This is a genomic window from Paenibacillus lactis (assembly GCF_017873605.1).
Classification (GTDB): Bacteria; Bacillota; Bacilli; order Paenibacillales; family Paenibacillaceae; genus Paenibacillus_AQ; species Paenibacillus_AQ lactis.
In genome coordinates, this window is the sequence record NZ_JAGGKI010000001.1 from 346030 (window position 1) to 403700 (window position 57671).

At 55.2% G+C, this 57671-nt stretch carries 51 protein-coding genes (1 of these 51 running past the window's edge); 17 read left to right on the forward strand and 34 right to left on the reverse strand.

Annotated features, from left to right (window positions below):
• On the forward strand, positions 1-73 hold the end of the coding sequence (locus tag J2Z18_RS01335; protein ID WP_210094050.1) for an alpha-amylase. The gene continues 1394 nt to the left of window position 1, outside the view; 73 of the gene's 1467 nt are visible here — the last part of the coding sequence; the start codon falls outside the window, past its left edge; its stop codon occupies positions 71-73.
• Between the two features lie 171 nt (positions 74-244).
• Here J2Z18_RS01335 and J2Z18_RS01340 read toward each other — a convergent pair whose 3' ends face one another.
• Both J2Z18_RS01340 and J2Z18_RS01345 read right to left on the reverse strand, forming a co-directional pair.
• Positions 245-1144: an ABC transporter permease subunit gene (locus J2Z18_RS01340; protein ID WP_007128920.1), complete on the reverse strand. Its 900-nt coding sequence runs from the start codon at positions 1142-1144 to the stop codon at positions 245-247.
• A gap of 24 nt (positions 1145-1168) precedes the next feature.
• Positions 1169-2077, reverse strand: a complete 909-nt coding sequence (locus J2Z18_RS01345) for an ABC transporter permease subunit (protein ID WP_007128921.1) — start codon at positions 2075-2077, stop codon at positions 1169-1171.
• 296 nt (positions 2078-2373) lie between these two features.
• Here J2Z18_RS01345 and J2Z18_RS01350 point away from each other — a divergent pair, with 296 nt between their 5' ends.
• Positions 2374-2856, forward strand: a complete 483-nt coding sequence (locus J2Z18_RS01350; protein ID WP_210094051.1) for a glutathione peroxidase — start codon at positions 2374-2376, stop codon at positions 2854-2856.
• 278 nt (positions 2857-3134) lie between these two features.
• On the opposite strand, the gene J2Z18_RS01355 is transcribed toward J2Z18_RS01350, so the two are convergent.
• The gene (locus tag J2Z18_RS01355) at positions 3135-5108 is read right to left on the reverse strand and encodes a glycoside hydrolase family 127 protein (protein ID WP_210094052.1); all 1974 of its coding nucleotides are present in this window, start codon (positions 5106-5108) and stop codon (positions 3135-3137) included.
• Between the two features lie 83 nt (positions 5109-5191).
• On the opposite strand from J2Z18_RS01355, the gene J2Z18_RS01360 reads away from it, so the two are divergent.
• Complete coding sequence (locus J2Z18_RS01360; RefSeq protein ID WP_232239221.1) at positions 5192-6064, forward strand: helix-turn-helix transcriptional regulator; 873 nt, start codon at positions 5192-5194, stop codon at positions 6062-6064.
• Positions 6065-6362: 298 nt separating this feature from the next.
• On the opposite strand, the gene J2Z18_RS01365 is transcribed toward J2Z18_RS01360, so the two are convergent.
• The 4 genes from J2Z18_RS01365 to J2Z18_RS01380 all read right to left on the reverse strand — a co-directional run bounded on the left by J2Z18_RS01365 (position 6363) and on the right by J2Z18_RS01380 (position 8786).
• Positions 6363-6764, reverse strand: a complete 402-nt coding sequence (locus tag J2Z18_RS01365) for a VOC family protein (protein ID WP_028404052.1) — start codon at positions 6762-6764, stop codon at positions 6363-6365.
• Positions 6765-6889: 125 nt separating this feature from the next.
• Positions 6890-7387, reverse strand: coding sequence for an SRPBCC family protein (locus J2Z18_RS01370; RefSeq protein WP_007128926.1), 498 nt, complete (start codon positions 7385-7387; stop codon positions 6890-6892).
• Between the two features lie 82 nt (positions 7388-7469).
• Positions 7470-7787 carry an ArsR/SmtB family transcription factor gene (locus tag J2Z18_RS01375; protein ID WP_244152668.1) on the reverse strand — a complete coding sequence of 106 codons (318 nt, stop codon included), beginning with the start codon at positions 7785-7787 and terminating at the stop codon, positions 7470-7472.
• A gap of 261 nt (positions 7788-8048) precedes the next feature.
• On the reverse strand, positions 8049-8786 hold the full coding sequence (locus tag J2Z18_RS01380) for an HAD family hydrolase (RefSeq protein WP_210094053.1): 738 nt from the start codon (positions 8784-8786) through the stop codon (positions 8049-8051).
• Positions 8787-9127: 341 nt separating this feature from the next.
• Here J2Z18_RS01380 and J2Z18_RS01385 point away from each other — a divergent pair, with 341 nt between their 5' ends.
• On the forward strand, positions 9128-10009 hold the full coding sequence (locus tag J2Z18_RS01385; protein ID WP_210094054.1) for a class I SAM-dependent methyltransferase: 882 nt from the start codon (positions 9128-9130) through the stop codon (positions 10007-10009).
• A gap of 200 nt (positions 10010-10209) precedes the next feature.
• Here the strand turns inward: J2Z18_RS01385 and J2Z18_RS01390 are convergent, their stop codons facing one another.
• The 6 genes from J2Z18_RS01390 to J2Z18_RS01415 form a co-directional block, all read right to left on the reverse strand.
• Positions 10210-11358, reverse strand: a complete 1149-nt coding sequence (locus J2Z18_RS01390; protein ID WP_210094055.1) for a glycerate kinase — start codon at positions 11356-11358, stop codon at positions 10210-10212.
• Between the two features lie 90 nt (positions 11359-11448).
• Positions 11449-13008 carry a solute symporter family protein gene (locus tag J2Z18_RS01395; RefSeq protein WP_007128932.1) on the reverse strand — a complete coding sequence of 520 codons (1560 nt, stop codon included), beginning with the start codon at positions 13006-13008 and terminating at the stop codon, positions 11449-11451.
• A gap of 128 nt (positions 13009-13136) precedes the next feature.
• Complete coding sequence (locus J2Z18_RS01400) at positions 13137-14648, reverse strand: solute symporter family protein (protein ID WP_007128933.1); 1512 nt, start codon at positions 14646-14648, stop codon at positions 13137-13139.
• Between the two features lie 4 nt (positions 14649-14652).
• The gene (locus tag J2Z18_RS01405) at positions 14653-14958 is read right to left on the reverse strand and encodes a DUF485 domain-containing protein (protein ID WP_007128934.1); all 306 of its coding nucleotides are present in this window, start codon (positions 14956-14958) and stop codon (positions 14653-14655) included.
• A 469-nt stretch (positions 14959-15427) separates the two neighbouring features.
• Positions 15428-16228: a LytTR family transcriptional regulator DNA-binding domain-containing protein gene (locus J2Z18_RS01410; RefSeq protein ID WP_210094056.1), complete on the reverse strand. Its 801-nt coding sequence runs from the start codon at positions 16226-16228 to the stop codon at positions 15428-15430.
• Positions 16215-17984: a LytS/YhcK type 5TM receptor domain-containing protein gene (locus J2Z18_RS01415; protein WP_210094057.1), complete on the reverse strand. Its 1770-nt coding sequence runs from the start codon at positions 17982-17984 to the stop codon at positions 16215-16217. Before J2Z18_RS01415 ends, J2Z18_RS01410 begins: the two co-directional genes overlap by 14 nt.
• A gap of 731 nt (positions 17985-18715) precedes the next feature.
• Here J2Z18_RS01415 and J2Z18_RS01420 point away from each other — a divergent pair.
• From J2Z18_RS01420 to J2Z18_RS01430, 3 genes are all read left to right on the forward strand, one after another.
• Positions 18716-19528, forward strand: coding sequence for a CPBP family intramembrane glutamic endopeptidase (locus tag J2Z18_RS01420; RefSeq protein WP_007128938.1), 813 nt, complete (start codon positions 18716-18718; stop codon positions 19526-19528).
• Positions 19529-19598: 70 nt separating this feature from the next.
• Positions 19599-21869, forward strand: coding sequence for a sensor histidine kinase (locus J2Z18_RS01425; RefSeq protein WP_210094058.1), 2271 nt, complete (start codon positions 19599-19601; stop codon positions 21867-21869).
• Positions 21835-22467 (forward strand): response regulator transcription factor, encoded by a 633-nt coding sequence (locus J2Z18_RS01430; RefSeq protein ID WP_007128940.1) that lies wholly within the window; start codon positions 21835-21837, stop codon positions 22465-22467. Before J2Z18_RS01425 ends, J2Z18_RS01430 begins: the two co-directional genes overlap by 35 nt.
• Before the next feature lie 56 nt (positions 22468-22523).
• On the opposite strand, the gene J2Z18_RS01435 is transcribed toward J2Z18_RS01430, so the two are convergent.
• Together J2Z18_RS01435 and J2Z18_RS01440 are read right to left on the reverse strand one after the other, a co-directional pair.
• Entirely contained in the window at positions 22524-22973 is a 450-nt protein-coding gene (locus J2Z18_RS01435) for a threonine/serine exporter family protein (protein WP_034272385.1), read from the reverse strand.
• A gap of 61 nt (positions 22974-23034) precedes the next feature.
• Positions 23035-23790 (reverse strand): threonine/serine exporter family protein, encoded by a 756-nt coding sequence (locus tag J2Z18_RS01440; protein WP_210094059.1) that lies wholly within the window; start codon positions 23788-23790, stop codon positions 23035-23037.
• 358 nt (positions 23791-24148) lie between these two features.
• Between J2Z18_RS01440 and J2Z18_RS01445 the strand changes: the two genes are divergently transcribed.
• The 4 genes from J2Z18_RS01445 to serS all read left to right on the forward strand — a co-directional run bounded on the left by J2Z18_RS01445 (position 24149) and on the right by serS (position 28000).
• On the forward strand, positions 24149-24673 hold the full coding sequence (locus J2Z18_RS01445; RefSeq protein ID WP_007128943.1) for a PadR family transcriptional regulator: 525 nt from the start codon (positions 24149-24151) through the stop codon (positions 24671-24673).
• A gap of 96 nt (positions 24674-24769) precedes the next feature.
• Positions 24770-25492 (forward strand): ABC transporter ATP-binding protein, encoded by a 723-nt coding sequence (locus J2Z18_RS01450; protein WP_232239219.1) that lies wholly within the window; start codon positions 24770-24772, stop codon positions 25490-25492.
• An 89-nt stretch (positions 25493-25581) separates the two neighbouring features.
• Positions 25582-26355: an ABC transporter permease gene (locus tag J2Z18_RS01455; RefSeq protein WP_144873090.1), complete on the forward strand. Its 774-nt coding sequence runs from the start codon at positions 25582-25584 to the stop codon at positions 26353-26355.
• Positions 26356-26689: 334 nt separating this feature from the next.
• Complete coding sequence (gene serS, locus J2Z18_RS01460; protein ID WP_144873087.1) at positions 26690-28000, forward strand: serine--tRNA ligase; 1311 nt, start codon at positions 26690-26692, stop codon at positions 27998-28000.
• A 248-nt stretch (positions 28001-28248) separates the two neighbouring features.
• On the opposite strand, the gene J2Z18_RS01465 is transcribed toward serS, so the two are convergent.
• A complete protein-coding gene (locus J2Z18_RS01465) occupies positions 28249-28989 on the reverse strand; it encodes an HAD family hydrolase (RefSeq protein ID WP_144873084.1) in 741 nt (246 codons plus the stop codon).
• Between the two features lie 399 nt (positions 28990-29388).
• Here J2Z18_RS01465 and J2Z18_RS01470 point away from each other — a divergent pair, with 399 nt between their 5' ends.
• Positions 29389-30432 (forward strand): LLM class flavin-dependent oxidoreductase, encoded by a 1044-nt coding sequence (locus J2Z18_RS01470; RefSeq protein ID WP_210094060.1) that lies wholly within the window; start codon positions 29389-29391, stop codon positions 30430-30432.
• A 262-nt stretch (positions 30433-30694) separates the two neighbouring features.
• Here J2Z18_RS01470 and J2Z18_RS01475 read toward each other — a convergent pair whose 3' ends face one another.
• From J2Z18_RS01475 to uxaC, 9 genes are all read right to left on the reverse strand, one after another.
• On the reverse strand, positions 30695-31453 hold the full coding sequence (locus J2Z18_RS01475) for an SDR family NAD(P)-dependent oxidoreductase (RefSeq protein WP_210094061.1): 759 nt from the start codon (positions 31451-31453) through the stop codon (positions 30695-30697).
• Between the two features lie 164 nt (positions 31454-31617).
• Positions 31618-32370: an SDR family NAD(P)-dependent oxidoreductase gene (locus tag J2Z18_RS01480; RefSeq protein ID WP_007128950.1), complete on the reverse strand. Its 753-nt coding sequence runs from the start codon at positions 32368-32370 to the stop codon at positions 31618-31620.
• 20 nt (positions 32371-32390) lie between these two features.
• Positions 32391-32816: a MarR family winged helix-turn-helix transcriptional regulator gene (locus J2Z18_RS01485; RefSeq protein ID WP_007128951.1), complete on the reverse strand. Its 426-nt coding sequence runs from the start codon at positions 32814-32816 to the stop codon at positions 32391-32393.
• A gap of 306 nt (positions 32817-33122) precedes the next feature.
• The gene (locus J2Z18_RS01490) at positions 33123-33764 is read right to left on the reverse strand and encodes an NAD(P)/FAD-dependent oxidoreductase (RefSeq protein WP_210094062.1); all 642 of its coding nucleotides are present in this window, start codon (positions 33762-33764) and stop codon (positions 33123-33125) included.
• Positions 33765-33841: 77 nt separating this feature from the next.
• The gene (locus tag J2Z18_RS01495; protein ID WP_210094063.1) at positions 33842-36274 is read right to left on the reverse strand and encodes a heavy metal translocating P-type ATPase; all 2433 of its coding nucleotides are present in this window, start codon (positions 36272-36274) and stop codon (positions 33842-33844) included.
• A 33-nt stretch (positions 36275-36307) separates the two neighbouring features.
• A complete protein-coding gene (locus J2Z18_RS01500) occupies positions 36308-36508 on the reverse strand; it encodes a cation transporter (protein ID WP_007128954.1) in 201 nt (66 codons plus the stop codon).
• A 485-nt stretch (positions 36509-36993) separates the two neighbouring features.
• Positions 36994-37317 (reverse strand): metal-sensitive transcriptional regulator, encoded by a 324-nt coding sequence (locus J2Z18_RS01505; protein ID WP_007128955.1) that lies wholly within the window; start codon positions 37315-37317, stop codon positions 36994-36996.
• 558 nt (positions 37318-37875) lie between these two features.
• Complete coding sequence (locus J2Z18_RS01510; RefSeq protein ID WP_210094064.1) at positions 37876-39972, reverse strand: alpha-glucuronidase family glycosyl hydrolase; 2097 nt, start codon at positions 39970-39972, stop codon at positions 37876-37878.
• A gap of 123 nt (positions 39973-40095) precedes the next feature.
• Entirely contained in the window at positions 40096-41502 is a 1407-nt protein-coding gene (uxaC, locus tag J2Z18_RS01515; RefSeq protein WP_007128957.1) for a glucuronate isomerase, read from the reverse strand.
• Between the two features lie 239 nt (positions 41503-41741).
• On the opposite strand from uxaC, the gene uxuA reads away from it, so the two are divergent.
• A complete protein-coding gene (gene uxuA, locus J2Z18_RS01520) occupies positions 41742-42839 on the forward strand; it encodes a mannonate dehydratase (protein WP_210094065.1) in 1098 nt (365 codons plus the stop codon).
• 17 nt (positions 42840-42856) lie between these two features.
• Complete coding sequence (locus J2Z18_RS01525; protein ID WP_245255823.1) at positions 42857-43765, forward strand: SDR family oxidoreductase; 909 nt, start codon at positions 42857-42859, stop codon at positions 43763-43765.
• A 308-nt stretch (positions 43766-44073) separates the two neighbouring features.
• Here the strand turns inward: J2Z18_RS01525 and J2Z18_RS01530 are convergent, their stop codons facing one another.
• From J2Z18_RS01530 to nirB, 6 genes are all read right to left on the reverse strand, one after another.
• A complete protein-coding gene (locus J2Z18_RS01530; RefSeq protein WP_007128960.1) occupies positions 44074-45390 on the reverse strand; it encodes a 6-phospho-beta-glucosidase in 1317 nt (438 codons plus the stop codon).
• 76 nt (positions 45391-45466) lie between these two features.
• On the reverse strand, positions 45467-46450 hold the full coding sequence (locus J2Z18_RS01535) for an N-acetylglucosamine kinase (protein WP_007128961.1): 984 nt from the start codon (positions 46448-46450) through the stop codon (positions 45467-45469).
• Between the two features lie 113 nt (positions 46451-46563).
• Positions 46564-47463 carry an AraC family transcriptional regulator gene (locus J2Z18_RS01540; RefSeq protein ID WP_028404024.1) on the reverse strand — a complete coding sequence of 300 codons (900 nt, stop codon included), beginning with the start codon at positions 47461-47463 and terminating at the stop codon, positions 46564-46566.
• A gap of 374 nt (positions 47464-47837) precedes the next feature.
• Complete coding sequence (gene cobA, locus J2Z18_RS01545) at positions 47838-48593, reverse strand: uroporphyrinogen-III C-methyltransferase (RefSeq protein WP_034272406.1); 756 nt, start codon at positions 48591-48593, stop codon at positions 47838-47840.
• A 64-nt stretch (positions 48594-48657) separates the two neighbouring features.
• On the reverse strand, positions 48658-48969 hold the full coding sequence (nirD, locus tag J2Z18_RS01550; protein WP_007128964.1) for a nitrite reductase small subunit NirD: 312 nt from the start codon (positions 48967-48969) through the stop codon (positions 48658-48660).
• A complete protein-coding gene (gene nirB, locus J2Z18_RS01555; RefSeq protein WP_210094172.1) occupies positions 48966-51416 on the reverse strand; it encodes a nitrite reductase large subunit NirB in 2451 nt (816 codons plus the stop codon). The genes nirD and nirB overlap by 4 nt, the downstream gene beginning before the upstream one ends.
• A 541-nt stretch (positions 51417-51957) precedes the next feature.
• On the opposite strand from nirB, the gene J2Z18_RS01560 reads away from it, so the two are divergent.
• Together J2Z18_RS01560 and J2Z18_RS01565 are read left to right on the forward strand one after the other, a co-directional pair.
• Positions 51958-52560 carry an ANTAR domain-containing response regulator gene (locus tag J2Z18_RS01560; RefSeq protein ID WP_007128966.1) on the forward strand — a complete coding sequence of 201 codons (603 nt, stop codon included), beginning with the start codon at positions 51958-51960 and terminating at the stop codon, positions 52558-52560.
• Positions 52561-52584: 24 nt separating this feature from the next.
• A complete protein-coding gene (locus J2Z18_RS01565) occupies positions 52585-53643 on the forward strand; it encodes an anthranilate phosphoribosyltransferase (RefSeq protein ID WP_028404022.1) in 1059 nt (352 codons plus the stop codon).
• A 167-nt stretch (positions 53644-53810) separates the two neighbouring features.
• Here the strand turns inward: J2Z18_RS01565 and J2Z18_RS01570 are convergent, their stop codons facing one another.
• Positions 53811-54905: a branched-chain amino acid aminotransferase gene (locus J2Z18_RS01570; protein WP_028404021.1), complete on the reverse strand. Its 1095-nt coding sequence runs from the start codon at positions 54903-54905 to the stop codon at positions 53811-53813.
• Between the two features lie 126 nt (positions 54906-55031).
• Between J2Z18_RS01570 and J2Z18_RS01575 the strand changes: the two genes are divergently transcribed.
• The gene (locus J2Z18_RS01575; RefSeq protein ID WP_007128969.1) at positions 55032-55922 is read left to right on the forward strand and encodes a LysR family transcriptional regulator; all 891 of its coding nucleotides are present in this window, start codon (positions 55032-55034) and stop codon (positions 55920-55922) included.
• Positions 55923-56088: 166 nt separating this feature from the next.
• Here J2Z18_RS01575 and J2Z18_RS01580 read toward each other — a convergent pair whose 3' ends face one another.
• The gene (locus J2Z18_RS01580) at positions 56089-56298 is read right to left on the reverse strand and encodes a GNAT family N-acetyltransferase (RefSeq protein WP_210094173.1); all 210 of its coding nucleotides are present in this window, start codon (positions 56296-56298) and stop codon (positions 56089-56091) included.
• Positions 56299-56759: 461 nt separating this feature from the next.
• Entirely contained in the window at positions 56760-57296 is a 537-nt protein-coding gene (locus J2Z18_RS01585; protein ID WP_007128971.1) for a GNAT family N-acetyltransferase, read from the reverse strand.
• Between the last annotated feature and the right edge of the window lie 375 nt (positions 57297-57671).

The window sequence follows — 57671 nt, forward strand, 5'->3', positions numbered from 1 at the left end:
CGGCTTTGGCGTCTTTCCTGTACACGGCGGCAGCGTATCGGTATGGGCACGGAATACGGACCATCAAAATTGAAGGGCTCCTAACGCGACTCTCCTTGATTGGTTCGGATGATGCACAACAAAAAAACCGGAAGCATCGAATTCGCATATCGCCATGCATCGATTGCAGGCATTTAGGCGAATCATGATCGACTTCCGGTTTTTTTCTCGTAATTGAAGCTCGGCCAGCACGCTCTTAAAGCCTCTAGCCTCTCACCTGGAAACGGCGGCGCAGGCCTTCTGCGAGCAGATTAAATGTCACAATGGCAATCATCATCGCACACGCAGGATAGAATACATACTCAAACTTGCCGAGGAATATATCCGTGCGGTGTCTGGCCAGAATGGTCGCCCAGTTCAGCCCTGTCTCAACGAATTCCATCGTATAATAATCGACTTCCTTCCACTCATGCCCCAGAAAAATGTTTACAATCGCAAGCTGGCCGAGAAGGAGCAAAACCTTGCCCATGTCGAGACAGAAATTGACGATCATCTCCGGAAACATGATGGGAACGTAATAGTTCTTTGTCAGCGTTCTGGTACGGAGCCCCAGTGCGGTGCTCGCTTCCATGTACGGCTCCCTGGACATTTTATAAGCCTGCTCCTGAACGGTGACGGCCACACGTCCGACCTCCACGCTAGCCAGGATCAGAATAGCCCAGGCCAGCCGGTGCTGGGCAAACAGGAGGAACGGAAGCGCCAGCAGCAGCGCCGATGCGAATACCGGCGGCATATAGGAGAACAGCTGATTCCAAAACGTGATCAGCCGGTGGCAAAACCCTGTTTTCCTTCGGGCCATGATCCCCAGCGGAATCGCGATAATGTACCTGACGGCCGCTATGGCCAGGACAAACAGGATCGTTTCCTTCGCGCCGACAACCAATCGGCTTAGATTATCGACCCCTTCCTTGTCCGTGCCGAGCAGGTTTTTGGACGATGGTTTAAAGGCAGGCAGCACGAGCTTCTCTTCACCGTTCTTCATGACCCACCGGGATCGCTCTTTGCTCAAATCCGCGTCGATAAACGGAAGATGGGGGCCGACGAACGCTACAAACACCAAGAAAGCAAGCAATGTGCCTCCGAGCCATAGAGGGATATTTTTCAAGTCCGGCTACCTCCATTCATTTCTTTATCTAGGATCGAAATATTTGCGGGCTGAATGACTAATCCACTGCACGACCAGGAAGAGCAGCATGAAGAAAAAAGCGATGCCGATAATGACGCCCGGTTCATATTCGGGACCCGTACCCGTGTAGGGGTTGAAATCCAGCGCCTGGAACAGCCTCCAGGCTGCGCCCGGATAGTTCCGGTAATACTCGACCACCAGCAAATTCGATAGAATGAATACGAGCAGACCCGGAAGATGCGTCAAGATCGCCGCGATGCCGTTGCGGAGCATGTGCTTGTACACCACGGCCCTGTCGCTGAGCCCCTTGGCCTTTGCCAACAGGATGTACATCTTTCCTTCCTGGGCAAGAAGCGAAGCGGAGGTCACTCTGGCGATAAAAAAGATGGGATAGATCGAGACCAGAAGGGCGGGCAGCGCGAACGCCTCCCAGCCTTCCACGGCAAAATAGCGGACGGCCGGCACATGCTTGACCAGAAACCACTGCACAAACAGCATGAGGAAAAAATCAGGTATGGACTGGAACAGCCATGTTGTCCAATGGCCGAGCACATTGAATTTCGTCTTGGACAGCTTGTAGTCTGCAACCCCTTTCAAAATCCCGACGACAAACCCGATTAAAAGCGCCGAGACGATGACCAGCAGGCTCATACCGACGGCGACCAATGCCGCTGCCTCTGCCGTCTGCCCCTTATATCGCGACGGTCCGAGGCTTCCGTGCTCGATGATCTGGCGGAAGAAATCGCCTATATATGTAAGGTACCGGTTCATGTCGAATGAGGGATCCGCTACAACCTTATGACCATCCAATGAAATATTGATGTCTCGGGGAATCAGGACGATCAGGACAATGAAGCTAAAGGCCAGCAGGCTGATGATCGTCGATTTGAGCATTTGCGTTTTCAAATTCATATCGGCCTCCTAAGTGTCCTCGTAATACGGAAATTCATTCATATGCTTAATTGGTTATTCTACTACTACCATAATTCTCCTAGTTTAGTCCAGTAAAAAATTACATATTTTTACTCTCTTATATGTTGCTAGACTCGCGATGGAGGTGTATTGCCTGCAGCAATGTTGAACGGTAATCAGCGTCGACGCTCGGACGACAAGCCATAACGCGATCGGTACTGCGAAGAAGTTGCAATGCTTCCCGATAGCATATAATCTGGTTGCATAACCCAAGTGCGATGAAGGAGGTTTACCGGATGACCATTTATGATTACGAGGTAACGACAATCACCGGCGAACGCGAGAAGCTCGAGAAATATCGGGGTCATGTGCTGTTAATCGTAAATACGGCGACCAAATGCGGATTCGCTCCTCAATTCAGCGGGCTGGAGAAGCTGCATCAAACGTACCGCGACCAGGGACTGGCCGTGCTCGGCTTCCCCAGCAGCCAGTTTATGAACCAGGAGCTCGAGGACAATGCATCGATCGAGGAAGCGTGCAAATTGAATCACGGGGTGACCTTCCCCCTTTTCTCCAAAATCGATGTAAACGGCACCGATGCCCATCCGCTGTATAAGCATCTGACCCAACAAGCACCAGGCGTGCTCGGCAGTAAATCCATCAAATGGAACTTCACCAAATTCCTTGTGGACCGGGAGGGGAAGGTCGTCAAGCGGTTCGCCCCGGCCGATACGCCCGAGAAAATCGAAGAGCATATCAAGAAGCTTTTACAGGCGTAGACTAGGGAAATATCGCAGAAAAATGCAGCAGACCTCCTGAATCTCTCCCCTCTCCCTGAACTGATAAAAGTTATACTTTTCTATGACTGAAAAAAAAGACGCCTCCCGAAGGGCAGAATAAATGCCTCTTCGGGTGACGCCCTATCTATGGGATCTACTGTTCCATTAACCGTTTCCGCACGCTCCATGGTTGTCGTCCAAGCGTTGACGCTGATCATCGTGCAGCAGTCATCATTACACCGCGCGCCGGGCTCGGGCCTGCCAGTCGAATCCGGCATTTACACCAGGCTCGCTTCTTCCCGGATCCACACGGCCATCTCGTTCTCCCCGCGATTCCCCCACAGATAATACGGAATTGCCTTTAATGTGGCCGATTTCGCCTGCCGCGGCGCTGCCCGGTACAATTCTCCGTTCCAGGACTCCGCCTCTTCCCGCCAGCCGGCTCCCTCGATGACAACGGCGCCTCCCGGCAAATCCGCCTCGAATCGCGACGTTAATTTCGGATCAGCCGCCAGGGTAACGGCCGAGATTGGCGCGCCATTATCGACGCTCTCCCAGCAGTATACAAGCGGTCCCCGCTGAATGGCCGCTTTGCCGGCATTCGCACGAACCAGCGGATGGGCTCTTACCTGAAGAATGTCGAGCGAGAGCGCAAGCTCCAGCATATCGCCCGAAGCCCAGGCTCGGGTAATGTACGCATAGCCTTCCCGGATCAAGCCTGTCGCCTTCAGCTCCTCTCCATTCACACGGATGACGGCTTGGCCTCGGCACCACCCCGGGATGCGCAGTGCCAGCGTCCATTCCGCCGTCTGCGGCGATTCAATGGTAAACGTGACGTTCCCGCTCCACGGAAGCTCGCTGGTCTGCTTGACCTTTACGGCGTTTCCGCGAAGGGACACCGCTGCCTCACCGCCGATGTAAAGATGGGCAAACAACGTATCCTCATTCGAGGTATATACGTATTCGCCGAGTGAGGTCAGCAGTCTCGCCACATTCGGCGGACAGCAGGCGCATGCGAACCAGCCCGGCCGGACCGGCTTCACATGATGCTTGCCCGGATTATGACGGCAGGCATCCGGCCACACCTCGAGCGGATTCACGTAGAAGAAATGGGTGCCGTCCTGCGCCATGCTGCCGATTACCGTATTGTACAGCGCCCGTTCCATCACGTCTGCATACTCGGATTTCGGCGACAGCTCCAGCATCCGCCGGGCGAAGAAGATCAGTCCAATCGAAGCGCAGGTCTCCGCATAGACGGTATCGTTCGGAAGATCGTAATCGATCGTAAACGCCTCGCCGTGGTGGGTCGAGCCGATCCCCCCGGTAATGTACATTTGTTTATGGACGATGTTGTCCCACAGATTCTCGCATGCCTCCATTAGCGATGCATCTCCGGTGCGGGCTGCCAAATCGGCCATGGCAGTATACATATAGACGGCACGCACCGAGTGGCCCACCGCCACCTTCTGCTCCCTGACCGGCAGATGGCTCTGATGATATGAAAGATGGGGAGCTCCGGATACCGAAGCATAGAAGGAGCTTTTTCCGCGCTGTTCCCACTCTTGATGGAAAAAATGCGGCTCCCGCCCCCGCTCGTCGATAAAGTATTCGGCTAGCCGCACATACTTCTCCTCATGGGTAGCCTCATACAATTTCACAAGGGCAAGCTCAATCTCCTGGTGACCGTCAAAGCCATGGATTTTGCCCTCTTCCGGTCCGAATACCGTATCGATATAATCGGCGAACCGGCAGGCCACATCCAGCAGCTTCCGTTTGCCGGTTGCACAGTAGTGGGCAACCGCAGCTTCGATCAGATGCCCGGCGCAGTACAGCTCATGGCAGTCCGTTAGGTTGGTCCAGCGTTTAGTTGGCTCTTTTACCGTAAAATACGTATTCAAATAGCCGTCCGGCTGCTGGGCATCGGCAATCAGGTCAATCAGCTCGTCCACCTGCTGCTCCAGCTTCGGGTCAGGGTGAATGGCCAGGGAATAGGCCGCAGCCTCCAGCCATTTGGCCACATCGCTGTCCTGAAATACCATGCCTTTATATTCACCCTGCTCCCTGCCGGCGGCGATGCGGAAGTTGGCGACCGCGTGACTCGGCTCCACCCCCGGAATCCGGTCATGAAGCGCCTCGTATTGATAAGGGATGACCACTTCCCTTACCAGCCGGATATAGCGGGACCAGAAGGGATCGTTCAGCTTGACCTGTTGAAGCGGCACCGCAGCGGATCGTTCCGTTACAACTTTCATCGGATAATCACTCCTTGGGATCGTATTGTTGCCTCGACACCTCCCATTCTACGTTTTATGATAGGATGAAAGCGATAAAGGATATGACCCAGTTTTTTATACGATTTCACACATGCATTGAGGTGATTGAGCTGGCCGATTCGAATATTCTATCCATTCCATCCCTGCCCCCGCCCTACTACCTTGAATCCGGTTCAACCTTGTATGCCGCAGGGGATCAGCACCCGAATCGGAGAAATCTTGGCGTATATGATCTCATCCTCGTGCGAAGCGGCTGTCTGTACCTCGGCGAGGAGGAGGAGCAGTGGGAGCTGCACGCGGGAGATCTGGTCATCCTGCTGCCGGATGCCTATCACTATGCGGTGCAGGCATGCAGGGAGGAGACTTATTTTTACTGGCTGCATTTTCAAGCGGCAGCGGATAGTCCCACACATTCAGGCAGCATTTCACACAGCATATTCCTGCCGAAGCTGGCTCATGTCCCATACCCGGATCAAGCCTATCAGCTGTTCGAATCGCTCCACCTCCTCGCGACGGAGCCGCGCTCCATTGCCTTATGGAGGGAGCAGTCGCTGTTTATCGAGCTCATGCAGCTGCTGGACCAGTCAAGGGCCGGGCAGGAGCAATCCCGTGCACGCAAGGTGGCCGAACAAATCGAATCGTTCATCAAAATGCATTACCGGGAACCGATCAGCAATGGCCGTCTATCCGAGAGTCTTCATTTTCACTACAATTACCTGACGCGCTGCATGAAGGAATCCCACGGGGTGACGCCGTCCGAATACCTGCTGCAGTATCGCCTGGATCAAGCGAAAAGGCTGCTGCTGACCACCCGTTGGCCCGTGTCCCGCATCGCCGAGCATGTCGGCTTCCAGTACCCTCCCTATTTCACGCGCCGATTCTCGGCACGCTTTGGCATATCCCCGTTGCAATACAGGAAGCAGTATACCGAATAGGGGGGATAGCTGCTCGATGTGAGATTGGATTTACATATTGGATGAGCCATTGAATTGCAAGTGGGGCACGTACGTAAAATGGTCCTTCGGTCGCCATCATCCTCTATAAATCACACTAAAAAACCGCCCGGGCTAAGCGCCCGGGCGGTTCTGTGGCATTCAAATCACATGAAGGTTCCTATGGAAAGGCCAAGCCTGGGGCTAAAATGCCTACGTCGCATGTCAACACATCTGGCGGCTTTGAGGCTGCAAAGAATTGCGGAAAGAAGCTCCTTCTCGCACAAGCTTAGAGGCAATATTAAGCTTCAGCCGGAAGATCCAGCTGCCACGATACGCCGAACTTGTCCACGATCCAGCCGAATTTGCGGCTAAAGCCGTAATTGCCCAGCGGCATCAACGGTCCTCCGCCGTCCAGCAATAGGCTATACAGCCGATCGATCTCCTCGTCCGAATCGCAGGTCAGATAGATGGAGAACGAAGGCGTGAACGTAAAGTCATGCTTCACGTTGCTGTCGATGCACATGAAGGGCTGTCCCTTCAAGGTAAAGACGGCGTGCATGACGCTTCCTTCTTCTCCCGGCTGTCCGGGACCGTACCGCGTGATGCTCGTGATCTCCGAATCCTCAATCAAGGACGTATAGAACGTCATCGCTTCCTCCGCATTCCCTTGAAACATCAAAAACGGCGTCGCTTTGTTCATCATTCAAACCCCTCTTCTTATCGAATGGATAACATCGGTTAAAGCAGCTGGCGGTCTTTTCAAACGCCCATCCTTGCCCTATTTCTCAATTTGCGCGTGGTGGGAAAACTCCAACCATCAGGTCTTTATGAAGGAAATTCGATCGTACCCGTCTCCAAGAGCTGCTTCAGCCCTCCAAACATCAGGCTCCAGCCGTGTTCCGAAGAGCTGTTGTATTCATTTAGCGCCCGCTCCACGTCCTCGGCGGTCCAACCTTCCTCATGCGGCACAACGATCACCTGCGTAAACGTCATCTCGCAGCCTTCCTCAACCGGCTTCAGCTCGACGGTGACGATATCCTCGGTATCGCTGAATTGCGGCATTCTGAAGGTGAAGACCAGCCTGCGGGGCGGATCGATCTCCCGATATTCTCCGATCGCCCGGTAATCCTTCCCTCCGCGATGGTCGACTATCTCCCAAGTGCCGCCGACATGAGGCTCGTTTCTGGCAATCTTATTGGTCGCCTCCATCGTAAATAGCCACTTCCGCATCATCTCCGGATTCAGCCAGGCGTCAAACACCCGCTCGGGGCTCACTTGAAATATGCGCTTCATGACCAGAGTCGTTGTCGAAGCATTCTCCATAGCTGGAACTCATCCTTTCTGCATTCAAAATCATCAGGTCTTCCTGTTACCATCGTTACCCCCTCGAGCGAGGTGCAACCCTTTAATGCTCCTCCTTCTTCGCTTTATAGAGCTCGCGCTCCAGCGCGTCGAACTGTTGCGTCCAGAAGCGCTCATAGAATCGAAGCCATTCAAGCGCCCTGGCCATGACATCCCCATTGAGCCGGCAGGTATGGATCCGGCCCTGAACCGTTCGTTCCAGCAGGCCGGAGCGCTCCAGCACCTTAATATGCTTGGAAGCGGCGGCCAGCGACATGTCGAAGGGCTCGGCCAGCTCGGACACCGTCCGTTCCCGCGAAGCGATCATCCGAACCATCTGTCTCCGGGTCGGATCGGCCAGCGCGTGAAAGATATGATCCAATTGTTTCTCATCATTATGTTCAACCATATGGTTAACTATAGGGGATCGCAAATTAAAAGTCAACCATTTGGTTGAATATATATCGTAAAAATATGAGCTGTCTCTTCAACCCGATTCGTCCAGCGATGCCGGAAGAACGAAGCCTTTTACTTTCATATGAGCCAAGCACCGCGCGCTGACACCCACGCACGGTGCGGTTTATCTGGCAGCCCTCTGGACCGCCGCTTGAGGAATGTTTCGAGATATAAAGAGGAGAGTATCTTAAGAACCTAAAAGCCCGTTAAGCATACGTCCGAGCTCCTCATAGCTGGTCGCCACATGATGGGGCTTATGCTCCGATTCAGGCTCAACCCCGCGGTGATTAAACCAAATGACATGCCAGCCGGCCGCCAGGGCGCCGACCACGTCATTGCGCCAGGAATCTCCGATATAATAACAGTGTTCCGGCATGGTCCCCGTCCTCTCGTTCACGTGACGGAAGATCCGGGCATCCGGCTTGTCCCATCCGACCGCCCCGGATACGAATATGCGCTCCTGCGGAATCAGATCCCCCAGCATCATGGCCGTAATTTTGTTCATCTGATGGTCTGCCGGCCCGTTCGTTATTAACCCTACAAGATGCCCGGCATCCTTCAATGTCTGAAGCAGCTCGCGAGCGCCATCGAACATGGTAATCTCATATTGCCGTCCTAGATACGCCCGCTGAACCGCTTCGGCTTCCTCACGGGTCAGCTGTATCCCGAACTCCGCCAAGGCCAGCTGAAAGCGGCGGGTTCTCATATCCTCAACCGCGTCCCCGTAAGCCGCCGTACCGGCCCCTCCAAGCTCTTCGGACAACCGGTCGCTGTAATACCGCATCCGGTGGTAGGCCTTTTCATAAGGGAAGGACTCCCCGGGCTGCACAATCGCTCGCAGCGCATCCCGAAACGGTGCCAAATGGTCGTATAACGTATCATCTACATCAAAGAAAATCCCTTTCCGTTCTGATTGCCCAGTCATGCTCATCCCTCTTCCTATCATCGGGTCGCTTGTCTCTATCGGGATCATGCATCCACATCAATATGGTATGCTTGCCGGTAAAATCATCTGTGACCGGTTCCCTGCCACCCTGATCTTCTAATTCCTCTATTGTACATGCTGGACCTCCTGTCACACCACCCCACCCGGGCCGCCAGCTGCTTAAGGCCATGTCCCCCTCCTTTAGGGATGAACCCCTGTTTACCAACGGCGCGCCCCACTCCCCGCTCCATCTGTAAATATGTTCCTCCGCTATGATAAGATAGTTACAAACGCATGAGCAGCCAGTTCCATCGAGAAACGAAAAAGGAGATGAATCGCTTATGACCAAGGACTTGACCGAAATATGGCAAGGGGACTCCGTTCCCGAAGGCAACCGTGTCAGCAACGTGGAGCGCTTTAGCGGCTTCGAAGACACCTATGACCGGCACCGCCTGGAGGCGCCGGAGGAGGTCGTTACCCTGCTCACCGGATATCTGAGCCGCAGACCTTCGCTTGTCGTCGATCTGGGCTGCGGGACCGGATTGTCGTCTTTTGTATGGAAGGACGCTGTGGACCGGATTATCGGCGTTGAGCCTAACGATGATATGCGGGGAAAGGCTCTCGCCAAATTGCAGTCCCTCACGAAGCAGGGGGCTGACGGCCATGCTCAATCGGGCGCCATTACCTTCGTCTCCGGCTATTCGAATCAGCTGGCGCTGCCGGATGGGGCTGCGGACATCATTACCTGCTCCCAGTCCTTTCACTGGATGGAGCCTGCCAGTACGCTGAAGGAGGCCGCACGCGTGCTGCGCGAGGAGGGCGTATTCGCCGCCTACGACTGTGACTGGCCGCCCAGCCTCACCTGGAGAATCGAGCATGCTTATCATGAGCTGATCCGGCTGGCCGATGACATCATCGACCGCCGCGTCAATCCGGAGGACCAGGCATACAAAGGGGATAAAAACGAGCATTTGAAGCATATCCGGGAGAGCGGACTGTTCCGGTTCTCCAAGGAAATCGTTTTCCATCACGTCGAGCCGTTTACCGCAGACCGTTACACCGGGCTTGCCGTCAGCCAAGGCGCCATCCAAACCGTCTTCAAGTTAAATCAACCCGAGCTTCACGAGAAGATCGCGTCATTCCAAGCGATGGTGAAGGAGTATTTCCAGGAACGAACCCTTCCGCTCATGCTCAGCTACCGCATGCGAATCGGCATTAAATAACCTGGGCAGCATGACAGCAGCAGGGGCAGCCTCTCCCGTAAGAAGAAGCTGCCCCTGCTGTTGTTAACATATCAGGTCGTCCGGGCGAGGACGAACATCGTGCAGGAAGTCATCACTAAAGTGCGCACCGGGAGTTGCGCACGGTTGCTAGGCTAAATTCAAACGGAATGCCAATCCAGCCGGTCAACCGGCCAGGATCATCACCGGTTCATCGCCTGCATCAGGCGGATGATATTCTCCGAGGTTCTCTCCACATTCCGCCGCCCGCCTGCCAGCGCCTCCTCCAATGTGGAAGCGCCGGGCATAATTCCGAATATCGCATCAATTCCCAGGTCGTACAGGATCTCCGCTCCGTCGCCGACCCGACCAGCCAGCGCCACGACCGGCTTGCCGTGCCGTTTCGCAACCTTGGCAACGCCAAGCGGCGTTTTGCCGTACTGCGTCTGGGAGTCCATCGCACCTTCTCCGGTCCATACCATGTCGGCCTGCCGGATCCTATTCTCCAGTCCGGTGAAATCGATAACCATATCGATCCCCTTCCTTAGCGTCCCGTTCAGGAAGGCCATCAAACCTCCGCCCAGTCCGCCCGCGGCCCCGGCACCCGGTACGTCCGCAATATCCTTGCCGAGCTCCTGCTTAATCACCTCGGCATAATGACGGAGATTGCGATCTAAAATTCGGATCATATCCGGAGTCGCCCCTTTCTGAGGCCCAAACACGCTGGAGGCCCCCGTCTCCCCGCAAAGCGGGTTCGTGACGTCACAAGCAACCTCCACCTGCACATCCTGAAGACGGGAATCGAAGCCCGACAAGTCAACCCTAGCAAGGCGCCCCAGCTCCCCTCCGCCATAGTCAAGCTCCTTGCCTTCCGCATCCAGCAGTCTGCCGCCCAGCGCCTGCACCACTCCGGCTCCGCCATCATTCGTAGCACTGCCGCCGATGCCGACCAGCAGCTTGCGGATTCCGTGGCCCAGGCAGGCTCTGATCAGCTCCCCCGTCCCGTAGGTCGTCGCCGCCAGCGGATTCCGCTCCGCCGGCGGCACGAGATGAATCCCGCTGGCACTGGCCATTTCGAGGATGCCGGTGCTGCCGTCGCCGGAAATGCCGTACGAGGCCATTACCGGATGCCCCATCGGACCCGTCACCCTTCGGGTATAAACCGTACCACCTGTCGCATCCACAAGGGATTGCATCGTTCCTTCTCCGCCGTCCGCCATAGGCACATGAATGCAGGTGACATCCGGACTTCCCTTCTTGATGCCGTGTTCCATCGCTTCACATACTTCCTTGGCTGTCAAACTCTCTTTGAAAGAGTCAGGCGCCAGCACAATGACATAGTCCCGTTTCACGTTATCCCCTGCCAATCCTCATAATTTCAAGTCTCTTTGTCGCTTCAGGCGTCTTTTGATTGTTCCGGTCATGAATCCCCTTAGTCCTTTTCAACCTGCTTCCCGCGTTCGGATCTCGTCCGGGGCGACATGAGCGATCGTCTGCATGATCTCGAACTGTCCCCTCGAGCTGGTTCTGCGTGCCAGCAGCGTGCCGAGGATGCCGCCGGCGAACCCGATCGGAATCGAGACGATCCCCGGATGCTTCAGCGGAAATATCGCCTCGGCCCGGATCCAGCCCGTAACCGGGTCCATGACGTTCGGGCCGATCGCGATGAGCGCAAGGGACGATACCAGCCCGCAGGTAATGCTCGCCATCGCGCCGAAGGCGTTAAAGCCGCGCCAGAATAGGGTGAACAGCAGCACGGGCAAGTTCGCCGAGGCCGCAACCGCGAAGGCAAACGAAACAAGGAAGGCGACATTCAGCTTCTGCGCTCCGAGCGCGAGCACAATGGAAGCCGCGCCGACCACGATCGCAGACAGCTTGGCCACCTTCATTTGCTGTGCCTCGCTCGCCTGCCCGCTGCGGAAAATGCTGCTGTACACATCATGGGCAAAGGCCGATGAGGCGGTGAGCACGAGACCGGAGATCACGGCCAAAATCGTGGCGAACGCGACCGCCGATACGAATGCCATGAGAAACTCGCCCCCGAGTGCGCTGGCCAGCAGCGGAATCGCCAGCTCCACCCGCTCCGACAGCGCGGACCAATCCACGAAGGCAGCCGCCCCGAAGCCGAGGAAGATCGTCATCACGTAGAAGATGCTGATCGTCACGGTCGCCGTCTTCACCGACAGCCGAACCGCGCGCGGATCCCTAACCGTATAAAAGCGGGCGATGATGTGCGGTAGTCCGGCCGTGCCCAGTACCAGCGCCATGTTGAATGAGATCATATCCAGCGGGTGATCAAACATATTCCCCGGCTTCAGGAACTGTTCCTTGAGCGGTGTTCCATGCTCCATGGAGGCAAACAGCCCCAACAGATCCCAATCAAACCGTGACAGCACGATAAGGCTGATCATTAGCGTGCTGCTCACCAGCAGAATAGACTTCACGATCTGCACCCAGGAGGTTGCAAGCATGCCGCCGAAGGTAACATATACGGTCATCAGACCGCCGACAAGCACGATGGCCCATGAGGTCTCCAGGCCGAACAGCAAATGGACAAGCCAGCCTGCTCCGACCAACTGAGCAATCATATAAAAGACCGTGATCATCAGGTTATTGAGCGCGATTAATCCGCGCAGCCGTCTCTCTCTGAACCGGACCGCAACCGCATCCGCCATCGTATACCGGCCCAAATTATGAAGCGGCTCGGCGATGAGGTATTGCACAATCACATAGGAGGCCAGAAATCCGATCGAATAGAAAAATCCGTCAAAGCCGTACACCGCAATCGAGCCCGCAATGCCTAGAAAGGACGCGGCGCTTATATAGTCTCCCGAGATGGCCAGCCCGTTCTGGAGGCCGTTCAGCCGGTTGCCTGCCGCGTAGAAATCGTTCGTGCTGGTTGTCCTTCCCGCAGCGTAATACGTCATCATAAGCGTCCCGATGACGATCGCCAGAAAAAAAACGATGCCGGATATGTTCACGTACCAGGCCTCCTTATTCATATACGCTTAAGCTCCTTCTATCATTTTACGATAAGATGACAAAAAAAGGGTGACCCTCCTGCTAAAATGCAGATAGAAGACCACCCATTTTTGAAATCTGAGCCCATATGAAGTACAATCGGCGCTGCTTATGCGCCCGTATTCGCCTTCACCAGCACTTCGGCATACTTCGCATCGTCCTTGGAGGAGGATAGGAATGTGCCGACGTAGGCGGCCAGGAATCCGAGCGGAATGGAGACAATGCCCGGATTGCTCATCGGGAACAGCGGCTCCCCGATCAGAATGGCCTTGCCCGCCGGATCCCATATATTCGGGCTGAGCGCGACGAGGATAACCGTGCTGATCAGTCCGGTCAGCATGCCGGTGATCGCGCCGGCCGTATTGAACCTTTTCCAGAATACCGTGAACAGGATAACCGGCAGGTTCGCGCTGGCCGCGACCGCAAAAGCAAGCGAGACGAGGAACGCGACGTTCATCTTCTGCGCAAACAGGGCCAGCAGGATCGAGACGACGGATACGCCGATCGAGGCATAACGCGCCATCTTGAGCTGCTCCTTCTCCGATGCGCTTCCGCGGCGCAGGATTTGCCCGTAGAAGTCGTGGGCGAACGCCGATGCCGCCGACAGCACGAGGCCGGTTACGACCGCGAGGATCGTAGCGAAGGCAACGGCCGAGATGAGGGCGAACAAGAAGTCGCCGCCGATGACCTTGGCCAGCAGCGGGGCGGCCATGTTGCCCGCATTGTCGACTGCGGTAATATCGGACGCCCCGACGAAGGCAGCAGCACCGAAGCCGAGGAAAATCGTCATCACGTAGAAGATGCCGATGATCCATGTGGCGTAGACGACGGAGCTGCGAGCCGTCTTCGCGTCTCTGACGGTGAAGAAACGGATCAAAATATGCGGCAATCCGGCCGTGCCGAGCACGAGCGCCAGGTTCAGCGAGAGCGTCTCAAGCGGGATTTTGTACTTGTTGCCGGGATTCAGGAAGGCCTCCTTCAGCGGTGTGGCCGTCTTCATATGCTCGAACATATTCGTCAGGCTGAAGTCGAATTTCGCAAATACGATGATCGAGATGATGAAGGTTCCGGCCATCAGCAGCACCGCTTTGGAGATCTGCACCCAGCTGGTGGCATGCATGCCTCCGAACACGACATAGATGGTCATCAGCACGCCGACGATCAGTACGGACGTCACGTAGTCCAGACCGAGCAGCAGCTTAATCAGCGCCCCCGCGCCGACCAGCTGCGCAATCATATAGAAGATGGAGATCGAGATCGTGTTGAGCGCAGCGACGCCGCGTACCTTCTTGTCTGCAAAGCGGGCGGCGATCATATCCGCTACGGTATACTTGCCCAGATTCCGAAGCGGTTCGGCCACAAGGTACAACACGACCAGATAAGCGACCAGGAAGCCGATACTATAGAAGAAGCCGTCGAAGCCGACCAGCGCGATCGAGCCGGCGATGCCGAGGAAGGATGCCGCCGACATGTAGTCCCCGGCGATGGCCGTGCCGTTCTGCCAGCCCTTGAGTCCTCCTCCCGCCGTGTAGAAATCGCTCGTATTGGTCGTCTTTTTGGCAGCGAAATACGTAATGACAAGCGTCAGCAGCACAATACCGCAAAACAAAGCAATCGCCATATGCCTATGCCCCCATATCCTTTTTGATCTCATCGGCAATTCGGTCGAACTGCGAAGCCTTGCGGGAGTATAGGATGCACAAGACCCAAGTCATGATGAACTGCGCGAACGCAAACACCCAGGCCCACGTGATCGGTCCTACGGCCGGACGATTCAGCACGTCGGTGTATGACGTAAGAATCGGCAATGCGAAATAAAACAGCAGGAAAAATACCGTCATCGGGACAATGAATCGTTTCTTGCGGGAGAGCAGCGTTTTGAATTTGTCCGAGTGCCATACTTCCGTATAGCCTTTTTCCTTCGCTTCCATTACTTTCCCCTCCATCCATGGCGGAAATTCGGATTAACCTGCGCCTTTTCGATTGTAAGCGCTTTAAATCGATTATATACGGCAGCCGCGGCTCCTACTACCGCTCCTGCGCAAAGCGTCGGATGAGCTGCGCGAAACGCCGAATTTGCCGTCTGGAAAGTGTCGTTTACCACCGCTTTCCAGACGGCAAATTCACATTCGTGAAGCGTTAGCCGATACAGGGGGGGGGAAATGGCTCAGCGTGATCGAACACGTATTCAGCTGACGCCAAGGGGAAGCATTCCCGTATCAGATGCATTCTACCGACGCAGGTGAAAACGACTGCATTGAGTGTGTGCTGCCGACGCAGGGGGAAGTGACTGCATGGAGCGCGTGCTGCCGTCGCCCAGAGAAGCAACTCTGCATCGAAATGCATTCTGCCCTAACACTGGGGACGGAACGCTCCATGAGTCCGGGTGGCGTTAAAGGTCTACGCTTTTCGCAGCAGCCGGAATAAATCCTTAGCCGCCTCTCTGGATAGCGGGATCACCGTCCGCAACTCGTCTTTCATGACAATGTTATAAGCCCCGTTCGTCCAGGGCGACAGCTCGGCAATGCGGTTCACGTTCACCAGATAGCTCCGGTGCGGCCGAAAGAACGAATAGCCGGTCAGTCGCTCTTCCAGCTCCTGCAAGGTCTGCTTGCTCATGATCCGCTGTCCTTCCGCCGTGTGAATGGCGACGATCCGCTCTTCCCTAACGGCGTAAAGAATCGCCTCGGGATCGACCAGCACATGCTTGTCGCCGTCGTCCAGAAGCAGCAATCCGCTCATTTTGCCGGCCTTGGCTTCCGGCGGCTGCAGACCCCCCGGTCGTGCATGGACGGCTGCAGGCACAGTCGCGCCTGACAGTCCCTGACTTCCGGCATACCTGGCGCGGATCCGCTCGAGCGATTCCTTAAAGCGGATATGACTGTATGGCTTCAGCAAATAATCGATCGCATTCAGGCCGAATGCCTCAACGGCATATTCGTCATAAGCGGTCGTGAACACGATAAGCGGCGAGTGCGGCGAGGCTTTGAGCATCCGCGCAGCCTGCAGGCCTTCCAGCTCCGGCATATGGACATCGAGGAATACGACATCGGGCTGCCACTGCGCAGCGAGCTCCAGCAGTTCCCTTCCGCTAGACGCATAAGGCAGCATCTCGATATCCGGCTCCTGCTCGAGCAAATAGGCCAGCTCTTCCCTTGCCAGCCGTTCATCTTCAGCGATCATCACTTTAATTCGCTTCACGGCAACGACTCCCTTCCAATACGCTGCAGGGGATGCGGAACGATATGCGCAATCCGCCCTCCGCAACATTTTCGATGATAAGCCTGGCTTCCCGGCCGTACATTCCCATAAGCCGCTGATTGATATTGTAAATGCCGATTCCCGTCCCGCCGCTCTCGTGAAGCGGCCGTTCTCCGAGACGCTCGAGCAAGACCGGCGATATGCCTGAGCCGTTGTCCTCCAGCAGGACGACAGCCATATCCCCGTCCCGCCTGAGCGTGAGCTTAATGAGACCGCCGCTGGCCGTATTGCGCAGGCCGTGCTTGATGCTGTTCTCGACCAGCATTTGCAGCGTGGCGGGCGGTATTTGCAGCTCCTCGAGTCCCGGCTCAAGCTCGCAATGAAAATTGAACTGGTCCTCGAACCGGATCTGAATAATGTCCAGGTAGGCACGCAAGAGCTCCATTTCCTCGCGGACCGTCGTGGCACGCGAGGCCATTAGCTTGGCATTCAGACGCATGAACGCGCCCAGCTGCATCGTTGCATGCCTCGCCAGCTGCGGGTCCGAGCGAATCAGGGAGTGAATCGCATTCAGCGTATTATACAGAAAATGCGGGTGGATCTGGGCTTGGAGCAGCTTCAGCTCCGCCTCTTTCATGAGCTTGGCCATATTCTCGTGGGAGGTGGCGCCAAGCTGATAAGAGATCAGCTGGCCCAGCCCCCGGGCCATCGCCAGCTCGACCCGCCCGATATCCTGAGGCCGCTTGAAGTACAGCTGGATGACGCCGACGATCTGGCTTCCTTCCAGCATCGGGACGAGGATCGCGGCGCCGAGCGACGGATGCTGCGGCTGGATATCCTCGGCATGATCCACTACGTGGAGCTCGCCGGTTGCGATCACTTTTTTCGCCATAGAGGAGCTGATCTCTTCTCCTGGCTCAATGGTCCGGCTGGCTGCCCCCGCATGGGCAAGGAGCCGCTCGGTGTCGGTGACCGCGACGGCGGTCGTTGTCTTGAGCTCCCTTAGCAGCAGATCGGCCACCGCCTGTGCCGTCCGGTACGTCAATCCTTGCTTCAGATGAGGAAGGGCTGCTTCGGCGATGTGAAGTGCCTTCTCCGTCTCGTACGCCGCGGCCCGTTCCTCTTCGGCAAGCGCCACCCGCAGCATCGTCGTGAACACGGCGATCGAGATGCTGTTCGTCAGTACCATCGGCAGACCGATCAGATTTACGAGCTCGATCGCCTTTAGGGAATCTTCAGCACAGATCAGGATGACACCCATGAACAGCACCTCGGCAAACATGCCGACAAACAGCGCCTTCGCCGGGGAGACCACCCGCTCCTGCGCGAAGAAGCGGGCGACGCCGCCGGCAAGCACGCCGATCAGCGGTGCCGTAATGGCACCTGCCAGTCCTGTATAGCCGCCCATATAGAGAAGATGCGCTCCCGCCAGAAGACCTCCGCCGAAGCCGACTCGGGGACCGCCCATCAATCCTCCGATCACAACGCCGACCAGGGCGGCATGGGCCAGCGCCTGATCCTTCGTCAGGGGCATCAGCCAAAAGGAGGTGCTGATGCCCCCCTCCTCCACAACCACCCCGGCATACGTGCCTAGAATTCCGAAGAGCCCGAAGAGGCAGGAGTAAAACACGCTTTGAACGCCCGATATCCCCTTCCGATCGAGTAATTGGCGGAACAGCGGAATTCGGGTCAATATAAAGGCAAGGATGAGCAGCATGCCCATCCGTTCGAACAGATGGAGCGCAAGCTCCTGCATAGGAACCTCCCTCTTCCCGCGTAAAATACGGCTTATGCTTCAGCTACTTAGCTTCATTTTGATGTCTGGTTATGGTTACATGATTGGTTACGGTTATGAATGAATTCGATTCCATTCCCACGCGAATGCGTTTTCAATTGATGCATGATGATTATAAGGCACAGGTTGCAGAGAAGACAATAAAAAGGAATATATGAAGCGAATGGCAAAATGATAAAGGGCTGCTCTTGTATGGTGAAAGGCAAAACAAATGTAAGTTGGGAGGAAGTGAAGTGAAACAATGATACTTCATGAAATGGAGTTAATGATCGCTGTACTTGTACGGCGGGTGATTGTAACACGTTCTGCAAGAGTCCTGCTATCGAAATAATTGAATCAAACTCGTTTAGTAGCTGCAAAAAAAAGAATAAAAATTAAAAGCGGTCTTACGTTATTCTGAAAGTTCAGAAAGCTTGAAATCCATTGTGAGATCCCTGGGGGTCGAACATTCTATCTTTTTAAACTGGACTAGGCAATATGAGCATCACGGTGAAATAAATGGTTGATTTGGGTACGAGTTCAATTCATTCCACGTTGGCCGGCAAAAATCCGCTGCGTGATCACGCAAAAAATTCGGCGTGCTTCCCCCCCGGAATCGTTGGGGAATACGGATTTCCTCCTAATCTAAGCCCTCTATAATAAGGAACATACACAGCCATTGAATTGGTATCCTTATGTGGAGGGTTATTCTTATGCCTAAAATGCCGTCAACGTTCTATCAGAAAATTATTCATTTCTTCAATTTGTCTGATCCTGATTATGTCCGTTTCGTACGCTCATATGAAGCCAAGACGAAGAAGCAAATCGCGTTCTATCTGTTTCTTGGCCTTCTCCCCGGTCTGATCGCGTACTTATTCACCTTTCCGTTGCGTGAGCCGCTCATGAAGTGGACGGGTCTATCCTCTGTTTATGTACAGTTTATTGCTCTCGTCGTGATGTCGATCGGATGGCATATGCTCTTTCCTTTTTTGATGCTCCGCTTCAAAGACGGGCTGTCGTTCAAACAGTCCCTTGTTTACCTTGGTTTTGGAAAATTCGATCTGAAGGGAATACTGACCGTTCTGCCCCTCTTGACTGTCCTGTTCACAATACTTTCGCTGCCTTACATGAGATATGTGTATACACCGCTGTTTGAGTGGTTGAACGGGTTTTCTGCGCTTCATATGGGAGAATGGCATATTTTCAACCAGGGATATTACGATTTCCCGTTACCGCTGCTTCTGGTCGGCCTTGTCGGCAATTTCATCGGGGAAGAAATTTATTTCCGTGGCTATCTGCTGCGTAAAGTGGGGCGCTTAAAGTTTGACTGGCTGTGGATCTCCTTCATTTTCTATTTCTACCACATGTGGCAGGCTCCCATCAACTGGGCCCTCTTGCCTCTGGCAATCGTTACTCCATTCGAAATTTTAGTCAAGCTGCGGAAAAATATTTATGTAGCCATCCTGTTCCATCTGTTCACCAACTTTTTGTGGGGAGCCATTACACTCTATCTGGTAGGGGTGTGACGCAATCAAACCTGTTTGTCGTTCATCCACAGCAAAAAAGATAGTACAATGGCAGCAAGGGGGTTGCAGCTTGTCGACTATTCTGCGGAAATACAACTGGGTCATATACGGAACGGCCCTTTTATACCTTGTTGCAGCGGCCTACATCCATGTCGCTACGCTTCAAAATCCATATACCGGTTTATTGTTCCGCGAGGATCGTGGCGCATGGATCGTATCATCCGTCGATCGTGCAGGCCATGCAGCGCAATGGGGCGTTCGTATCGGGGATCAGCTCGTCGCGGTGGATGGCAAAGCACCAATTGATATGATCGAGCTCGGCAGCCAGTCATATTTGAAGCAATCGGGGACGCTTCTGTTCATGCGTGATGGACTGGGCACGATTGAAATGCGTAATAGCGCAAAATCATCAGACGTGTACAAGGGGTTGTTCACCGGTTGCGCGGAGCTGGCGCTGCTTGCCATCGGACTGGTGGCTTACCGGAAAAAGCCCGAGTCACATATGGTCCGTCGGTTTTATGCGCTGAATGTATCCATGGCAGCGACGCTGCTGTCCGTATACTCGACGGAGAACACGCTGACCGGATGGATTATGCCGTTGGTGGCGAGCTCGTTGCCTTACCTGTTGTTGGCTTTTTTCATCTCCTTCGTATTCCGATCTGTTCCCCGGTGGATCGGCCTGGTGCTGGCCTTATACCGGATGATGGCCGCATTGTTCGCCGCGTATGCCCTGGTCATCTTCTCACTGGGCGTTATTCCAGGTTGGACACGGAGCGTCATCCATATGGGGCTGTTCGCAACATTTCTAGCTATATTCGCTATTGCGGCTGCCTATTGGAAAGCGATGGACCGTGCCGAGAAAAACAGCCTGCTCACGTTTGCGGCCGCGCTGGCCTTCAGCCTTTTACCCTATTTGTTCCTGTGTGCGCTGCCCGATTTGCTGTGGGGTGAATTTATGATGCCCCCGGATACGGCATTGACCGGCCTTGTGATCCTCCCAGCTTCCGTATTGTGGCTATTGGCACGACAGAAGCTGGTCGACATGCGCTTCTATCTTCCACGACTGGCCATACACAGCTTGTATATCGGGCTGATGCTCATTTTGATCGCTGCTCTCATTCGCAGCAGCGCTTCCAAAACAACGCTTGTGCTATGCGGCGCATTCCTTATCCTTGTGCTGATGCACCAGATGAGCATCAACAGCATCAAGCGACAACGGGAGCGGCGTGAAGACCGGCTTGACCGACAACGGCTGGAGATGTCAATCCGGCTTGCAGAACACCGCAATAGCCGCGACCTGCTGCGTATGCCTGCAGAGCTTGTCCATAGCGTAACGGAAATAGAGGGGTTGTGCTTTGTCTGGAATCGTGATACTGAAGCCGTCATCTACGGAACGGGGCGGTTTGCGGAAATCACGGAATTCCCCGATGCAGGCAAGCCAATTCCGCGGGAGGCGCTGTCAGGACACGGTTTCGAACAGGTGCTGGACCTTGTTGTCCAACCCGGCGAACCGATCATAGGCTATTTGGGATTAGGCGCGAAAAAAAACCGAACCGTTTTCACCTCGGAGGAGCTCGGGTTAATCGATAAGGTGAGACGGGAAACCGTTCGTTTGCTGACGAACACTGCCCTGCTTGATGAGCTGCGTCAAGCACGCGGCAAATTGACCGGGGATCAATCCGAATACCGTCTAGTGGAAGCGCAAGAAGCGAAGCAGGTTCGAACGTCATACTATTTGCATGACCATGTTTTGCAAAACCTTATTTTTCTCTCCCGCGATCTGGAAGAGTTGCATGATACGCAACAATGCAGCAAGCAGCACACCGCAATTTGGTTGAAATGTCTCTACGATACACAGCGCGACATCCGCCTGCTCTGTGATGATTTGTATCCACATATCGTCGATCAAGCGGGACTGGGCGACGCTCTGCGCTGGCTGATGCGTACGATTAAAGAGAATGGCGGGCCGACGACTAATCTCGTGAATGGGCTGCCGGAAACGCTATCTCCGTTATACAAGATCACATTGTTTCGTATTGTGCGGGAGCTTGCAAACAATGCGTTAAAACATGCCAAGGCGGACAATCTGACTATACGTTTATGGGAAACCCATGACGCGGTCCACTGTCAAATCAAAGATGACGGCATCGGAATAGATCCGGTTGCTGCAGGCGGGCGCGGATTCGGACTCGCCACGATCGGAAGCCAGGTTGCACAATTCAAGGGTGATATCGATATTGACTCGGCAACCGGGCGCGGGACAAACGTCCACGTTTGGCTGCCGAAGCAGGAAGGGAGTTCAGAGCATGGAGCAGCCCATCAAGGTGGTACTGCTGGATGACCATCCACTAGTCATGGAGGGGTTGAAAAATCGACTTGAGCGAGAATCAGATATTCGTGTAGCCGGAACATTCAATGACCCTCGCGAACTATTGTCTCAAATCGCATTGCTGCATCCGGATGTCGTCGTTATTGATATCTCGATGCCCGGCATGAACGGATTCGAGGTGCTGGAGGAGCTAAAACGAACTTATGGCACTTCAGTCAAGCTGATCGTATTATCGGGATACGAGTATGACGAATATGTACATAAAGCTTTTGAGATCGGCGTGCATGCCTATTTGTCCAAGCAAGCGACCTACCCGCAAATCATGAATGCCATTCGACAGAGCCTGCTCGGTCACCGGTTGGTATCGGAGCGGATGACTGCTCTCCCCAGAACCGACCAGTTGACACCGACGGAACGGGAGGTGTTAAAACACATCGCGTTAGAGAAAACGAACAAGGAAATTGCAACGGCGTTGTTGATGAGTCAACGGACGGTTGAATACCACATGACGGCCATTAACCGGAAACTCGGTGTCAAGACGAGGATTGGTGCGGTTTCCAAGGGCTATGAGCTGGGTTTGCTGGAGCGGCTGCATGATGGGGATAAGTGAACATTCCCGTGGTGTATTACGACAGCGCTTATACTTGAAGCATTTCATAACCCAGCTCACCGCATAACGGACCATTTTCGGATCACCTGGTTGATGACCTCCGAGAGCAGCAACCCGAGCGCGATCGCGCCCGAGATCATAAAAGCCTGCGCCCCCAGCTGCACGGCCTGATCGAACTGGTTCTCCGCCACATGCCGGAGGGCATTGTAAGCAACCCCGCCCGGTACGAGCGGGATGATGCCCGATACGCTGAAGACGATGATGGGGGTCTTGTACTTCTTCGCAAAAAAGTGGCTGATCATCGTGACGCAGAAGGCCGCCACCACCGTGGCCGTCACCGGCTTGACCGCCATATCCTGGAGCAAAATATAGAGCAGCCAGCCCACCATTCCGGCAAAGCCGCATTGCAGCAGCGCTTTCCGCGGCGCGTTGAAGATCATGCCGAAGGCGGCGGAAGCGATAAAGCTCGTCACGAGCTGCTGGATATAAAAGCCGATCACGGCCATCCTCCTCTACCCTATGTTTTTTGACTAAAACCACCGATCCGGGATGTCCCACATCCCTCAGCTAGAATGAAAGGGTGAACGCTACACCCGCTCCGATGGCAAACGACGTAACGAAGGCCTCCGCCCCCTTGGACAAGCCCGAAATCAGGTGACCGGCCATCAAATCCCGAATCGCATTCGTGATGAGCAGCCCGGGCACAAGCGGCATAACCGAGCTGATAATGATCGTATCCAGCTCCTGCCCGATCCCGAGATTGACCAGCCATACCGAGACGATGCCAATGACAAGCGCACCCGAAAATTCCGCAAAGAACCGGACCGGAATGACCCGGTGCATCACCACAAAGCATGTAAAACCAAGCCCTCCGGCTACCGCAGCCGGTAGGAAGTCGGCCCAAATGCCGCGGAACATGATCAAGAAGCAGCCGCTGGCGACGGCCGAGAGCAGGATCAGCAGCCAGTTGGGATAGATGGACGGTTCTTGCTCGATCTGCTGAAGAGCCTGATACGCTTCTTCAATCGTCATTTCACCCAGGCTTATTTTTCGCGACACACTGTTGACCTTTTCAATCTTGTCCAAATTCGTGGTCCGGTCGGAAATCCGGATCAAGCGCGTAATATGCTGCGGTTCCTCCACGGAAAAGATGATGCCCGTCGGCGTCATATAGCTGTGGCTGTTCGTAACACCGAACGAGGCGGCGATCCGCATCATGGTGTCCTCCACCCGGTATGTCTCCGCTCCGCTCTGCAGCATGATTTTTCCTGCCAACAGGCAGACCTTGATGATGTCATGCTCCCGCTTCAATGATTCGTTCAATCCCAATCCTCCTGATGACAGCTTCCGATTCAACACGGTATGCCCCTATTATAGTATCATTGCCTCGATAAAGCATAGGATATGCTTTAAAGCATCGCCGCGGACAACAGACGGGCTTCCACCGCAAGTGCTCGGGGCAGTGTTCGTTTCAATCTCGCACCATGGTCTGGTAACTGGAGACTACCCCGGTGGCCTCTAAACAGAAGTCTTCCCCCGATCACATCTTGACAAATGATTCCATCCTCCATATAATCACCTTAGTTGAATATCCAACGTTGGATATTGGATTCTGGATGATCCCTTATTTTCCGCCCTTATATTACAAGGAGTCTCAATTCATTCGAAAGAAGTGAACGACATGACCAATTTGATTCTGCTCTCATTCCTCCGCCAGCGTCCCATGCACGGATATGAGATCCAGCAGCTCATTCAGAGCAGCCGCATGGACTTGTGGACGAATATTTTGTCCGGCTCGATCTATTACGCGCTGAATAAAATGGAGCAGGACGGCCTCATTGTGGCCACCGCGGAGGAGCGCACCGGCGCCCGGCTTCGTAAAATATACAGCATTACGGACGCAGGGGAAGAGCTGTTCCAGCAGATGATCCGCGAAACGCTGACCCTGCCCCCGCACTCGGTCAAATCGGACTTCTCCCTCGGTCTCATCTGGATCGAGAGCATTCCGAAGCCGGAGGCGCTGGAGCTGCTGGAGCAAAATTTGCGGCAGGTCGAGGAATCGCTCGCCCAGTGGCGTTCAGGCAAGGAGATAAAGGGACAATACGGGCTCTCCAAGATCGCCATGGCCACCTTCGATAACGCCATCTCGCTGCTCGAGCAGGATGCCGCCTTTCTCCGTAACATCATGGACTTATTGCAGGAATAAGTGCCTCAGGATAGCTGAAGTTCAGACTGCGGCTTTCATTTACGGCATATATCCAACATTGGATAAATAACATTGGTTAATATAAGGAGGATGTAGATGATGCATACGAAAACCTTGATTCAAGCCTCGGGATTGACGAAAAGCTACGGCTCCCGCACCGTCGTAGACGGCGTGGATCTGGCTATCCGGGAAGGGGAGGTGCTGGCCATCATCGGGCCGAACGGCGCAGGAAAGTCTACGACGCTGGATCTGGTCCTTCAGCTCCGCCGTCCGGATGCCGGACGCGTGCAGTACTGGACGCAGGAGCCCGCGCGCCATATCGGGCTGCAGCTGCAGTCGACCCCGTTCTTTCCCGGCTTCACCGCGCTCGAGAACCTGCGGATGTTCGCAGCCTTCTACGGCCTGCGTCTCCCGGACTCGGAGCTGATGCGCCAGCTGAGCCGCTGCGGTCTGGAGGAGGCCGCGAGAACCGATGCGCTGCGGCTCTCCGGGGGCCAGCAGAAACGGCTCGCGATCGCGATGGCCCTGGTGCATGATCCGAAGCTGATCGTGCTGGATGAGCCGACGGCCGCACTTGACCCTCGGGCACGCCGGGACATTCGGGAGCTTATTCGCTCATTGGCCGAGTCCGGCGCATCCATCGTCTTCACGTCCCATGACATGGAGGAGGTGCATAAGCTGGCGGGCCGGCTGGTGCTCATCAGCGGCGGAAGGGTCCGGGCCTCCGGCACCCCGGAGGAGCTGCTGGACCGTTACCAGGTCGATAGTCTGGAGGAGCTGTACATCCGGCTGACGGATGCGGATCCACAAGCAACGTAAACGAACCTGGCAAGAGAGCGGGGCCGGCTAACGCCCCTCTCTTCTATGGCTCCTCGCGCCGAAACGAAAACCAAAAAGGAGGAATTTCTATGCTTACCATCATGAACACCATGCTGCGGGCACTCTTCCGCGATACCCACACCCTTGTCTGGAACATTGTCTTTCCCATTGCAATGCTGGCGGGGCTAGGGCTTTATTTTAACGACGGAGCTTATTCGTACCGCCTGCTGAGCGGTGTGCTCACGACCAACATCCTGTTCGGAGCAACGATGGTTACGGCCTTTAACGTGATGGCTCAGCGCAACCGGGGCGTCTACAAGCTGCTGCGCGCCACCCCGTTCCGTACCGCCTCGTTCGTAGCTGCGATGACAGGCTCCCGCACCGTGCTGGCGCTCCTCGTCAGTGCATGCGTAACCTTGATGAGCGTTGTGCTCCTTGGAGTGGAGCTGAATCTGCTCAGCATAGCCCTGATGCTGACCGTCCTGCTGGTCGGTACCGTGTGTTTTACCGCGCTCGGCTTTCTTGCCGCTAATCTCTCAAAAGACGAAGGCAACGTCAACATGATCTCCAACCTGATGAGCTTTCCGATGCTGTTTACCAGCGAGGCTTTCTACTCCCTGAACCATGCTCCGCAATGGGTCGTAACCATCGGTCATCTGCAGCCGTTTCACTATCTGGTGGAGGCCATGGGCATCGCCGTCCAGCCTCAAGGAGATGCTTCCGGCCTCTGGCTGCCGCTCGCCATCCTGATCGGATTTACGATGCTGTGCCTCGTGGCGGCCGTCTTGACCTTTCGCTGGGACGCCGATCAGCCTCCCTTCTGGAAGAAGCGGCAGGCCGGGCAGCAGGCGGCTTCGATGTAATTTTTCGGCGTGCCGCCTCTTGTATAAAAGGCTCCTCTTGCGGTATACTGTACAACAATATCAGCATCAGGCCGATGAAGAGCATCCAACTCGGAGGCGTTTTCGCCAAGGGAACCGGGCAGCCGATTGATTGTAAGGCGCACCGTCCCCTAAGTTAACCGGGTCCGCCCGTTACCGCGGAATCAAGAGGATTGAACGAGGGCCCGCGGCATGTTATACGCGCAGGTACGGTTCAATCAATTTGGGTGGCACCGCGAGCGCATAAGCGTCCCTCGTCCCATATGGACTAGGACGCTTTTTTTATTTTTCAATAGGAAAAGGAGCGCGGTTTACCATGATGGACATGAAATGGATTCGGCAAAGCAAAGAAGCACAGGAGGAATTGCAGCGGGTAGCGGACCAGAAGGGGATCGCCCTGTCGGTAGAAGAGCTGCTCGAGCTGGATGACAAGCGGCGGGCGCTGCTGCTGTCGGTGGAGGAGCTGCGCCAGCAGCGGAACGCGTTATCGGAGGAGATCAGCCTCTTGATGCGTCAGGGCAGCAGAGAAGCGGCCGAGCAAACGAAGCAGCAGGTCAAAACGATCAACGAGCGACTGAGCGTTCAGGAGGCACAATTCCGCGAGGTTGAGGCTATGTATCAGGAACTCCTCCTGCTCATCCCCAATATCGTCTCGCCGGATACGCCGGTCGGGGCTTCGGACCAGGACAACGTGGAGGTCAGACGCGTAGGCGCGCCTCCTGTATTTGATTTTGACTATAAAGACCATGTCACGCTTGGAGAGCTCCACGGCATGATCGACATCCCTCGCGGTGTGAAAACCGCCGGCACCCGGAGCTACTACCTGACGGGCATGGGCGCCCTGCTTCATCGAGCGGTGCAGCAGCTTGCAATCGATATGCTTGTTGAAAAGGGCTTTACCCTGATGGATGTGCCGTTGACCGTACGGACGGAGGCGATGCGAAACACCGCCTTCTTCCCGCTCGGCCAGGATCAGGCATTCCGGATTGCCGAGGAAGACAAATGGCTGGTCGGCACCTCGGAGGTCCCGCTGGTATCGTACTACAGCGGCGAAATCGTCGACGTATCGCAGCCGATCCGCCTGGCGGCCGCATCGATGTGCTTCCGCAGCGAGGTCGGCTCGGGCGGCCGGGACGTCTATGGTCTTTATCGCGTGCACCAGTTCGCGAAGGTCGAGCAGGTCGTATTGTGCGAGGCGAACGCAGAGACGTCGGAACGCCTTCTTCAGGAGATCACGGCCAATGCCGAGGAGCTGCTGGGCAAGCTGGAGCTCCCGTACCGGGTCGTTGCCGTCTGCACCGGCGATATGTCGCAGAAGACGTATAAGCAGTACGACATCGAGACATGGATGCCGAGCCGCGGGGCCTATGGCGAGACCCATTCGTCGTCGAACCTGCTCGACTTCCAGGCCCGGCGCTCGAACATCCGCTACCGGGATGCGGAAGGCAAGCTTCGCCACTGCCACACCTTGAATAACACCGCCGTCGCTTCGCCCCGCATTCTGATCCCGCTGCTGGAGAACCACCAGCTGGCGGACGGCTCGATCCGTATTCCGAAGGCGCTGCAGCCTTATATGAACGGGCTCGAGCGAATTGAAGCTCCGGCTGGCTTCGGCTTGGAGGAGTAAACTATAGATCCAGCGCAGAAAAAAGCAAATTCTGCTTCCCTCTAAGGGAATCGTAATCACGCATAAGAGGTGCCCCATAAGATTAGCAGATCTTGGGGGCACCTCTTTGTATTATGGAGAGAGCTCCCGCGATTCATTCCGCAGTCGCTGCTGCATGACGTTTATCGTCGATGCTTGGACGAGTCGCCATTGGGACTCGTCTCGTTATACTGCCACTCCATAATGGTTACCATTCAAGGCTGTCAACGTCAACCAGCGAAAATATAGCGCTGAATCGCCTTGGCAACGCCGTCCCGCGCATTCGTGTCCGTCTGCGCATCGGCAATCGCCTTCAGCTCCTCATCCGCGTTCCCCATGGCAACGCCAAGTCCGGCAGCCCGGATCAGGCGGTAATCGTTCATGTTATCGCCGATAGCCATCACTTCGCGCATATCGATGCCAAGCCTGCTGCAAATCGTGCGCACGCCTGATTCCTTCGATATACCGCGAGGGGAAATCTCCACATTGACGGCTGCCGAACGGGAAATTTCAATCGTATCGATCTCGGAGGCAAGCTCCCGCAGCTTCGAAATGACCGACAGATCAGGATGATGCATGCCGAATTTCATCCATCGCCGCTCAAACATCTCCTCCGTCCAGTTTTTGCGATTCGTAAGGCTCTCCACGCTGTATCCCCAGAAATGGGCGTCCGCCTCCAGCGCCAGCCGGTGCAGCTGTCGAATTTCTTCCGGCTTCAAAAAATGCCGCTCGCACAGCTGCTCCCTTCCCGTCCACAGCTCGGCTCCGTTCAGCAGTACCATCGGGCCGTTCAATCCCAGACTGTTCCAAAGGTCGATGACGGTCTGCATCCCCCTTCCGGTTGAGAAAATCACCATGACGCCGGAATCAACCGCCTTTTGAATCCAATACCGGGTCGTATCGGTCACGATTCCTTCTTCATTTAACGTCGTGCCGTCCAGATCAAGTGCCAGCATTTTGTAATTTGCCATAGGCCATTCCCCTTGCTCTCCTGGATAATTTAAAGATCTTCATTTTGAATCGATGTAATGATAAGAAGTTCGTTAACGTCCCTGGCATTCCTTTATATTTTTAGTTTCAAATTTGAGAAAAGTCAGCCTCAATCGATCAATCGGAATGCCCGAATCGGATTATCAATAGCTTCGGAGCCTCGTCGGGTCCTGTTTTGGAATCCGCTAACCCGGCAATCATTCCCTTGCATATTTTTCTTATCAATTAACTAGGTATATAATGATGGTTATATAGGGAATCCGGTGACTGGGTATACCATACTTATCCGCGGTCATCCTCGGTGCCCTATCGTCAGGAAGCCAGGATGCCCGTCTCTATATAATCTTGCCGTGCTCTGCACGAAGAAGGAGGCAACCAACATGTCTGAATCCGATCTTCATCATACAGAACCAAGAACGGTGAGCGATATTCCGATCTCGATCCTGGATCTCGCCCCGATTACCGCTGGCAGCACTGCAGCACAGTCGCTCAAAAATACGCTCGACCTCGCCCAGCACGCCGAGCGATGGGGCTACAACCGCTACTGGCTGGCCGAGCACCATAATATGCCGGGCATCGCCAGCTCCGCGACCTCGGTCGTCATCGGCCACGTGGCCGGCGGAACGAACACAATTCGCGTCGGGTCGGGCGGCATTATGCTGCCGAACCATGCGCCGCTGGTCATCGCCGAGCAGTTCGGCACGCTCGAATCGCTCTACCCGGGCCGGATCGATCTCGGGCTCGGCCGGGCGCCGGGCTCGGATCAGCTTACCTCCCGGGCGCTGCGGCGCGGCCCCGGCAGCGATGGGCAGGATTTCCCGGACCGCCTCGGCGAGCTGCGGACCTATTTCAAGCCCATCTCCGGCTCGTCCATGCGGGTCCGGGCAATACCGGGCGAAGGGCTCGACATCCCGATCTGGCTGCTGGGCTCCAGCGGCTTCAGCGCACAGCTGGCGGGACAGCTCGGGCTTCCGTTCTCCTTCGCGAGCCACTTCGCGCCGGATTACCTTATGCCGGCGCTCGACCTGTACCGCTCCACCTTCCGCCCGTCGGAGGAGCTTAGCAAGCCTTACGCGATGATCGGCGTGAACGTCATCTGCGCCGATACCGACGAGGAAGCCCAGCGGCTGGCGACATCGCCGTATCAGCAGTTCCTGAACATCATCCGGGGCCGTACCGGCCAGCTCAGCCCGCCGGTCGACAGCATGGATGATCTGTGGAACCTGCAGGAGCAGGCGATCGTGAAGCGGCAGCTCAGCTTCTCCGCCATCGGCAGCCCGGCTACCGTCCGCGCGCAGCTGGAGGAGTTCCAGCGCATGACTCAAGCGGATGAAATAATTGTAGCCGCCGCGATCTATGATCACAAGGCGCGTCTCCGGTCCTACGAGCTGTTGGCAGACGCCGTCGGCCTGAGTAAGCGCTAAGCGAATCATTCCACTGGATAAGACCTACCCAGCGTTGTTATACGCGGGTAGGTCTTTTTTTAATGCACACGAAATCACACACAAATATGCACGAAAAAGTCATAGATGGGGCATAATTAATTTAATATAAACCAGCCAGCCATCTTACCATGCCAGGACCACACCCCGGCGCACAAGGTGAGGTTCGCTTGGTGTATAAAGCCCAAAAAAGCCAGCCCGCCGTTGAATCCGGCTGACTGGCCTTGCATATTGAAACCCTGTGTTACAGCGTCAACCCGCCGTCGATCGTCACGAGCGAGCCCGTCATATAACTGGACCCCGGTGAAGCCATAAACGCAACCACGTTCGCGATTTCGTCGGCCTCGGCCGCACGCCCCATCCGCATGTCAGGGATCTCCTCAGGCACATAGCCGCTCACTTCGAAGGACTTCGCCACGGCTGCCGTCAACGGTGTCTGCACGCCGCCCGGACAGATCGCGTTCACGCGAATGCCCTTCTTCACATATTCGAGTGCCGCGGATTTCGTCAAGCCGACGACCGCATGCTTGCTTGCCGAATAAGCTCCAGCACTGTGCTCGCTGCGGATGCCCGCCGTCGAAGCCGTATTCAGAATATGGCCGCTGCCCTGCTCTTTCATGACCTTCAGCACGTATTTCATGCCGAGGAAGCAGCCCTTCACATTAACGGACATTTGACGATCGAATTCGCTCTCCTCGATATCATCGAGCATGGAGAACTTCTGTATAATCCCCGCATTGTTGAAGAAAAAGTCAATTCGGCCGTAGGTTTCGACAGCTTTATTTACGTAGTTCTGCACATCCTCGCTCTTGGACACGTCGGCCTGTACGAAAATGCCGTCTCCGCCTTGTTCCTTAATCATACGGAGCGTTTCTTCCCCAGCCTCCTTGTTGAAATCAACCAGGACGACGGCTGCGCCGTTCTTTGCCAGCTTCAGGCTGCTCGCTCTCCCGATTCCGCTGGCCGCGCCGGTGATGACTGCAATCTGTTGATGATCGGACATGGAACAACACTCCCTTTATGAAGATATGAATGAACGCTATATATCAAGGACCAATATTCAATGATCTACAAAAGTCTTCTTAAAATTCCTGGGTACCCGTGTATCTGACAGTGATCCATTCGTTATATCCGATCATGTGCTGACCGAACATGAGGGATCTCCGGTTACTTCGCGTAGTATCCGCCGTCGATCGGGAGCTCGATGCCCGTAATGTAAGAGGATTCGTCCGAAGCCAGGAACAAGGCGCCATTCGCGATATCCTCTGGTTTGCCGAGGCGTGGAAGCGGAGTCTGCGATTGGAACCACTGCATCATCTGCTCGTTCTTGAACAGATCGATCGTCATCGGCGTTTCGATGTAACCCGGATGGATCGAGTTGCAGCGGATGTTATGCTGTGCAAAATCGACGGCGGTCGCCTTGGTCAGCATGCGCACGGCGCCTTTGCTTGCGGTGTAAGGTCCCGCGCCGCTGCCGCCCGTCAGGCCGGCTATGGAGGAAATGTTGATGATGGAGCCGCCTCCGGCTTCGATCATATGCGGGATGACGTACTTTTGGCCGAGGAAAATGCTCGTCACGTTAATCGACATCGTCTTCTCCCAGCCTTCAACCGTCAAGTCCATGAACGGGGTTGCGTTCGAGATGCCGGCATTGTTGACCAAAATATCAATCTTGCCGTACTTCCTCACGGTTTCGTCCACGACGCGGATCCAATCTTCCTCCGAAGCGACATTTTGCTTGAAGCCGATGGCTTCGCCGCCGCTGGCTTGGATCTCGGCCACGACCTCCTGGATTTTATCCTCCTGCAAGTCGGTGATCGCTACCTTCGCGCCCTCTTTCGCAAACAACAGGGCATCTGCCTTGCCCATACCGCCGGCCGCACCGGTGATGATCGCTACTTTATTGTCCAGTCTTCCCATATTGGATGACCTCCTGATTGTTATTTGCCGTCCCGATTTCCGGACGGGTTCATCTTGAGCTGGAAATGATCAATCATCTTCGCATAAGCGGAGATCAGCAAATCCAGCTCCTCTTCGGTATAATCGGACCACAATCCTTCGTTCAGCTCCCGGTATTTCTCCACCATGCGGGCTTCCATCTCACGGCCACGTTCCGTGATTCTCAGATAGACCTGCCGCCGGTCGGCTTCGGATGTGACACGTTCAATGAGTCCCTTACTCACCAGCTTGTTGCTAAGATTGGTGATCGAAGGCAAAGTCACGTTCAGCACGCTCGCGAAATAGGAGCTTGTCTGATCGCCTTCATTAGCCAGCGTCTGCAGCACGTAATATTGAGGTCCTGTCAGATCGCTGTCCAGTATTTGGGCATAGCTGGCCACAAGCGTCATCATCTGGCGGGACACCATGTGGGACAGCTGCTCCTTCTTATCCAGCTTTGATCACCCCGATCAGGAATAGTCGAATACATATATCACAATATTAAATAGTTAAAAGCTTTTAACAATTAAATTGTATACCCTTTCACTCCGTTCGTCAACTGTCCCGCAGCTGTATCATATGGGGGCTTTCCCTATTCCTCCCTATTTCATACGACCTCGCTCCCGGCACAAAAAAAACCTCTATAAAAAGGCCTTCTAAGTATATCCAGCTGCTCGTCAAATATAATTTCAGGGCGTACAAAAAAAGACACCACCATATGGTGATGTCTCGCTTTACCCTGCCGGCTCCATCCGGGCATTGGCGGTTAGCTTCCGCAGCTGTTCCAGTGTGATCCGGTCCACGAATCTTGAAAATTTCTCTTTCTTCTTACCCTGCTCCTGAAAAATCGCAATCAAGCTCCGTATCATCGGAACAAGCTCCTCTGCTTCCAGGCCGGCATGCAGCTGCTTGGCCAGCAAAGCCTTTAGGCCCCGCGGTTCTCCACCGACATACATATCGTATTTATCCCGCATTTTGATGACGGCGATATCCTTCAGCAGCGGTTCGCTCGTGCCGAGCGCGCAGCCTGCATATCCGATCCTGAGCGGCGAGGGTACCGGATGCCCGGCAATCGCTTCATCGAGCGCCCGGGCTACGTCCAGGCCCGCTTCCTCTGCCCCCCTGCAGAAATGGCAGGCGATCAGACTTTTGGTGACGAATCCGGCAGGGTGAACCTGGAGTCCGGCTGCCCTTAACAGGCGCTGAGCCTCTTCCATCTGTTCCTCCTCCATCTCGACGTACAGCTGCTTGAAGCTGGTCATTTCGATACGGGCATCCTCGCCGACGACGCTGCCCAGGACGGCCAGCTGTTCGGGACGGAACATCGTTCCGCCCACCTCAAACCCTGGCGTTACGGCAAACTTCCGCATACTCATGTGAACACTCCCATTTTGTTCAATTGATCGTATGGCCCCCGCAAACGCTATCTATCTTCAAGCCTTCGATGTCGGGGTTATACTTTCATACGCTGCAAACGGAGGGCATTGAGTACAACCGATACCGAGCTAAGCGCCATTGCCGCCCCGGCGACCCAAGGGGCCAGCAGGCCGATCGCGGCAATCGGAATTCCCAGCGAATTGTAGCCGAGCGCCCAGAACAGGTTTTGGCGGATATTGCTCATCGTTTTGCGGCTCATATAAATAGCGTCCGGAATGCTGTTCAGATCGCCCTTCATGAGGGTAACGTCCGCCGCTTCCATCGCCACGTCGGTTCCCGTACCGATCGCCATGCCGATATCGGCTACGGCCAGAGCAGGAGCATCATTGATGCCGTCGCCGACCATGGCCACTTTCTTGCCCTGCTGCTGAAGCTTCTTCACTTCATCGGCCTTGCCTTCCGGCAGCACTTCAGCCAGAACATGGTCGATGCCGACCTGCTTCGCAATCGCCTGTGCCGTCCGCTCGTTGTCGCCTGTCATCATGATCACTTCAATGCCCATATCCTTCAATCTTGCAACCGCTGCGCGTGAGGTTTCCTTAATCGTATCCGCGACGGCGACGAGTCCGGCATACTTGCCGTCGATCGCTGCCAGCATCGCGGTCTTGCCCTCGGTCTCCAGCTCCGACATCCGGGCGAGAACCGATTCCACCGGAATCTGATGCTTCGCCATCAGCTTGCGCGTTCCGACCAGCACCTCATGGCCGTCCACGCTTGCATAGATACCGTAACCCGGAATCGCTTCGAACTCCTGTGCTGCCGGGAGCGCAATCCCTTTTGCTTCAATTCCGGCTACGATCGCTTCTGCCAGCGGATGCTCCGAGCTCTTCTCGGCAGCGCCGACCAGGCGCAGGAATGCTTCCTCTTCAAAATCATGCGCTTGAACATCGGTCAGCTCCGGTTTGCCCTTGGTTACCGTTCCGGTTTTATCCAGAACAATCGTGTCCATCTTATGCGTCGCTTCCAGATGCTCCCCGCCCTTGAACAGTACGCCAAGCTCTGCCGCACGGCCCGATCCGGCCATAATGGAGGTCGGTGTGGCTAAACCGAGGGCACATGGGCAAGCGATGACGAGGATCGCAATCGCGATTTCAAGCGCATTCGCAAAGTTGCCTGGTGTTACCCAGAAGTACCATATGAGAAAAGCTGCGATTGCAATACCGACCACGATCGGTACGAAAATGCCGGAGATGACATCGGCCACCCGCTGAATCGGCGCCTTCGACCCTTGAGCTTCCTCAACCACCTTGATAATTTGGGCGAGAGCGGTCTCTTTGCCCACCTTGGAGGCCTCGAACTTCAGACGTCCGTTTTTGTTAATCGTAGCTCCGATGACCGTATCTCCGGCCTTCTTCTCGACCGGAATGCTCTCCCCGGTCAGCATGGACTCATCGACCGCCGACATGCCTTCGATCACCCGGCCGTCGACCGGGATCTTCTCTCCCGGCTTAACGACGACGATATCTCCAACCATGACCTGCTCAACCGGTACGGTCGTTTCCTGACCGTCACGGATAACGACCGCCGTTTTGGCCTGCAGACCCATCAGCGTCTTGATCGCTTCCGAGGTTCTGCCCTTGGCCAGGGATTCAAACAGCTTCCCGAGAATGACGAGCGTGATCAAAACGGCACTCGTTTCATAATACATCGCCGGGCCGTGATGCACGCTTCCGCCCGCTGCAGCCCAGTCAATCGTCAGGTACAAGCTGTAGAAATAAGCAGCCGATGTACCGAGAGCTACGAGAACGTCCATGTTGGCGCTCTTGTTGCGAAGGGCTTTATATGCCCCTACATAGAACTGCTTACCGATATAGAACTGAACCGGGGTAGCAAGCGCGAGCTGGAACCATGGGTTCATGAAGAGCTCCGGCATCCAGATCCATGAGGTAAAGGAGAAATGGGTCACCATGGCCCACAGCAGCGGCAGTGACAGGATGGCCGATATGATCAGCTTGCGCTTCTGCTTGGCAATGGCTTCCTTGCGGTGGCTCTCCTGATCGGGCGCCTCCTGCTTGGATACAGCCTGGTACCCCAGCTTTTCTACACGCTGCTGAATGTCGCTGATCGATACTTCCGCAGGGTTAAATTCCACCCGGGCCGTCTCCAGTGCAAAGTTGACATTAGCCTGGGTTACGCCCGGCATCTTGCCGACCACCTTCTCGATCTTCGATGCGCAAGCTGCGCAGTACATGCCAACCAGCTGAAAATCAACGGTTTCCTTTGCCGTGCCATAGCCGAGCTTCTGGATCTTCTCCTCCATCTCCTTGACCGAAACGACCGCCGGATCATAGGTTACGGAGGCCTTCTCCAGCGCAAAGTTCACGTTGGCGTCTTGGACGCCTTCCATTTTGCTTAGCCCCTTCTCAATCCGGTTCGCGCAGGCCGCACATGTCATGCCGGTCAACTGCAGCGATGCCTTCTTCTGCTCTTGAACTGCTCCTGTTCCCATCGTCTTACCCCCCTCTTCCGTCGTCTTCAGCCCTTAGGCTACCGTGTACCCCTGTTCTTCGATGATTCCTTTGATATCTTCGAGGCTGAACTTGCCGGCATCATAGTTCACCGATACGGTGCCCGCCTTCAAATCCACGCTCCCGGAAATCCCCTGCTCCTTCAATGCGCCCTCGATCGAATTTACGCAGTGCATGCAGGACATGCCTTCAACTTTCAATGTTACCTGTTCCATTCTTCATCGCTCCTTAATGGTTTATTTAAAATGCTTCGGCCTTTCGATCATTTCATCATTTCGCTGCAGGCCGTTATGACGTGTTGTTTGTGTTTCTGATGTTAGTATACCCCCCTACCCTATATTTAGTCAACAGTGAATTTCATCTTTTTTGAAAAAAATTGTCCGCACCGTAATGATCAGGCTTGCGCCCCTTTACGAGCAGGGCTTGTCCCTTTTATATCTAACATCCTCGAATGAACCTTTTTTTATTCCGAACGTGCTGTAAGGCTAGAGCATTCTTACATTAGGACGGAGCACCGGGCGTAAGGGTCCCTTCGGGGCTTCTAAACTATAAAGCCTGCCGCCCGAAATCGGGCAGCAGGCTCTTTGTTCGTTCGTATGCTGAAGCTGTGCGTTCGATTTGCGAAGGCCAGCTTTTTTCAATATCATTAAGCAGCTTAGCAAGCACGGGACACACCTTGAATTCTTAAACAGGCCCTCGCTTATTTCATCAGTTTGTTCATCGTTGTCAGCAATTCGGTAATGACGTCATCGTCGCCTTCCTGCAGGCGCTCGACCACGCAGCTCTTCATATGGTGCTCCAGCAGCAGCCTGCCCACGCCGTTCAATGCCGATTGAATGGAGGAGATCTGGTTCAATACGTCATCACAATACGTATCCTTCTCAATCAAGCCCTTCACCCCGCGAATTTGCCCCTCGATCCGATTCAATCGGCTAATGAGGTTGTTTTTCGTTTTCTCGGAATGATGGCTTTTCCGCTCACTCGTTACCGCGCAGGCTTCATGTGTATGGCTTTCGGTTGTCATCCCATTCCCCTCCTTCATCATGACCATGGATCTTTTTTCAATCTATTCATATCCATAGTATATCATATAGCCCCCCACCCTATAAAGCCCGAGAATCCGCAGGTCTTTTTTCGATGGAGACACGCCTATTTGGAGACGTCTTTATGTAATCTACCCTTATCATATAACAAAACCTGTGCTTGGTTCATTACGTTATTGTTATAAACCGTCTCTATAATCTTAGTTTATGAAGGCCGGCATCCGTTCATACAGGCTTATGACAGCATCTTCTTTTACATGCCCGCTGTGTACCCCGAATGCAGACACCACTGCACAGATGAACCTGGACCGCACGAAAAAAGAGTAGATCCCTCCTTCGCACCGGGTGATCTACTCCCTCTTCCAAGCGGAGCCGCTCGCGTAAGAGCGGCTCCTTCTTTATTATAACGGATCAAGATGTCCTACGGCAGTCCGAGTTACAACCTTCCATCCTCTATACTTTTAAATGGATGCTGTGCCTTTCCTTACCCATCCATACCTTTGAATAGATAAGGTGCCTACCCCTACCCCACGCATTGCTTAAAAGATGGTACGCCCCCGCCCATCCGGCACGCCGGACTTGCGGAAGAAATACGTGTTGATGACATCCCGCCAGTGCTTGGCATGCTCTGCCTGTTCGGCCAGCCTCGCGGCCACCTGGGCATGCTGCGCCGGATCGATTCGCCCCTCGAGAGATGCCCATTCCACTAGGAGCTCTGCCGCTGCATCCGCACCTTCAAAATGGGTGTCATAAATATGCTGAATCACCGTTTTCCCCGACTTCAGGCGGTGCGAGTACGGCACATGGTGGAAGAACAGCAGCAGCTCGTCGGGACAGTCCTCCAGCGTCTCGTACCTGCGCGCATTCGGCTCGAAATACTGGGCCGTATAACCCGTCCCCGTCGCAGCCGTACGGTCGACCCCGATGCCGTCCCGGTCCGCAAAATGGTATGTCCCCCACCTGGAATACTCGTATCCGTCCACGTCCGGCCCGTAATGGGTATGCGGCGTCACCATCCAGCCGACCCCGAGCGGGGACGTATAGCTTTCATAGATCGGCCAAGATTTCATCAGCATGCCGCAGGCAGTCTTTATAACGGCCTCGTCGTTGCCGAAGGTCTGCCGGGTCCATTCCTCCGCAATCTCCTCCGAGGTCAGATCAGGATTCCAGATCAGCCGTCCGTATCCATACAGATTGGCCTGTGCCAGCGTATGTCCCGTCCAGTTCTCGTCATCTCCGATGTTGGATACGGCCGCAATCCCGCTTAGCTTCATGCTGTGAAGCGAACCGGACACGATCCGTTTCACATACGAGCCCTGCCCGTCCGCGTGCGTATCAAAGTTCAGCACGTCCTTCCACTGCGGAACGAGATAGCAGACATGGCGCTGCTGCCCGGTATATTCCTGCGTCACCTGGAATTCCAGCACCTGGTTCGTATGCTTCATGCTGCCGAACAGCGGGGATACCGGTTCCCGGACCTGAAAATCCATCGGCCCGTTCTTAATCTGCAGCAGCACATTGTCCATGAACCGGCCGTCAAGCGGCGTGAAATGATCGTAAGCCGCCTTGGCACGGTCCGTACTCCGATCCCGCCAATCCTGCATGCAGTTATAGACGAAGCAGCGCCAAATCACGATTCCGCCATGGGGCTTTAGCGCTTCGGCAAGCATATTGGCGCCGTCGGCATGGTCGCGCCCGTAAGCGAACGGCCCCGGCCGGTGTTCCGAATCGGCCTTCACCAGGAATCCGCCGAAGTCCGGAATATGGCTGTAAATCTCATCCGCGGCGGCCCTCCACCACCGCCGTACGTCTTCATTCAGCGGATCGGAAGTGCCAACGCCGCCGATATGAAGCGGGGCCGCAAAGTTAATGCTCAAATACAGCGTGATGCCGTACTTGCGAAAAACACTTGCGATTTGGGCCACCTGTGGCAAATATTCCCGGGTGATGAACCGCGTTTCAATCTCATGCACGTTCACATTATTGATCGAAATTGCATTGATGCCGACGGAAGACAGCAGCCTTGCATAATCCTTAACGCGCGTAAGATCCTCCGTGAAGCGCCCATCCCGGTAAAAGATCGAACGCCCCGCATAGCCCCGCTCGATCGAGCCGTCCGCATTATCCCATTGATTGATCATCCGGAGCCGATTAACCGGCTCCTCGGTCACGTTCCATGCCGTTAACGGCTCGTGTGCGGCGACAAGCCGCAGCAAATGAAATACGCCGTACAGCAAACCTTTCTCCGAGCCGCCGATCAGGATCACTCGCTCCTGCCCCTTGCCCTCCAGATACTCAAGGCGGAAGCCTTCAGGTCCCAGCTTTCCGGGAGCGCTGTTGTTCCCTTCTTCCAGGTCCTGCACGTTATCGGCAGGCTGCACCCGCAGCTGAAGGCCGCGGGATATCCCTTCGTTCGATGCCAGTTGAGGCATCTCGTTGCCCAGCAACAATAGCTCCGGCTCGATGTCCAGCAGGGATCGGCATCCGCTGCGAAGCTCCTCAATGGCCGAATCCAGAAGCTCGGATCGCCTTCCCTCCAAGGAGATCGTGCCGAGAACCCGGCGGTAAGCCTCCCGAAGCTCCGCATCCTGGATCGGCGAATACTGAAGCCAGGCTCGATATAATGTACTGTTCATATTCTTTGTTCCTCCTTCGTCCTGCTCTTTATGCCAAACGACTGCTTTTTACTAATCAACAAACCAAATACCGGCCACCATGGACGACATCAAGGCAGACTGAAACCAATACTAAACCCGAGATTATTCGTGGATTTGAAAATAGCGCTCCGCGTTGCGATAGCATATATCCTGGATGATGCCCCCGATATAGTCATAGTCCGCCGGCAGCTCCCCCTCCTTGATCCAGTCCCCGAACAGGCGGCAAAGGACGCGCCGGAAATATTCATGCCTTGGGAACGACATGAAGCTGCGCGAGTCCGTCAGCATGCCGACAAAGGTGCTGATCAGGCCCATGGAGGACAGAGCGGTCAGCTGCTTCAGCATGCCCTCCTTCTGATCATGGAACCACCAGGCAGAGCCGAGCTGAAGCTTCCCTTCGACGCCGGCCGATTGAAAATTGCCGATTGTGGTGGCAATCATCTCGTAATGGGAGGAGTACAGGCTGTAAACGATAGTCTTCGGGAGCCGGTCGTCCTTGTCAAGCTCGCTCAAAAATCCGTTAAGACTCGCCGCCAGATGAAAGTCCAGGATGGAATCATACCCGCTGTCCTTCCCGAGCTTAGCCAGCATGCGGGCGTTGTTGTTCCGGGATGCTCCGATATGAAGCTGCATGGCCCAGCCCAAGTCATGGTACATCACAGCAAGCCGAAGCAGCGTATAGGTTCGGTACTTCGCCTCCTCCTGTTCTGAGATCGGGTCCCCTGCCATGGCCTTGGCATAAATGGCCGCTGCCTCTTGTTCGCTGGCAGGCTCATACGGAAATGCGCCGAAGCCGTGATCGGACAGCCGGCAGCCGTGATCATGGAAGTACTGAATCCGCAGCTTAAGTGCTTCAAGCAATTCTTCATAGGTATCTACCGCATGATTCGCCGCCTCCCCGAGCTGCCGGATATATCCTGCAAAATCGGCATGCGTCAGGTCAAGGACCCGATCCGGACGAAAAGCCGGCGCCACGACCGCGGTAATCTCCGGATTGCGCTGAATACGGCGATGAAATTCCAAGGAGTCGGCCGGATCGTCCGTCGTGCACGCTACCTTCACCTTGAAGCGAGCAAGGATGCCTCCAGCCGTTAGGGAAGGGTCCTTCAGCTTCTCGTTGCACGCATGCCAGATCTTCATCGCATTATCCTCAGACAGCCGCTCCTGAATGCCGAAATACCTCGCCAGCTCCAGATGGGTCCAATGATAGAGCGGATTTCCGACGAGCTTTGGAACGCAGCGCGCCCAAGCCGTGAATTTCTCCTCGGGCGGCGCGCTGCCCGTAATCAGCTCTTCTTCAACACCGAGCCAGCGCATCGCCCTCCATTTGTAGTGATCTCCTTCAAGCCAAATCTCGGCCAGATTTCCGAATTGGCGGTTGTCCGCGATATCCTTCGGGCTTAAATGATTGTGATAGTCGTACAGCGGCATGCTCTCCGCATAATCATAGTACAGCTTCCTGGCGCTATTGCTGTTAAGCAGCAGATTATCGATATCCAAACGGCTCATCTTCCCGATCCCTCCGTTCAAAATTTTCGTTTTCCGTTCCATACTACCATACTTGTATGGTAGTATGGAATATATAAGCCTGGCGGATCTGGAGGAGGATTCCGGCGGCCAATGATGAGCCGCGTGATTCAGCCGTCCTGACATTGCGTTCCTCAGGTAAAGTACAATGGCAAGCCAGGCTCAAGCGCTTATCATTGATTAATTTATTCAACAACCACATTCGTAAAGGCGGTGCAGCAATGCGTATGGTATTTCGGTGGTTCGGCGAAGGCAACGACACGGTCTCGCTGGATCATGTCAGGCAAATTCCCGGCGTAGAAGGAATCGTCTGGTCGCTCCATGATATCCCGGCCGGCGAGGAATGGCCGATGGAGCGGATTGAGGAAGTCCGGGACCAGGCAAGCGCGTTCGGACTTCATATTGACGTTGTGGAAAGCGTGAATGTGCACGAGGATATCAAGCTCGGCCTCCCGTCACGCGATCGGTACATCGCCAATTACATCCGTACGATTGAAAAATTGGGCCAGGTCGGCGTCAAAGTCATTTGCTACAATTTCATGCCGATCTTTGATTGGGCGCGAACCGATATGTTTAAAGCAGCGCCTGACGGATCGACGGCACTCTTCTTCGAAAAAGCCAAGATCCACGGCATCGATCCAATGGAGCTTGTAAGAACGATCACGCAGAACAGCTCTCTTACCATGCCGGGATGGGAACCGGAGCGGCTGGCTCACCTGGCCTCTTTGTTCGAGGCTTATCGCGGGGTAACGGAGGAGGATCTGTGGAGCAATCTAGGGTATTTCCTGAAAGCGGTCGTTCCGGTGGCCGAAGCCAACGGCATTCGAATGGCTATTCATCCCGACGATCCGCCTTGGTCCATCTTTGGCCTGCCCCGGATCATCACCAGCCAGGAGAACCTTCGCAGACTCCTGAGCCTGTACGACAGTCCGGCGAACAGCCTCACCTTGTGCAGCGGCTCGCTCGGCGCGAATCCGGATAACGATATCGTCTCGATGATTCATGAATTCCATGACCGGATACCGTTCGCGCATATCCGCAATGTCCGCGTCTTTGATAACGGCGACTTCATCGAGACCTCCCATCGGACGCAGGACGGGACGGTTGACATCACCGGCATCGTCCAGGCCTATCACGAAACCGGATTTACCGGTTATGCCAGACCCGATCACGGACGGCATATTTGGGGCGAGCAATGCCGGCCGGGTTACGGGCTGTATGACCGGGCACTGGGCATTATGTATTTGTGGGGGCTGTGGGATGCGTACACCAGGAAGAGCCAGGATCAAGCCTCCAAAGTGAAGGAGGCTGTTCAATGAGCGGATTCAGTAACGGTATGCCGGAATCAGCCGGATCTGGTCAAGGCGCGGTCGGATCTGCACGCCAAGAGCACATCGCCCTTCCCATCCACCCGTCCATCCATGGCAAAACCGCGGTTATTACCGGCGGATCCGGAGTATTATGCCGAGCAATGGCGCTAGAGCTTGGGCGTCAGGGAGCGAAGGTCGCCGTCCTGAACCGCACGGTGGAGAAGGGTCAGCAGGTTGCAGACGAGATCACCGCGGCTGGCGGAACCGCGATAGCGGTCTCCTGCGACGTAACGGATCCCGAAAGCGTACGCCAGGCGGAAAGGGCTGTACGCGAAGCATTCGGCCCGTGCGATATTCTGATTAACGGAGCCGGCGGCAACCGGAAGGATGCCAATACGACGAATGAAACCTTCCGCCCCGAAGATCAGGGTCAATCCGATGTCACCACCTTCTTTGGGCTCAGTGTGCCCGGCTTCCGCAGCGTCTTCGACTTGAACTTCATCGGTACGCTGATTCCGACGCAGATCTTCGCGGAGGGCATGGTCGGGCGGCCGGGAGCGGTGGTGCTGAATATTTCGTCCATGAGCGCGCCAAGCCCGATGACGAAGGTCCCCGCCTATAGCGCCGCCAAAGCCGCTATCAACAATTTCACCCAATGGCTCGCGGTCCATCTGGCGGATGCCGGTATCCGGGTGAACGCGATTGCACCGGGCTTCTTCCTGACCGAGCAGAACCGTAATTTGCTGACGAACAGCGACGGTTCGCTGACGGAGCGTTCTCATAAGATCATTTCCCACACGCCCATGAGACGGTTCGGCGTGCCGGAGGATCTCCTCGGGACGCTGCTATGGCTTGTGGATGATCAGGCTTCGGGTTTTGTCACAGGAACGGTTATCCCGGTGGACGGCGGCTTTATGGCTTATTCTGGCGTATGAAACAAAACGCAGCCCCTTGGGCTGCGTTTTTTGCGCTATGCGTGGCTTTATGGTTGTCGCCTAATGCGTTGCGGCTTTATTCGCAGTGCGTATTGCGTTATGGCTTAATGCATTGTGGTTTTATGCATTGTGGTTTATGCATTGTGCCTACCTGCGTTGCATTTAGCATTCTGGCAATCTACACTTTCTGCGTTTTCGATCCCGTGATGGTCAGATACCCCATCTGCATCTTTTTCTCGATGCTTCGGACAAACTCAAGCTCGGTTACACGGGCTTTTTCAGGCTCCGCAACTCCACTTCATGCAGAATTATAGAACTGTCTCCGGCTTGAAGAATGCCGGCAAATACTTCTTGTTCGCTTCCAGCATCTCATCCAGCAGCTTCTTCGCTACAGTGACGGAAGGCACGAGCGGATGATGCACCAGCGCCTGCAATGCGATGCCGCGATCGCCGGTGATGGCGGCTTCAATCGTCAATTGCTCATACACTTTCACGGCATGCATCAGGCCCTTCACGTGGGAAGGAACCTTTTGCGGGGCGAGCGGAATCGGGCCCTGGCCGGTTACGACACAGTTGACCTCGATGCTTGCGTCCGCCGGCAAGAAATCGTAGATGTTCCCGTTGGCTACGTTCAGCGTCTGAATATCATGGCGGTCATTATAAATCGATGTCATCAGATTGACCGCCGCTTCGGAATAGTAAGCTCCGCCCCGCTGCTCCAGCTGCTTCGGCTTCTCTGCCAGGTTCTCATCCTTATAGAGCTCGAACAGCTCCTCTTCCACCCGGCTGACGACATCCGCGCGGGTGCCATCCTTCTCTAGGGATGCCAGCATGTCTGCGAACATCGTGTCCGTCATATAGAAATACTTCAGATAATAGGTCGGAATGGCCTGGAGCGAACGAATAAAATCCGCATCCCAGCCGAAGGTCGGCACGTTCTTGGCCGTGTAGGATTTGCCTCCGTCCAGAAGCTCCGGCATCTTCTCCTCCCCGTTCACGATCGCCGAGGTTACCCAGTGCAAATGGTTAATGCCGACGAATTCGGCCAGCACCTCTTTTTCCGATACGCCATACTCTTTCGCGAGGAATTTTTGGAAGTTGATCGGCGAATTGCACAGGCCGACGGTTTTCACCTTGCTGTGCTTGAGCACAGCCTCGGTCACGATTCCGGCCGGGTTCGTGAAGTTCAGCATCCACGCATTCGGCGCCAGCTCCTCGATGTCCCGGCAGATGTCCAGAATGACCGGAACCGTACGCAGCGCTTTCATCATCCCTCCCGGACCGGTCGTCTCCTGGCCGATAACGCCGTTCATAATCGGGATATGCTCATCCAGCTTGCGGGCGGCCAGCAAGCCGACACGCATCTGGGTCGTAACGAAATCCGCGCCTTCAATCGCCTGCCGGCGGTCCAGCGTCAAATGTACCTCGATGGGAAGACCCGCCTGCTGCACCATGCGTTTGGCCAAATTCCCTACGATCTCCAGCTTATGCTTGCCTTCTTCAATATCCACGAACCACAGTTCGCGAATCGGCATTTGCTCGTAGTTGCGGATAAAGCCTTCCACAATCTCCGGCGTGTAGGAGGAGCCTCCCCCGATTACCGCTATTTTCAAACCTGCTGCCATATGAATCCCTCCAAGGTAAATATCAGATCAAAACGCAACGTTTCCCCGGCATCCGGTCAAATTGTCGTACTCAGGCTCACGAAACAGCCGTTTCTTCAAACGTGAATGCCTTGAGCTTGGCTTCGGTCTGCGAATCTATGGTCCGCCCGTCCGCATCCATCGCACAGAGCAGCGCTCCGGCTACCGGATCGGATGTCAGCCTTACGCACCGGGCGTAAGGCGCCCGGACGGCCACAACCCGTTCTATCGCATCCGTAAGGATCGAGCTGTTCGGACGGTTGAGTACGCTGCCGATATACACAATATCGAATGCTTCATCGGACATGCCCAGCCGCCGGATCAGCGTGCAAACGGCATTGCCCAGTTCCTCGCCTTCGGTCTGAAGAATTCGGGTCGCGACTTCATCGCCGGCTTCTGCCGCCTTGAACAAGGTCTTGACCAGGGTCGGCGGAATGGAGATCCGTCCGTAGAGGACATCCTCGTACATTGGCTCAACCGAGGCGTACCCCATCTGCTCCAGCACGAGCGAAGTCAGCATGGTGGCAGGTCCCCGCTCATCCCAAGCGCGAACCACCGCCCGGAAGGCCAGCGTAGCAAAACCGGATCCGCCGGCGTATCCGTCGCCGTAGAGGAATCCGAAGCCGCCGTACTGCAGCTCCGCCCCCTCGCGGTTCCGGGCTGCGCTGTTAAAGCCGGTGCCGCAGATCAGTGCCGCACCATAAGGCCGGCTCGTTCCGGCCCGCATACCGATGATCGTATCGCAGGCGATATCATGCCGTCGGTAACCCAAAGCCCCGATCATGGGGCGCAGGATTTCGTAGTCGGCTTCCCGATCCGCGCCGGCCAGGCCGAAATACGCGTATTCGATGTCGTCCTTGGATACGCCGGCCTCCCGAAGAGCGCTGTTGCAGGCCTCCTCGATATTGCGCGCCGCCTGCTCCCGGTTAATCTGGTGATTCCCGTTCCCGGATGCCCCCTTGCCAACAATGTTGCCTTGATCGTCGCAGATGACGGCATGGGTCTTGCTCCCGCCGGCATCCACTCCCAGATACAAACTCATGGACATTCACTCCTAGACGCCGAACCATTTGGCGTTATGTGATGGTATATGTTTAAGATACCGCTTCCATAAGCGCCCCTTCTACTGTTATACACCCGAGGAGTGATACGATCTTACTGTTTCTCTGCACTGTGCGATAAACGAGGGAGCGGGCTGCCGACAGAGGCACGCTCCCGGATGTCGCTGGGCGATGCGCCAATATGCTGCTTGAACAGCCGGTTGAAGTTGGAGAGATTGCGGAATCCGCAGGTCTGCGCGATCTCGATAATCTTCGCATCCGTTGTTTCCAATAGATGCACCGCGTGAGTCAAGCGAAGCTGAATCAGGTAATGATGCGGGGATGTGCCGACAGCCTGATGGAACAACGCGCTGAATCGGGAAGGGCTCAGATGCGTCATATCCGACAGCTCCTTCAAGGTCCATCCGTAATCCAGGTGAAGCTCCATCGTCCGAAGCACTTCCTTCAGGGCATGCATGCCCCTTCCCTTAATCGGCCGGTCCTCCGCAAGCGGTGCCGACAGATGCCGGTTCGCCAGGCTCAGAAAGCGAATAAGGTCCGAGCGGATCAGACTCATATAGGAGGTGCCTTGAGCTCTGTGCTCCTCCATCATGCTCATAAGCAGCCGGGCCATTTCAGGGCGAATCGGGGATTCCCGGTCTACCATCCCCAAGGAGCGGAACGGGTTCATCAGTTCGGGATCGAACTTCAAATCCAGCGAAAGCAGCGAAGGATCGAACATAATGACGTCCATGATCAGATTATCCGTCTCATAGGCGCGGTGGAGCGCGTTACTATTGATGAATACGATGTCTCCTTCTTGAAACGACAGCTTCATCCCGTTGATCAAAATAAAGCCCGTGCCGCTTCGGATATGATTAAGCTCCAGCGCATGGTGCCAATGCAGCCGCTGTGCGCCGACAAATATGCCGCGTGTCGTCGATGCGGTAAAAGGAAAAGCGGCATTCGAAAAATCAATGGCGTCCGGAACAACGCCCTGCGGACGTTCCACCATTCATGCACCTCCAGCGAGTCGTTATCGTCATTTTGTAAAAAAATCACGGCCAATCCCTATCGTTCTCCATATCGTATCATGCTCGCCGGGCAAACGAAAACAGGCAGCGCCCAAGCAGCGCTGCCCTTTGCCCGAATTCGGATGATAACTCCCGCTTCTCCTCCAAAACCTTCGCTTCTATGCCTCTATTCGATGGGCAGCCGCTTTCTTCGCGTTCCTTGCCGATCCCTGTGCTTCGCACCCATTCCTCTTTCGTTCCCCGTCCGTCACTGGAACCTTTACCATATCGCTACGCACCTATCCGAACCCTCATCTCGAAAATACATTGAAATTTTCTCATCGAAAGTCTCGTTAAGAATCTCTCTGGCACGTACTTATCCGATCCTCGTCGAGACACTCCGTTCCAATAACGCAAGCTGCTCGGGCAGCCGAACCACCTCGCCCAACAGGATGAGCGCAGGGTTACCCAGTTTCACCGCCTTTGCCAGGTCATGCATATTCTCGAGCGTGCAAATGAAGGTGCGCTGGCGGCTCGTTGTCCCCTGCTCAATGAGCGCGACAGGCGTCGATCCCGCTTTGCCGTGCTGCAGCAGCTGCTCTCGGATATACGGCAGCTGGCTGACACCCATGTAGATCGCCAGCGTATCCACCCCGTGCGCCAACAAATCCCACCGGACAGGCGAGCCATCCTCGTGGCAGCGGCTGCCCGTTACGCAGGCGAAGGAAGCGGCCAGGCCGCGGTGCGTCAGCGGGATCGAGGCTGAAGCCGCCGCTCCGACGGCGGACGTAATTCCCGGAACGACCTCATAAGGAATGCCGGCTGCCGCCAGTGCCAGCGCCTCCTCCCCGCCGCGTCCGAAAACGAAGGGATCTCCTCCCTTCAGCCTCACCACCCGCTTCCCTTGCATCGCATAGGCGACAAGACGCCGGTTGATGTCTTCCTGAGAGGCCGCATGCCGGCCCGGCGCCTTGCCGCAATAGATGCGCTCAGCTTCATGCGGCGCGTCCTCCAGCAGCTCTTCATTGACGAGGCGGTCATACAGAATGACCTCAGCCTGCCGGATTCGTTTCATCGCCTTTACCGTAATCAACTCCGGGTCTCCCGGTCCCGCTCCGACGATACTGACCATCCCCAATGCCCGCACGGCCTGCACCTCCTGTCTCTTTTTCTGATTTAGCGTTCGTTCAGCGTGCTTACATCACGATATAAATCGAGCCGCTCGTGCCGTCAATTTCCGTCCGGTACGTCGTTACGCAGCCATCGTCAGGTTCATAGACCCGGCCGCTCGCCAGATCGATCTTCCAGTCATGCAGCGGGCAGTGCACCGCCGTTCCGCATACCATGCCTTCCGACAGCTTCCCGCCCTTATGAGGACAGCGGTTCTCGACGGCCTTGACGCTGCCGTCGCTCAGCCTGAATACCGCGATTTCCGTATCCTCGATCCGGAAGGTACGCGCCCCCTTCGCATCGATTTCCGCCAAACTTGCCACCCGAATTTTGCTCATGATCTTCTCGCCCCCAAACCTTCACCGGTTCCCGCTTCCGCCAGTGGCATGAAGTTCTTGCGAAGCTCCGGATTATCTATGATTTCTTTCCAAGGATCAGTGGTGTAGCTGAGCGTTTCCTCGATCCGGGATACGAGCGCAAGACGCTCCTCACGGCTTTCCAGCGCCGCCTTCACCTCATCCAGGTCAATCCGCTCGATCCAAACGGAGGTGCGCTCGTTCCAGTTCGCTGTCTCGCGGTAATACTGGAGATAAGCGCCGGTCCATTCCATCACGTCCTCCTCGGTCTTCACCGTGCACAGCAGCTCCGATTCCCGAACCTTAACGCCGCCATTGCCGCCGACATAGATCTCCCAGCCGCCGTCGATCGCCACGACGCCCAGATCCTTAATGGTGGCTTCGGCGCAGTTACGAGGACAGCCGGATACGGCAAGCTTTACTTTAGCCGGCGTATTGAGCCGCTCGAAAGCCTTCTCCATCTGGATCCCCATGCCGATCGAATCCTGGGTGCCGAATCGGCAGAAGGTCGAGCCCACGCAGGTCTTTACGGTGCGGAGCGCCTTGCCGTAAGCGTGTCCGGAAGGCATATCGAGCTCCTCCCAAATCTTCGGCAGGTCTTCCTTTTTTACGCCCAGCAGATCGAGCCGCTGCCCGCCCGTAAATTTGACCATGGGCACATCGTATTTCTCGGCGACGGCTGCAATCCGCTTCAGATCCGCCGGCGACGTTACCCCGCCATATACCCGCGGAACGACGGAATACGTGCCGTCTTTCTGGATGTTGGCGTGAAACCGCTCGTTCGTAAACCGGGATTCCTTCTCGTCCTTATACTCGGACGGCCACAGCATCCCCAAATAGTAGTTGAGCGCCGGGCGGCATTTCGAGCAACCTTCCGGCTCATTCCAGCCCAGGACGTTCATCACTTCCTTCACGCTGACCAGGTGCATCTCCTTGATCTTTTCGATTATTTCATCGCGGTCCATCGTCGTGCAGCCGCAAATGCCTTCCTTCACCGGCTCGCCGGCCCCTTCACCGCCGTAGATCGACAGCAATCCTTCAACTTCCGGCCTGCAGCCGCCGCAGGAGCCGGATGCCTTGGTACAAGCCTTGATCTTGCCCACCGTGCTGCACCCGTCCGCGATGGCCTCCATGATTCGCCCCTTCGTCACGCCGTTGCAGCCGCATATGATCTCGTCGACGGAATACGCCTCGAGCCTTGCCAGCGGCGATGCGGAAGTTTGCCCGGCCGGGTAGCCAAGCAGCAATTCCTTCTCGCGCCCGGTGACGGATTCCCCGCTCTTGATCAAGGAAAACAGCGAGGTCCCATCCGATGTGTCCCCGAATAGAACGGCGCCGATCATGCGCTCTCCCTTCATGACAATCTTCTTGTACACGCCCTCGATATCATCCTGATACCGTAGGGATCGCGTATCCGGGGCATCATTGAACATGCCGGCGGAAAATACATCGACACCCGAAACCTTCAGCTTCGTGGACGTTACGGAGCCTGCGTAACCGGAGGTTTCGACGCCGGCCAAGTGCTTGGCAAGCACGGCCCCTTGCTCATACAGAGGGGCCACCAGTCCATAAGCGATCCCCCGGTGCTCGGCACACTCTCCAACTGCATAGATGCCGGGAACGCTCGTCTCCAGAAAATCATTTACGACGATGCCGCGGTTCACCTGCAGCCCGGCCGACTTGGCCAGCTCGACGTTGGGCAGAATCCCGACCGCCATAACGATCAGATCGGCCTGAAGCCGGCTGCCATCGGAAAATTCCAATCCGTCTGCGCGGCGTTTGCCGGTAATGGCCGCCGTCTGTTTCTCAAGAAGGAAGCTCATTCCCTGCGCTTCAAGCTCGCGCTGCAGCATTTCCGAAGCCGGCGGATCCAGCTGACGTTCCATCAAATACTTGTTCAGATGAACGACCGTCACGTCCATGCCCAGATTCAGCAATCCCCGTGCCGCCTCGAGTCCGAGCAGCCCGCCGCCGATGACGGCTGCCTTCTTGTATTTTTTCGAAGCCTCGATCATCATTTCGCAGTCATGGATATCACGGAAGCCGATCACGCCTTCCTTGCGCACGCCCGGCAGCGGAAGCATGAACGGATTCGAGCCGGTTGCGATAATCAGCTTGTCGTAGTCGGAAACGACGCCGGATGCCGATACGACCTTGCGGTGTACGGTATCGATCGATGCGACGGCATCCCCCGTAAAAAGCCGGATGCCGTTTTCCGCATACCAGTCACGGTCATTAATGATGATGTCCTTCATGTCCGTGCCCCCGGCCAGCACCTTCGACAGCATAATCCGGTTATAGTTCGGATGAGGCTCTGCGCCAAACACGGTCATGTCATAAGCCCCCGGCGCCAACTTCAACACATGCTCAATCGTTCGTACGCCCGCCATCCCGTTGCCGACCAGCACCAATTTCTCAGGTTTGTTCATCACGATTTCCTCTCCTCTTCGGGTATGTTCAGGTTTTCGCCTAACAACATAAAAAGCCTGACCGCCGCAATCGCAAGAGATCCATCTCTCTTGTCGTTTGAGGCGAAGTCAGGCTTCGTTGCCGCTTCGAACGGATACACCGTTGTATCCGTGACTTACGATTTTCGTTTTATTGTCCTTAACTATATAAGACGCATTTCACTATGTCAATATTCATGACACAATTTAGCCACAAAATAATTTTATCATGGAACATGTAAACTTTTATTACGTTTATGATCGAAGCAGAGAATATCCGTTATATCGGTATTTCTTTGAACTAAATCAGGGTTCCATCGACCAAACAATGTAAATTTTCCGAACATTACGGGAAGATTTCCTCTTTATGAAAAATTGAAAATGCGTTATCATCATAAAAACACCCCATTTTCAATTACGAAATCCGGTTTGTTTCAAGCACAAACTCACTGTTTGTGTAATATTTTATAACATAAATGATAGACATACGTTTATAAGCTTTCGTATAGGAGGGATTCCTTAGATGCGCCGCTTACTCCTTATTCACGAACACGTCGCCCATGCTTCCAAACCGAACCAAGCTTCAGCCGAGGCCAGCGCCGTTGCCGAGGAGAACCTGAGCGAGGGCGGCTATCATGTATATACGGCCTGTTCAGCTGCGGATCTCCCGCGCTGCATCCACGAGGTCGATGCGGCTGTCGTCCATCTGCCGATCGCCAAGATCGCAGGATGGCAAAGGAATCTGGAAAAGCTGAGGCCCGTCCCTATGCTTTGGTGGTGCAGTTCTTACTCAGGCACGTCCTCCGCTGATTATTGCCAAGATGACGCTCCGATTGACGGGATTCTGACTCCTTCCATGAGCCCATCCGAGCTTCATTGGGCCCTCCATGTCGGGGCAAAGCAATTTCTCGACCGGCAGCAGTGGCACACCGAGCGGCAGCAGCTGCGTTCCAAGCTGGAGGAACGGAAATGGATCGATATGGCCAAGGGTATCCTGAGCGACATCAACCGGATCTCCGAGGCAGAGGCCTATGATATGCTCCGGCGCAAAGCCATGAACGAACGAAAGCGGATCGTGGATGTCGCCACCTCCATCGTCAAGGCGCACCAGCAGCTGAAAGCATGATACAAGAATGGAGGTTGAAGAAGAATGACGATGATCAAGTTGCTGAAGGAAGTCGGACGGGGAAAACGGGGCTCTCGGGATTTGAATTATAACGAGGCCGTCTCTGCTGCCGAATGGATTCTGGAAGACAAGGCTACCCCTGCCCAAATCGGCGCCTTCTTTATGGCCGAACGAATGAAGATGGAAAGCGTGGAGGAATTGGAGGCCTTCATCAAGGCCCTGCGTGACCGATCTTTCCGTAAAGCGGTCCATGCCGGACTCGATTGCGCAGGACCTTATGACGGCAGAAAGACGTCCTTCTACGCCTCGTTTCCGACTGCCTTTCTGCTCGCAGCCGCCGGGCTGCCGGTTACGCTGCACGGCAGCGCTTCGCTGCCCCCGAAATGGGGAATTACGGTAAACGACCTATTGCTGTGCAAAGGGATTGATCCCGCCAGCATTACGCCCGAGCAGTCCATTCTGGCCGCCCAGCTCACTGGCGTGCTGTTCGCGGATGCCGAGCAGTGGTGTCCTCCCCTGGGCTCCATCCGCCCGATCCGCGAGGAGATCGGCATGCGCACGATCCTGAACACCGCCGAGAAGCTGATCGACTTCTCCCACTCGCCCTACCTCGTGTACGGCGTCTATCACAACACCGTCTTCGACCGGATGTCACAGCTACTCCAAAACCTTCGTTACCGTAAGGCACTGATCGTACAAGGGGCCGAGGGCTCGGAGGATCTGCATATCCATCGGGCGACCCGCGTACAGCTGGTGCACCAAGGGCATTCCGAGCTTCATCTGATCGACCCCGAGCTGTTCGGCCTCGAGGCTCAGCTTCCGGAGATCGAGTGGACCGCGGAGGAGCAGCTGCGGGTGACCGAGGAAGTTTTGCAGGGTAAGGGGCACATCGCGTTTACGAACCAGGTCCTCCTTAACGCTGCTGTAAGGCTTCATCTCTGCGAGCGCGCCGCTTCCGTAGAAGAAGGGCTGTACACCCTCAAATCCCTGCTCGACAACAGGCTGGCATGGTACGTCTACGACCGGTGGCTGCGTACACTGCTGGAGCATCCGGCGCAAGGGTCCGCTTCATCGATCAGATAACGAAAACGATCAGGCCCGATCCCATTTGTTCTGCAAAAGGGCCACCCGCAATCCTCATCTCCCCTTTCGGAAGACAACTAAAAAAGGACTGCAGCCAGGCCTATATCATGATGAAGGCCATAAAGCTGCAGTCCTTAAACTGCTGAATAAAAAACTGTCGTCTCTAATTAGGAATGCTCCGCCGCATCCGCCAGCGGCAGCTCGATTACCCAACCGAACGGATCTTCAAGGATGCCGCGCTGGATGCCGGTAATTGCGTCATAAACCCGGCTCGACAGCTCCCCGGTAACGCCTTGCCCGATCACCAGCTTCTCATCCTGCCATTCCAAAGACCCGATCGGCGAGATCACCGCGGCCGTTCCGGTGCCAAACGCCTCAACCAGCGTTCCGCTGCGGTGTGCGTCAATGATTTCATCGATGGAAATGGCCCGTTCCTCTACCGGAATCCCCCAATGCTGGAGCAGCTGAATGACCGAGCTGCGGGTCACTCCGTCCAGGATACTTCCGTTCAGCGCCGGCGTAATGACCGTATCGCCCAGCTTGAAGAATACGTTCATGCTGCCGACCTCCTCGATGTACTTCCGATGCACGCCGTCCAGCCAGAGCACTTGGGAATAGCCCTTCGCCGTAGCTTCGTCCTGCGCTTTCAAGCCTGCTGCATAGTTGCCTGCGGTCTTGGCATTGCCTACGCCTCCTACTACGGCACGAACGTATTTCGGCTCCACATAAATGCCGACCGGATTGATGCCTTCCGCATAGTATGAGCCGACCACCGACAGAATGATCATGAATTTGTATTGAAGGGATGGGGCCACGCCCAGCACCGGCTCGGTTGCGATAACGAACGGCCGGATATAGAGCGAAGTACCGGGCTCGGAAGGAATCCAGTCCCGATCAACGAGAACGATCTGCTTCAGAGCCTCAAGCACCAGCTCTTCGTCCAGATCCGGAATGCTGAGTCGGCGGTTGGACAAGTTGAGGCGCTCGATATTTTTGTTAGGACGGAACATCAGAATCCGGCGATCCTCGGTCAGATATGCCTTCAAGCCTTCGAACACCGTCTGCCCGTAATGGAACACCTTGGCCGCAGGATCCAGCTGAATCGGCTGATACGGAACGATCCGCGGATCATGCCACCCTTTCTTCGCATCATAATCCAATATAAACATATGGTCGGTAAAGACCGTGCCGAAAGCCTGGTTGTGATGGGCCGGCTTCGGTTTTGGGGACGACGTCAATTCAACGGGTATCGTGTAAGTCATTATGCATACATCTCCTTATCTGCAAGCGTTATTAGTTGAATCATATCAATCGATACCCTATATTAAAAGTATCTGATTTATAGGGATACCATACCTTTTAAGTATAGAGAGGGGCCACTTGAATCCATGGATATTCGCCAGCTCCGTTATTTCCTGACAATTGCCCAGGAAGGCCAGATCACCCGCGCAGCTAAACAGCTGAATATGGAGCAGCCTCCCCTCAGCCGGCAGCTGAAGCTGATGGAAGAGGAGCTTGGCGTCACGCTGTTCGAGCGCAGCGGCAAGCAGCTTCGGCTGACCCATGCCGGCGAGCTCCTGCAACAACGGGCCGACTCGCTGCTTAATCAGTTCAACGAGACGCTGACGGAGGTGAAGGAACTTCATGCCGGCATCCGCGGCATGCTGTCCATCGGCGCGGTCGTTTCCTGCATCTCGCTGCTGCCCCAGCGCATCCATTCCTTCCGGCAAACATATCCCGAGGTCACCTTCAAAATCCGGGAAGGCGACCATTCCCTGCTGGCCGACCAGCTGGATCAGCGCCATATCGAGCTTGCGGTGACCCGCCTCCCGTTCGAATCGCGCTTTGATCCGGAACGTTATGCCGTGCTGCCCTTGCCCTCCGATCCGTTCGTTGCCGTTCTCCCCGGCAGCTGGGAATGCGGGCCGACGCGAGGGCAAATCTCAATGCGTGAGCTGGCAGAGCATCCGTTCCTGTCGCTAAAGACCGACCAGACCAAAGGCATGCATGAGCGGGTCATCCAGGAATTCAACCGCAGCGGCCACCCGCCGCGCGTCATATGCGAATGCTCCAGCGTCGCGATCATCGTGGCATTGGTCGCCGAAGGGATCGGCGCCACGATTTTGCCGGAATCGGTCATGTCCTCCTTCGCCATCCCCAACATCCGGACAATGACCATACTCAGCGCCGATTTCCAATCCGATGTCGGAATCGTCTGGCTCAAAGATCATGTGCTATCCAATCGCGCCCGACATTTTCTGAACACTTTTATAGAATAACATTATTGGAGGCTTATCGTCTTCTCCATGTTTATCCGGTGCCGCGCCAATGATCCGCAGCCCGGACGGCCCCCGCTCTGCCTGTACACCCTTCATGCACGAAAATTTAATGACTGATCAAGCCAAACAGGGAGAGCTGTTACGCTCTATATAACATCCTCCCCGTTTATTCACCGCCGGAGAACGCGATTTCCGCAATTGTTCCGCAGCTTGTAAAGCCGATATTGCGGTATACTCGATTCGAATCAGAATTGGCTTGATCCGCATACAGCATCGGTGTAAGACCCTCCCGGTTCAGAAGCAGACCAAGCTCAGCTACAAGGACGCTGTGATACCCCTTCTTCCACTCTTCCTTCGGCGTATAGACGGCGTTAATGCCTTGAACGCCTCCCCTCCAAGCGCTTCATCCATGGGCACCAGCCTCTCCAGCATCATTCGCCACCCTCTCCTCTCATTCCGGGCCGATAAACGACAAAAAGACCCCGTCCCCATAGGGACGGAGCCTTGCTCCGCGTTACCACCCTGATTCGCGCCGGCTCTTCCGGCACGCACTCTTCGCCATCATCCATCAATGATGCCCCATGGATAACGGCAGGGAACTCCCGGATCAGCTTCACGTCATGGACAGTCGGCTGATCTGCTCCGAGGTGATGGCCTGTTCATCGCCGCTTCCGCTGCTTTGCACCCACCAGCAGCTCTCTGATTCGAAGCATCCATACGATGCCGGCGTCCTCTTCAGCGCATTTGTTTCGAAAATTTTATTCAGTTTAATCCGTTTGCGTTAAGCTGTCAAGGCTGAAATTCGTCCATCAACCCGCCGTTTTATGCAAATCCAGTCTATTTATTGGTGAACCGAAAGACCAGCATTTCTCCTTTTTCCGGATGGACGCCATCCAGTTCGGAGTATTTTCCGCCTGTATACGTATTCAGCGTCTTGCGCCAAAAAATCTGCGTGCTCATATTCCGTTCCGTCGGGTTGGTCTGAAGCTCCCACGCGCCTTGGAACTGATCGAACACAAGCTCAGCTGCTCGCCGCGCTACACCTTGTCTTCGATAAGTCCGAAGCACGAAAAAATCGCTTAAGTAATATTGAATATTGGGCGACGGAACCTGCGGCGGTGTAGAAACCAGCGCGAAACCGGCGGCAATGTCATCCACTGTGATCAGATAAGGAAAGAGAACCGACGGCTGCTCCCACCACACGTCCAGCAGTTTGCTCTGCTCGCTCAAGGTCGGCACATCCCCCTTCTCAAACACTCCATATCGGTTAGGATGGATCCCCCATATTTCAGCGATGTCATGCAAGTACAGCGGATAGAGGTTGTGCAGAATAAATGACTGTTCTTTCGGGCATAAACGCACTTCAATATTCAAGATCAATCCCCTCCCTAATCAATCATTTCAAGCAGGTTAAAATCCCGGTGAGTATGTTTAGAATAACATATTTCCCAGACCAAGATATCGACAAGTATGTAAATTTCGTTACGCATGCCATACAGGGCTGCGGATTGCTCTCCGCAAGTCAAAGCCGCCTCACGATCATTATATGACAGACAGCCTTTCCAAATATTTCTTGATCAGCCTATAAATATCCTGCACGCATCCGGCAGCGATTTAATTGGATTCTTAGGATCACAATCCCTCTCGGGCATCCGCTACATATATAAGCAGAGAACCTCTCTCTATAAGGTTGTCATAAATTCACAGGATTATGAGCACTCCACATCCCCTCCGGCAAAGCCCAAAAAA

Coding starts and splice junctions, on each gene's coding strand:
- J2Z18_RS01505 (WP_007128955.1), bottom strand. CDS start 37,317: ATGACAACCGAAAGCCATACACATGAAGCCTGCGCGGTAACGAGTGAG.
- cobA (WP_034272406.1), bottom strand. CDS start 48,593: ATGGTCAGTATCGTCGGAGCGGGACCGGGAGACCCGGAGTTGATTACG.
- J2Z18_RS01370 (WP_007128926.1), bottom strand. CDS start 7,387: ATGGAGAATGCTTCGACAACGACTCTGGTCATGAAGCGCATATTTCAA.
- J2Z18_RS01400 (WP_007128933.1), bottom strand. CDS start 14,648: ATGGCGATTGCTTTGTTTTGCGGTATTGTGCTGCTGACGCTTGTCATT.
- J2Z18_RS01470 (WP_210094060.1), top strand. CDS start 29,389: ATGTCTGAATCCGATCTTCATCATACAGAACCAAGAACGGTGAGCGAT.
- J2Z18_RS01495 (WP_210094063.1), bottom strand. CDS start 36,274: ATGGGAACAGGAGCAGTTCAAGAGCAGAAGAAGGCATCGCTGCAGTTG.
- J2Z18_RS01445 (WP_007128943.1), top strand. CDS start 24,149: ATGACCAATTTGATTCTGCTCTCATTCCTCCGCCAGCGTCCCATGCAC.
- J2Z18_RS01455 (WP_144873090.1), top strand. CDS start 25,582: ATGCTTACCATCATGAACACCATGCTGCGGGCACTCTTCCGCGATACC.
- J2Z18_RS01565 (WP_028404022.1), top strand. CDS start 52,585: ATGACGATGATCAAGTTGCTGAAGGAAGTCGGACGGGGAAAACGGGGC.
- J2Z18_RS01415 (WP_210094057.1), bottom strand. CDS start 17,984: ATGCAGGAGCTTGCGCTCCATCTGTTCGAACGGATGGGCATGCTGCTC.
- J2Z18_RS01490 (WP_210094062.1), bottom strand. CDS start 33,764: ATGAGTATGCGGAAGTTTGCCGTAACGCCAGGGTTTGAGGTGGGCGGA.
- nirB (WP_210094172.1), bottom strand. CDS start 51,416: ATGAACAAACCTGAGAAATTGGTGCTGGTCGGCAACGGGATGGCGGGC.
- J2Z18_RS01345 (WP_007128921.1), bottom strand. CDS start 2,077: ATGAATTTGAAAACGCAAATGCTCAAATCGACGATCATCAGCCTGCTG.
- uxaC (WP_007128957.1), bottom strand. CDS start 41,502: ATGAGCCGTTTGGATATCGATAATCTGCTGCTTAACAGCAATAGCGCC.
- J2Z18_RS01355 (WP_210094052.1), bottom strand. CDS start 5,108: ATGAAAGTTGTAACGGAACGATCCGCTGCGGTGCCGCTTCAACAGGTC.
- J2Z18_RS01525 (WP_245255823.1), top strand. CDS start 42,857: ATGCCGGAATCAGCCGGATCTGGTCAAGGCGCGGTCGGATCTGCACGC.
- J2Z18_RS01510 (WP_210094064.1), bottom strand. CDS start 39,972: ATGAACAGTACATTATATCGAGCCTGGCTTCAGTATTCGCCGATCCAG.
- J2Z18_RS01420 (WP_007128938.1), top strand. CDS start 18,716: ATGCCTAAAATGCCGTCAACGTTCTATCAGAAAATTATTCATTTCTTC.
- J2Z18_RS01560 (WP_007128966.1), top strand. CDS start 51,958: ATGCGCCGCTTACTCCTTATTCACGAACACGTCGCCCATGCTTCCAAA.
- J2Z18_RS01575 (WP_007128969.1), top strand. CDS start 55,032: ATGGATATTCGCCAGCTCCGTTATTTCCTGACAATTGCCCAGGAAGGC.
- J2Z18_RS01405 (WP_007128934.1), bottom strand. CDS start 14,958: ATGGAAGCGAAGGAAAAAGGCTATACGGAAGTATGGCACTCGGACAAA.
- J2Z18_RS01500 (WP_007128954.1), bottom strand. CDS start 36,508: ATGGAACAGGTAACATTGAAAGTTGAAGGCATGTCCTGCATGCACTGC.
- J2Z18_RS01450 (WP_232239219.1), top strand. CDS start 24,770: ATGATGCATACGAAAACCTTGATTCAAGCCTCGGGATTGACGAAAAGC.
- J2Z18_RS01380 (WP_210094053.1), bottom strand. CDS start 8,786: ATGACTGGGCAATCAGAACGGAAAGGGATTTTCTTTGATGTAGATGAT.
- J2Z18_RS01360 (WP_232239221.1), top strand. CDS start 5,192: ATGACCCAGTTTTTTATACGATTTCACACATGCATTGAGGTGATTGAG.
- J2Z18_RS01570 (WP_028404021.1), bottom strand. CDS start 54,905: ATGACTTACACGATACCCGTTGAATTGACGTCGTCCCCAAAACCGAAG.
- J2Z18_RS01480 (WP_007128950.1), bottom strand. CDS start 32,370: ATGGGAAGACTGGACAATAAAGTAGCGATCATCACCGGTGCGGCCGGC.
- J2Z18_RS01365 (WP_028404052.1), bottom strand. CDS start 6,764: ATGAACAAAGCGACGCCGTTTTTGATGTTTCAAGGGAATGCGGAGGAA.
- J2Z18_RS01435 (WP_034272385.1), bottom strand. CDS start 22,973: ATGGCCGTGATCGGCTTTTATATCCAGCAGCTCGTGACGAGCTTTATC.
- J2Z18_RS01430 (WP_007128940.1), top strand. CDS start 21,835: ATGGAGCAGCCCATCAAGGTGGTACTGCTGGATGACCATCCACTAGTC.
- nirD (WP_007128964.1), bottom strand. CDS start 48,969: ATGAGCAAAATTCGGGTGGCAAGTTTGGCGGAAATCGATGCGAAGGGG.
- J2Z18_RS01475 (WP_210094061.1), bottom strand. CDS start 31,453: ATGTCCGATCATCAACAGATTGCAGTCATCACCGGCGCGGCCAGCGGA.
- J2Z18_RS01385 (WP_210094054.1), top strand. CDS start 9,128: ATGACCAAGGACTTGACCGAAATATGGCAAGGGGACTCCGTTCCCGAA.
- J2Z18_RS01530 (WP_007128960.1), bottom strand. CDS start 45,390: ATGGCAGCAGGTTTGAAAATAGCGGTAATCGGGGGAGGCTCCTCCTAC.
- J2Z18_RS01465 (WP_144873084.1), bottom strand. CDS start 28,989: ATGGCAAATTACAAAATGCTGGCACTTGATCTGGACGGCACGACGTTA.
- J2Z18_RS01535 (WP_007128961.1), bottom strand. CDS start 46,450: ATGAGTTTGTATCTGGGAGTGGATGCCGGCGGGAGCAAGACCCATGCC.
- J2Z18_RS01485 (WP_007128951.1), bottom strand. CDS start 32,816: ATGGTGTCCCGCCAGATGATGACGCTTGTGGCCAGCTATGCCCAAATA.
- J2Z18_RS01395 (WP_007128932.1), bottom strand. CDS start 13,008: ATGAATAAGGAGGCCTGGTACGTGAACATATCCGGCATCGTTTTTTTT.
- serS (WP_144873087.1), top strand. CDS start 26,690: ATGATGGACATGAAATGGATTCGGCAAAGCAAAGAAGCACAGGAGGAA.
- J2Z18_RS01350 (WP_210094051.1), top strand. CDS start 2,374: ATGACCATTTATGATTACGAGGTAACGACAATCACCGGCGAACGCGAG.
- J2Z18_RS01540 (WP_028404024.1), bottom strand. CDS start 47,463: ATGGTGGAACGTCCGCAGGGCGTTGTTCCGGACGCCATTGATTTTTCG.
- uxuA (WP_210094065.1), top strand. CDS start 41,742: ATGCGTATGGTATTTCGGTGGTTCGGCGAAGGCAACGACACGGTCTCG.